Raw genomic sequence first — 54,171 nt, forward strand, 5'->3', positions numbered from 1 at the left:
TTTGGGAGATAGAACGACGAACATCATCATTTGCGAATAGTTTCAGCAATGTCGCGCTAGAGACAGCTCAAAACTGGCTCGAAGCCTTCGCCGTCTACCACAATTCACGCCAAACTTAACGCGACCGTTAGAAAGGCCGTGAGGCATCATCTCAGCCATTATATTTGCTGATACCTTCTATTCTGTGCCCATGTCAGCTCCCATCTGGGAATACTTCTGGGAAGCGTTCTGAATCCCTAGTAGCAGCTACAATCGAAACTTCCGTATTAAGCTCTTGAGGAGGTATATCCCCAATTTCTAGTCGGAGACCAACTCTGATAAAGTCTCCCGGTGATTCGACAACACTCGATGGATTTTGCCTCGTCAGAGGCGTTTGACGTCCCTCTTCGATCAATTGTACTGACTCTAGTTCGGTATCGTCGTACTGACCGAAGAGGACCATTGGCTTCGTGCCTTGATTTTGTGCTTGGAATAGGTTTGTGAACTCGTAAACGGAATTTGGACTGACACCATCTCCCGTTTCATCGAAGGTTCCCCCATCTTCCGGCGCTACTTCATTGTCGAATTGGAAACTTAGTAGCTGGCCGTCTTCAGCGAAATTCTCGGATATCCCGTCAAGGACGAGATACGCATTTTGATCATTCGCTACGGTGACTGCCACGTTCCGATCCGCTTCAACGGAACCAAACGCTCCGCTACCGAGGATGGCTGAGGATCCAGCCACAAGGCCGCTAGTGCCTATCAAGAATTTTCTTCGATTCATTGTGGCAGTCGGACTATCGTCGAAGTATTACCCGATCGAAGTTGGATCGTCGGGTTCAACGCCGATGCGCAGTCCCCCGTTCTCGTCGTCCGGTCCCGGACCGCCATTGGGGAACCGTTCACTGTCATCGGTGATAGAGTAAACCGTAATCGAGGAGTCGCTCACGCTACTTTCCCAACCGTCAATGTTCAGGTTACCAGCAACCGGCACCTCAGCACCGACACCAAGGATAACGCCGACGTTTCCTCGGCTATTCGGATTGGTGGTAGTGAGCGTAGCACCCGAGATTCCATCAGGGAAGTCATTGGTGGGGTCCGACTTGACGGGAACGTAGAATCCGATACCTCCATCTCCAGAGAGGGCATCATCAACAGCCGACTTGTCAATCACGACGCGAGCTGGCTCGGTTCCCTGATTTTTGATAGTGAATTCCGCACCGAATCCGGTTGTAGCGTTGGCGTTAACGCCAGTTCCGTTCTGGCCGTTGACTCCGCTGAAATCCAGTTCGAACACACCGTTGCCGTCGGTGGTAGCAAAGTCGGCATCCGCAGTTGGATCGAGCTGTAGGAATGCGTTTTCGTCGTTCGAAACGGTGACGGAAACGGTCCGATCTGCTTCAACGCTACTGAACGCGCCCGTACCCACAGCGGCTGCGCTTCCAGAAGCCAATGCACCTGCGCCGATCAGGAATTTACGACGTTCCATAGTTGTGTGTCCGCGACCGAGCTCGCGGGGGTCGTCCCGCGTCGGTCGCTTCACTTCCCCCATATACCCTATCCAATATCGTTATGACACGCTCGAAGTACCGCAGGCGCACCCGGAACGAATCACGACGCGACCTCGAACCGCCGCAGGCACCGGTTGATCCCACCTCGACCGACACCCTGACCCCGAATCACGTCGTTTCCCGGAAACAAACCCGAATCCACGGTTTCAGCCCGTATTTCCGCCCTTCAAGCACCGCTTGACCCGGCCGTAGGGACACACAGAACCGGCCAAAATCCGATCTTATCAGATTAAGCACCCTCCTGATTTATGTGTGGTTCCGTACCCAGTAATGTTAACCGCCGAACAGGAGATCGTCACCGCGATCTCGGTCGGCGCGCGCCACACGATGCTCTCGACGACGCCGCTGGGAACGACGCGCGACGTATCGCTGCCCGACGAACAGATCTTCGAACTGCTCGCGAACCGCCGCCGGCGCTTCGCGATCCACGCGCTGAAACGCGCCGGGGAGCCGATGGACGTCGCGGACCTCTCGACGCGCATCACCGCGTGGGAGCGCGGGGTCGACCCCGAGACGATCGACTACGACGACCGCCGGAACGTCCACACGGTCCTCACGCGCACCCACCTGCCGAAGCTCGACGCACACGACGTGGTCGAGTACGACGACGAGGCGAAGGTGGTCGAGCCCACGCCCGCGCTCGACGACCTCGACGTGTACATCGAGGTACTCCGCGGCCGCGAGATCCCGTGGAGCCTCTACTACCTCGGGCTCGCGGTGCTCGCCGGGCTCGTCCAGGTCGCCGTCGCAGTCGGCGTTCCGGGCTTCGCCGCGCTCGGCGGGACCGCGGTCGCCGTTTTCGCGGTCACCGCGTTCGCGGTCTCGGCCGCGCTCCACTACTACTACGGCGAGCGCGCTCGCTTGGGGAACTTGGAGAAGCCGCCCGAGCTGCGTGAGCGGGAGTGAGTCGGACGCCACCGTTCACGGGTACTTCCAGCGCGACTCGTTCTCGATCCGTTTTCATCGTAGATATCGACTATCGACGGACAGGGCGATTTCTGGGTGAATTTTGACAAACTATCAAAAGTATAAGAACAAAAGAACTGTACTAATCCTGCGCAGCCAGTGCCTCGCTTCCGGCACGGATCTGGAGGGTACCGGACAGGTCGTCGTCCGGGCTGGCGTTTGCACCCGTCGTATCCACGAGAATTGAAACACCAATCGCATTGCCCGCCGGAATACGGTCGTCGTTGGTGTTGTTTTCGGTGTACGCGATAGCCGCTCCTCCGCTACCGCCAACCTCTGCTGTTTTAGTAAGGTCTTTAATTGGGTATCCTCCCCACTCAGCACCTCCAATCGGGCGCGTCTGGAAGTACAGCTTCGAACCGTCGTCTGCGGGCCAGTCTTGGCTGTCTCCGGTCAGTTCGTAGTCGATCAGGAGGTTCTGTGTCGCATCGGACTGGTTCTGAACTTCAAACGCCGGATTACCAGTCGGACTGTTGCCGGGAACTTCGAGGGCTCCCGAGACGTTGAACATCGCCCCGATCTGGTACTTCGAATTGACGTTCACACCCTCCCCACCTTCATCAGAGGTGAAGTCGATCTTCAGTTCTCCCGGGTTATCAGTCTCGTACACGAGGTCAGTATCGCCCGGAACAAGCCCAATAAGACCGGATGCGTCGTTGACAACGTCAATATTCGAATCCCTATTCATGCTTGCCGCGCTGAACGCACCAGTACCCATTGCGGCTGCCCCGCCGGCAGCGAGCGATCCCGCACCGATCACGAATTTGCGTCGGTCCATGTCGTCTCTCACCTGTGTTCACGCACTCCCGCGACCCGCCGTCCGGGCCGGGAGTGCTTGGAAAACACATACGACGGGTGGTACTTCGTTATGAGATCCCCGTTGGACCTACCGGGTGATCCCGTCGGATCCGTAGTTTCCGATCGTCGCCCCACACGCTCGCCTCGTTGCCACCGTCGGGACAGTCCTGAACGCTTCGGCAGCACGTCTTCGACTCGAATCGACCGATTGCGGCGACCATCGGGACCGGCCTGAAACCCACTCGGCGACGGCTTTTTCGACGGTATACAGACCCAACCGCGGGTCAGGGCTCTCCTGTATGACCAACGGGACGTGTTATCTCTTCTCACCCAGTAGAGAGTAACAGATTAACTATCTAACCAGTTTATGTGGCCCGGTTGAGCAGTACCGCTCGAAACCGGGCGTTCCGGACGGGGCCGAACGCCGATGAGGAGGGAACACTCGCATGGGATCCACCACCGCACCGACGGCCGAACCGCGCTCGGAGATCGACGACCTCTCCGAAGACGACGTCTTCGAGATGCTCTCCAACCGCCGCCGGCGGTTCGTCATCCACGCGCTCAAGCGCGCGGAGGAGCCGGTCGACGTGTCCGAGCTCTCCACGCACGTCACCGCGTGGGAGCGCGGCGTCGACCCGGACGCGGTCAAGTACGAGGACCGCCGGAACGTGTACAGCACGCTCCGGCGCATCCACCTGCCGAAGCTGGAGGAGAAGAACGTGGTCCGCGTCGACGAGGAGGCGAACCTCGTCGAGCCGACCCCGACGCTCGACGACCTCGACGTGTACATCGAGGTGTTACGCGGGCGCGAGATACCCTGGAGCCTCTACTACTTCGGGCTCGCCGTCTTGGCGGGGCTCGTCCTCGTCGGTGTCTCTATCGGCGTTCCGGGCCTCGCCGCGATCGACGGAACCACCGCCGCCGTGTTCGTCGTCACCGCCTTCACCGTCTCCGCGCTGCTCCACTACCACTACGGCGAGCGCGCTCGGCTGGGGAACCTCGAAGAGCCGCCCGAACTGCGTGGGCGGAGAAAATAAACCGGGACGCGGTATCCTCTGTTCGACGCGGCTACAGCTCGATCCGCTCCCCGATCTCGGGTGCGCTCGCCTCGATCCCGTCCCCGCGCAGGTCCGCCGCGAACGCCTCGCAGCGGTCGCCGTGATTCACCAGCACGCGCGCCCCTCGGTACGACGCTAAGAACGACTCCAGCCCCTCGCGGTCGGCGTGCGCGGAGAAGTCGTACGACTCCACCCGCGCGCTCACCGGCTGCACCCGCCCGTTCAGCTCCAACTGCCCGCGGTCTTTGAGCTCGCGGCCGGGCGTGCCCTCAACCTGGTACCCCGTGAGCGTGACGAGGTTCGTCGGGTTCGTCCGGATCTCGGGGAGGTACGTCTGAACCGGCCCCCCGGCGAGCATCCCGGAGGTGGTGACGACCAGCGCTTTCTCGGCCGCGATCCGCTTCCGCTGGCCGTCGCGGCCCGTGACGACGCGGGCCCGGCCGACCGCCTCGCCGAACGCGTCCGCGTCGCGGAGGAACGACGGGTACCGCCGGAGCGTCTCCGTCACCTCGACGCCCATCCCGTCCACGTACGGCGTGAGGCCGTTCGCGGCCGCGACGAGGAGCAGCTCCTGCGTCCGGCCGATGGCGAACGCGGGCGCGACGACGGTGCCGCCCTCCCAGATCGTCCGCTCCACGCCGTCGGCCCACGCCGACTCCACCGCGGCGCGGTCATCGTGGCTCACGTCGGCGTACGTGGACTCGCAGACCACGACGTCGGCGTCCGGGCGGGCGGTCGTCCCCGCGACTAACCGCTGGTCGTCGGTGTGGAAGTCGCCGGTGTACAGCAGCCTGGTGTCGCCGTCGTCCACGAGGACGTGCGCGGAGCCGGGGATGTGGCCCGCGGAGAACAGCGTCACCTCGTATCCGCCGCCGTCGATCCCGCCCGCGACCGGGAACGGCTCCCCGTAGCCGTGCCGGCGCTCCACCTCGCCCAGCCGGGCGACGTGCTCGGCGCCGAACGGACACAGCGGGCTGTTGCCGTGGAGCTTCAGCGTGTCCTCGGCGAGGGTCCGGGCGAGGTCGCCCGTCGGCGGCGTCCAGTGGACCGGCGGTCGGCGGTCGCCCTTCAGCAGCGCGGGCACCGCGCCGACGTGGTCGAGGTGCCCGTGCGAGACGACGACGGCCTCGGGCTCGGGGTCTCGGACCGGGTACCGCGGCGGGTCCGCCGTCATGAGCCCGTAGTCCAGCAGCAGCGCGTCGTCGACGAGGAGGGCGCTGCGGCCGACCTCGCGGGCGCCGCCGAGGAACTCCAACTCCATCGACGGGCCGTAGCCGCCCGCGGCGTTAGTGTCCGTCGGTCGGGCCGCCGAGCGGGGACCGGATCGCCTCGACCACCGGTGCCGGCCCGACCGCCCACACCCACGCGGCGAACATGAGCGCCCCCGGAAGCTCGGGGAGCGCGAGGCCGGTCACGGGCCACCACCCGGCGGCGAACGTCGCCCAGACGGCGACGTGGACCGGCGCGAACGCGAGCGCGACGCGGCCGGTCGGCTCCCGTCGCCTGAACCAGCCGTCGACGGCGAACACCGCGGTGACGAGTCCGTAGAACCCGATCGCGGCCGGAGCGTGGAGCGGCTCTGTGAGGTCGAAGACGCCGACGCCGGCCATCGCGACCATCGCCAGCGCGAGGAGGGGCGCCAGGACTGGGCGCCCGGCCCGTCCGAGGCCCGCCGCGTAGCAGACCCCGGCCGCCCCGCCCGCGATCAGCCCCCAGTTGAACGCGGCGGCGCTCCCGTCGCGGACCCCCAGGTCGGAGAGCGCGTCGGTCGTCCACGAGAAGGTCGGGTCGAGCAGCACGGCGAGCGCGATGCCGCAGAGCGCGGAGAGCGTCGCGACCGCGCCGCACGCGGCCGCGACACGTCCGGCTGCCGGGGAATCAGGTTTGGGGCCGGCGCCGCCCCGGCCGTCGGTCGCGGAGGCGGCCATCGGCCGCGGTCAGTCGATGCGCTCGGCGGCGTCGCGCTGGACCAGCGGGTCGGCGTTCTCCACCGGGAGGGAGACCACGTCCTCGCTCGCGAGCTCGTACTCCCGCTCGTCGACGCCGAAGATGGCCCCGACGTCGCGGGTGATCCGGACGGTCGCTCGCTCCGTTCCGCCGGCCGGCTCCGGATCTGCGGTCGGCTCCGAACCCGCGGCCGGTTCCGTATCAGCGGGCGGCGAGCCGGTCGCCGTCCCTTCGGGCACCGCGCCGCCGTCCGTCGTCGCGCCGGCGGTCGGCTCCTCGTCGGCGTCGCCCGTGGAGGTCCCGTCCGGATCGTCGTCGACCCCGACCGCGCCCGGGGGCGCCGGCTCGGGCGGCACCGGCGTCGGCTCGCCGTCCCCCGCGGTCCCGGCGTCGCCGGTCGGCTCCGGGGCGGCGGGGTCCGCGTCGCCCTCGGTCGGCCCGGCCGGGGCGTCGCCGGTCGACTCGGTCTCGCCTCCGCCCATCGCCCCGGCGAGCGCGTCCGCGGCGGCGGACCCACTCTCGGGGGTCGCGTCGCCGGCGCCCGCCGGGTCCGGCCCCGTCCCGGCGGGCGGCGTCTCGGCTTCGGCCGCCGGGGCGTTCGGCGTCGCGTCGGTCGGCGTCGTGTCGCGCGATCCCCCGGCGTCGCGGGCGGCCGACGCTCCGTCCGCGGTCGAGGACTCGTCTCGGATCGGCGACCCCTCCTGGACCGGCGACTCGCCCGTGAGCACGTCGAGGACCTCCGACTTGTTCGCGGTGATGCGCTCGACGAGGTCGTCGAACAGCCGGCGCTCCTCGGTCGTCATCCCCTCCTCGTCGACGGACATGTCCGCCGCGGCGAAGGAGGCGAGCTTGACGACCTTCCCGACCCGGCGCTCGTAGAGGGCCTCCGCGACCTCCTCGGCGGTCTCGACCTCGTCGGAGAGCCGGCGGACGTCGTCGTCCGCGAACGGGTTCTCGACCTGCTCGGCGCGGCGGTCGCGCGCGGCGCGGAGGTCTGCGACGTACGCGCCCACGTCGTCGTAAAACGAGTCCCGCAGGTGCTGGAGGCTGTCCTTCCGGCGCTCCTTCGCCTGCGCGGACCGGAGTTCGTCGAGGTTCATTGCTCGTCGGTCATCGTTCGGGGGCTTTCCGCGCCTCGCCGCGGGCCATCAGGAACGCCCCCGCGAACTCGGGCACGGTGTTTCTACCGGATTCAACTCTGACGCGCTCGCCGTTTAATTCTACCGTCCGATCCGCGTCCGTCTCGATCCGGATCTCGCGGCCGACGAACCGCTCCGGGACGGCGTCCCGGAGCGGGTCGAAGTCGGCGATCTCGTCCCGGTGCAGCGGCGTGACGACCAGGGCGGAGCCGCCGTGGAGCGTCCCCGGCAGCCGGATGAGCCGCCGCGTGTCGGTGGTCACCGGCTCGTCGATCGGCGCGGCGTCCTCCGCGGCGACGCGCGCGGCGAGCGCCGAGACGAGCCGGCGCACCCCGGGCCCGCCGGCCTCCACGTTGCCCTCGCGCACCGCCGTCGGGTTCCGGTCGAACGCGCCGAGGATCGTCTTCGCCCCTTTCTCACCTATCCCATCAAACTTCATCAGCTCCTCGCGCGCGGCCTCGTCGTTCATCTCCCGGAGGTCGTCGGCGTACTCGACCAAGGCGTCGTGGACGCGCGCGCCCCACCCGCCCTCAGTGCGGAGGACGCGCTTCGTCGTCCCCCGGTCGGAGACGGTCCGGATCAGGCCGTCGGTGTCCAGGTCGATGGCCCGCACGTAGTCGACGATCTCGCGGCGCGCGGCGCTGTCTAACTCCCTCACGCCCTCGTCCCGGACGTGGACGTGGTAGCCGCGCCCGCCCGAGAAGACGACGGTCACGTCCTCGAACGCGAAGTCGTCGTCGATGAAGTCCAACAACCGAAGGAGCGCGTCCTTACACGTCGCCAGCATCTCCGGGTACGAGGTGGTCTCCGGGTCGACGCCGGGGAGGTGGTCGGCGTCCAGGTCGAAGACGAGGTCGGCGTTCCGCCACCCCTTCTGTCCCATCGTCGCCGCGCCGGGGTCGTCGTAGCGCGCGGCCGAGAAGTAGGCGTGCCGGGGGGCGTTGTCCGCGAAGAACGTGTCCACGTTGCCGAGGTCGAACAGCGACCGGTGCCGGACCATCGTCGTCCCGGACCCGGGGGTCCACGGGATGTGGCCCCACTCGCGGAGGTTCGCGTCGGGCGGGAGCGACAGCGACACCGACCGGTAGTAGTCGCCGAACCGCCCCCGGAGGTACTCGCGGGTCCGGTCGTCCATCGTCTCCTCTCGTACCCGCGGTCGACGTATCAACGTTACCGTTCGCGGGCGACCGGCGACAGCGTTTTCTTCGGGAGCGCCGTCACCGCACACGCCCGGTCCCCATGCTCGACGAGATATTCGACGTGTTCTTCGGCGCGGTAGCGGAACTGGTCCCCGACGTCGTGTGGGGCGCCCTGTTCCTGATCGCCGGCGCCCTGGCGACGATGATCGGCGTGTCGATGCTCCTCGGAGTGACGACGCTCGACGGGTCGGTGCGCCTCGGCGGACTCCTGACCGCCGTCGGCGTGTCGATGGTGGGCGGCGTCTTGGTCGCGTGGTACCGCTGATCGGCGTCCCAGCCGCGCGGTCCCCGTCTCCCGAGCGCCGCGCGTCGGACGCCGACCGCCCTCCGCCGCCGACCCCGAAACGGCCACCGTCGGCCACAACACTATCCGGGACCGCTCCCTATCCGTCTCGCATGCGCTCCGAAGAGGAAGTCAGAGAGCAGTACGAGTTCCTCCGCGAGCAGTTGGACGACGAGGAGATGAACCACCGCGGCGTCGAGGAACTGTTCGCGCACTACAAGCGCGCGCTCGGCTGGGTGTTAGAAGAGGAACATATGTGAGCGACGTACGACACGTTTATGACTCTCTACGCTGTACAATTTGGTGACGCTTCGTCTGGAGGGCCGAAGCGTCAGCGGGGACCAATCGGCAGGCCCGACGCGGCTTTTTTCCGCGTCGGGCGTGCCTTCTTCCGACGCTCGACCGCCTAGCGGTCGGTCCGTCTCGCGTCGCGCCCGAGCGGAGCGCGCGGTACCACGTTCGGACCGAGCGTCGCCGCCGGACCGCAGCGCAGTTCCGTCACTCGCCTCCGAGTGCGCCTTTCGCCCCGGTCGACGACACGTATCACCCAACCGAAACGACTGCCGCCGGTGAACACGCGGTCCGGACTCACGCGACGGTTGCGGAGTTGACAGAACGGAGTCCGGTGTTCCGGGGACGCAGGGCCCGCTCGCCGGTCGTACGTGGACTGATATAACGGTATATTTATTTATTTTCGACAGGTATGTAGAGGCAGTTGTATGTACGACCTCACAGGTTTTCAGCGAGACCTGCTCTACGTGATCGCGGGGCTCGACGAGCCGCACGGGCTGGCCATCAAAGAGGAGCTCGAAGAGTACTACGAGAAGGAGATCCACCACGGCCGCCTCTACCCGAACCTCGACACGCTCGTCGAGAAGGGGCTCGTCGAGAAGGGCCAGCGCGACCGCCGCACGAACTACTACACGCTGACTCGCCGCGGACGACGCGAAATCGAGGCCCGGACCGACTGGGAAGCCGAGTACATCGAGCACTGACCCCGCCGCCCGCCGCTCCCGCGATCGGCCGATAGCCGCCGGCCTCCGTCTTCTCTCCTGTTTCCCGTCGCCCTACCGCTCCGCGCCGCGAACGGTTGGATTCAAGTCCGCCCCGGCGGAACCGGGGCGTATGCAACCGGGAGATCGCGTCCGCGTCGAGCGCGGGGGCGTCACCAACGAGGGCGTACTGCTCCCCTCCACGACGCGCGACCACCTCGTCGTCAAGCTCGACGGCGGCTACAACGTCGGCATCGACCGCGAGGCGGCCGACGTTGAGGTGGTGGAGTCCGGGGTCCGCGAGGTCGACCCCGCGGCCGAGACCGACGGCGACGGGGACGCCACCTCGGAGATCACCTTCGACGACGACCTGCCCACCGTCTCGCTCATCTCCACCGGCGGGACCATCGCCTCCACCGTCGACTACCGGACCGGCGCCGTCACGGCCCAGTTCGACGCGGAGGACGTGCTCCGCGCGGTCCCCGAGCTGGCCGGCCGCGCGAACTACCGCGGCCGGGTCGTCGCGAACATCCTCTCGGAGAACATGGAGCCGTCCATCTGGCGCGACCTCGCCGCGGCGGTCGCCGAGGAGGTCGAGGCGGGCGCCGACGGCGTCGTGGTGATGCACGGCACCGACACGATGCAGTACTCCGCGTCCGCGCTCTCCTTCATGCTCGACTCGCCCGTGCCGGTCGTGTTCACGGGGAGCCAGCGCTCCGCGGACCGCCCCTCCTCCGACAACGTGATGAACGCGGTCTGCGCCGTCGAGGCCGCGAAGGCCGACCACGCCGAGACGCTCGTCTGTATGCACGCCGCTCCCTCCGACGACGCCTGCGCGCTCCACCGCGGCACGCGCGTCCGCAAGAACCACACCTCCCGTCGGGACGCCTTCGAGACGGTCGGCGCCGCGCCCCTCGGCGTCATCGACTACGAGGCGGCCGCCGAGGCGGGCGCCGACGGCGACGCGGCCGACGCCGCCGTCGAGTGGAACCGCGAGCCGCTCCCGCGGGGCGACGACGAGGGGACCGTCGGCGTCGAGTCCGGCCTCGACGGCGACGTCGAACTCGTCAAGTTCACGCCCGGGATGGACCCGGCGGCGTGGGACTACCTCGACGGGAAGGACGGCGTCGTCATCGAGGGCACCGGGCTCGGCCACGTCCACACCGACCTCATCCCGCGGATCGAGGAGCTGGTCGAGGGCGGCGCCGTCGTCGCCATGACGAGCCAGTGCCTGGCCGGCCGGGTATGCGACCGCGTGTACGACACCGGCCGCGACCTGCTCGACGCGGGCGTCGTCGAGGCCGGCGACACCCTCCCCGGCACCGCGAAGGTGAAGCTCATGTGGGCGCTGGCGAACCGCTCCGACCCCGCCGAGGCGATGGGCCGCGACCTCGCCGGCGAGCTGACCGAGGAGTCGCGGCCCTGGCGATGAGCGGTCGCGGGTCCGCCGCCGGCGGCCCGGCGGTCGCCGTCCGCGAGGCGCGCCCCGCCGACGCCGACGCGGTCGCGGCCTTCACGCGGGACACGTGGGGCGAGCGCCACGAGGACTACATCCCGCGGGTGTTCCCCGACTGGGCCGCCGACGACGACCCCGACCGCGGCACCTTCGTCGCGACCCTCCCGCCGGAGGCCGCGGCTTCCGCCGACCTCGACGGCCGGGAAGCGGGCGACACGCGCGTCGAGGGCGACGGGACCGGCGCCGCCGACGCCGGCGACCCCGAGGCGGTCGTCGGCTGTATCCAGGCCGTCTCGCTGTCGGAGTGGGAGGCGTGGGGACAGGGGATCCGCGTCGACCCCGCGGCCCGCGGCCACGGCGTCGGCACGGCGCTCTCGGAGGCCGCCCTCGACTGGGCCCGCGAGCGCGGCGCGGCCGTCTGCCGCAACATGGTGTTCTCGTGGAACGCCATGGGCCTCGGCCAGTCGCGCGCCGTCGGCTTCGAGCCCGAGACGGAGTTCCGGTTCGCCGAGCCGGACCCGGACGCGACCGCGCTCGACGGTGCGGCCGACGCCGGCGTCGGCCCCCTCGCCGACCCGGACCCGAACGCGGCGTGGGCGTTCTGGAGCGACAGCGACGCGCGCGACCACCTGCGCGGGCTCGCGCTCGACCCCGACGAGTCGTGGGCCTGCTCGCAGCTCACCCGCGGGCGGCTCGCGGCCGCGACCGCCGAGGACCGCCTCCTCGCGGTCGGCGACGCGGACGCGGTCGCCGGCGTCGCGGTCCGGACGCGCGTGACGGAGCGCGAGGTCGACGGCGAGACGACCCGGACGGCGACGTACGGCGTCGCCGCGTGGCGCGACGCCGACGCGGCGGGGACGCTGTTCGACGCCGTCGCCGCCGACGCCGCGGCGGCCGACGCCGACGGCGCCCGCGTGCTGATCCCCGAGACGGTCGACCACGTGAGCGACGTCGCCGCGAACCGCGTGTCGGTCGCGACCGAACCCGACTTCGTGATGTGCGCGGACCTCACCGGTGAGCCATGATCCCCCTCGGCATTGCCCTCCCGTGGTCGCTCCCGCTGACGCTCGTGATCTACGGCGTCGTCGTCGCCGCGGCGGTCTGGATCTACCGCGACGCGAAGGCCCGCGGGAGCCGCTACGCGCCCCTCTGGGCGCTCTCGACGCTCGTCTTCACCATCGTCCCGGTGCTCGCGTACCTCTACCTCCACCGGGAGGCCGGCCCGGCGCGGTAAGGGGACGCCGCCGTCGGTCGGGCCCCGCGGCGGCCCGCGCCGGTTCTCTCGCCCGGTTCCTGTGGTGGCCCGCTCCAGACCGCTTATGTGCGACGACGCGGAACGACCGACGGATGCCCTCCTCCCGCTTGCCCGACCGCCTGCGCGCGCTCGGTCGCGGCCGCCGACCGCGCGCGTTCTCGGTCGCCGTCGCCACCCTGCTCCCGCTCGTCGGCGTCGTCGCGCTCGGCTGGAACGCGGCCGCGCTGATGACGCTGTACTGGTTCGAACTCGGGATCGCCTCCGGCTGGGCGCTCGTCCGCGCGCTGTTCGCCGGCCGGCCGTCCGAGATCGAGCGCGACGGGCTGATCGTCGGCCCGCTCGCGCAGCGCCGCGGCGGGCTGTCGGTCCCGCGGACCGGCGTCGAGGTCCGGGTCTCGTCGCTGCTCGTCCTCCCGGTCGCCGCCCCGATCCTCGCGGTCGTCTGGGGGGTCGTCGGCACGCTCACGGTCGGCGTCGTCGCGGACGGCGGGCTGTCGCCGCGGGCGCTCGACACCGTGACGCTCGCGGTCCTCGCCGTTTTCCTCGGTGAGGGGGCGACGACGCTCGTCGAGTACTTCGGTCGCGGCGAGTACCGCGACCACAGCGCCCAGACGGCGACTCAGGGGGTGTTCGCGCGCGGCGCGGCCATCTTCTTCGGCGCGCTGTTCACCGTCACGGTCGTCGCCGCGGGCACGCTGGAGGGCGACGCGCCGATATCGGCGCTCGACCCGGACGCGATCGGTCTCCCCCTCCTGCTCGGCATCGTCGCGGTGAAGTTCGCGTTCGACCTCGCGAGCCTCTACGGCGACCGGTTAGTTGCGCTCGACGAGTCGTCCGCGCTCGACCTTGGCTTCTCCTACGACCCGCCCGCGGCGGAGCCCGTCGACGGCTCGCTCGCGGAGCCGGTCGAGACGGTCCGCCAGCCCGCCCGTACGCGGGTCGCGGGGGCGCTGACGACCCCGATCGGCCACCCGGGGCTGTGGTACCTCGCCGCGCTCCCCGCGCTCGGCGCCGCGCTGTTCGCGCTCGGCGGGAAGTGGGGAACGGCCGTCACGCTCCTCGCGGTCGCCGTCGCCCTCCCGCTCGGCCTCGCCGCAATTGACCACGAACTCCGGCACGGGCTCGTCGAGTACCGCGCCGGCGACGACGCGCTCGTCGCCCGCGACCGGCTGCTCGGCACCGCGCTCTGGCGCGTCGAACCGTGGGACGAGACGGACCTCCGGGTGGAGCGGAGCGGGCTCGACCGGCGGCTCGGGACCGAGACCGTCGCGATCGAGCTCCGCGACGACGAGTACCGGATCCCGGGCCTCGCCGACCCCGAGCCGATACTCGCCGTCTTCGACCGGCGGCCGGACCGCCCGGACGAATCGGAGCGGTCCGGCGACTGACTCGCGTCAGCCGTCCGCGTCGGTCGCCTCGTCCCGGCCGTACAGCGGGTGCGTGCCCCCGACGAGGCGCTTGAAGGCCAGGATGACGCCGGCGTGGAAGGCGACGAGGACGGTCACGCTCGCGACGATTATCGCCACCTCCGTCGGCGTCGAGAGGAGGCCGAGCGAGACGATGAGCGTCGTCGCGCACGCCGGCGGGTGGACCGTCCCGGTCGCGATCATCGCCCAGCCGGTCGCCACGAGCGAGGCGACCGCGCTCGCCGTCAGGCGAACCCCCTCGGGCGAGAGGGCGGGCGGCGTCGCCGTCAGCGCGGCGCCGTCGGCGATCGCCGTCCGCGCCGCCGGCCCGGCGACGCCGCCGATCAGGTGACCGCCGACCACGCGGACGGCCCGCTCCCGCACGCTCCGGCGGTCGAACGCGAGGACGAACGCGGACGGGCCGAGGCTCGGGAAGACGAACGGCCGGCCGGTCGCCCGCGCGACGAGGCCGGGCACGGTGAACAGGAGGCCGGCGTACAGGCTCGTCCCGAGGCGGTGGCGCCTCGCGCTCCGGTCGGCGGGCGACTCACAAAGGGCCGGCGGATCGGGGGACGGGGCCTCGCCGGACCGGGACGAGACGCCCGGCGGACCGCGGGGCGCTATCGCTCGCGATAGCCGAACCCGAACGCCTAATTGGCCCCGTCTCGCCCGTGGTGACATGGTCGCGACGCTGCCGGACCTCCTCCGACTGCTCGTCGTCCCCGTCTTCGCGTGGGCGGCGATCCGGGACGTCCGGACCCGGCGCCTCCCGAACCGGCTCTGGCCGCCGCTGTACCTGTTCGGCGCGCTGCTCCTGGTCTGGGAGGCCGCCTCGCTGTGGCCGTTCGCCGGGTTCGACGGGCGGATCTTCCTCGTTCGGGCCGCGATCAGCCTGCTGTTCGTCGCGCCGCTCGGCTACGCCTTCTGGTACCTCGGCGCGTTCGGCGGCGCCGACGCGAAGGCGATGATCGCGCTCGCGGTGGTCTTCCCGACGTTCCCGGCCTACGAGGTCGGGGGCGCCACGCTCCCGCTCGTGGGCACCCAGCTCGGCGTGTTCTCGCTGACGATCCTCACGAACACCGTCCTGATCGGGCTCGCGTACCCGGTCGGCCTCGCCGCCCTCAACCTCGTCCGCGGCGAGGTCTCCTCGAGCATGTTCCTCGCGCGCCCGGTCGCGACCGACTCGCTGCCGGACCGCCACGGTCGCCTGTTCGAGGGCCCGGAGGGGCCCACCCGGGGCGGGCTCGACCTGGACGCGCTCCGGATGTACCTCCGCTGGCGCGGGCTCACGCTCGCCGACCTGCGCGCCGACCCCGACGGCCTCCGTGACCCGGCCTCCGTCGGCGAGACGTTCGACCCGACGGACGGGGGGACTCACGTCGGCCCGCGGACCGACGGGGGACGCGCAGTGGACGACGCGGTCCCAGACGGGGGACGCGCAGTCGAGGACGCGAACGCCGCCGACGCGGCCGACGCTGACCCAGAGGTCGACGACCCCTGGGCGGCCGAGCGCTTCCTCGACGACATCGACCACGGCGCCTACGGCACCGACGCCGCGACGCTCCGCGACGGTCTCGACGTCGTCGCTCACGAGGACAGCGTGCTGGTCTCGCCCGGGATGCCGTTTGTCGTCCCGATGGCGGTCGGCCTCGTCGTCTCGCTGACGTACGGCGACGCGCTGTTCGCGCTGCTGGGCGCGGTCGGACTGGTCTGAAACGCCGGCCGGCCCGCCTCAGTTCTCGGCCCAAACGTCGTCGGCCGCGAGGACGCGCGTTCCGACCGGGCGCTTCACGAACTCGCCGAGGTCGCGGCCCACCACGTCGGCGACGCCGCGCTGGGCCGCCACGTCGAGCAGCCGCTGGTCGACGGTCCCGTCGACGACGACGGCGTGCGGCGCGGGCTCAGCGCCCTCGACCGCGTCGAACGCCTCGCCGGCGTCGACCTCGTCGAGGACCTCGAACTCGTCGCCGAGGAGCCGCGCGCGGCCGGTCGCGCCGTCGACGACCTCGTCGACGTGTACCGCCATCGACCGCTGTTCGTCGGGTCCGTCGTCGGTCACGTCGCCCCGTTCGTCGTTACTCTCGTCGGGCTCCGGCTCCGCGGCCGACTCGGTGTCTGACTCCTCAGCCGACTCGGCGTCCGGCTCCTCGGCCAACTCGGTGTCCGGTTCCTCGGACGATCCAGCGTCGGGCTCGACGGCAGAGGCCGCGTCGGCGTCGAGTGTCGAGCCGGGATCGGCGTCGTCGGTCGACGTCGGCTCCGACTCGCTCGCTCCGTCGGCCGAGGACGGGTCACCGGTCTCAGCTGCCGCGTCGCTCTCGTCCGGTTTTGACGACTCGTCTTCCGGCTCGACCTCGGGCGACGAGGTCGTTTCAGTCGACGGGCCGGTCGAGCCACCGCCCGATGCGTCGCCCGGCACCGCCCCGCCGTCGCCGACGCGGGCGACCGACCCGGAGTCGTCGCCGTCGGCGACCTCCTCGTCGCTGGCGGCCGCGCGGAGGTCGGCGGCGTCCGCGAGGCTGGCGTACGGCACCTTCCCGCGGAGCGCCTCGAAGACGGCGTCGCGGTCGAGGTCCTCGACGGACTCGCCGGGCGGCGCGAACGCGACGTAGTCGACCTCGCCGACCTGCGCGAGCTCGCGGAGGATGAGCTCGCCGCCCCGGTCGCCGTCGAGGAACGCGGTGACGGTCCGGTCGGCCGTCAGGCCGGCGACCGCCTCGGGGACGTTCGTCCCCTCGACCGCGACGGCGTTCTTGATCCCGCAGTCGAGGAGCGTGAGCACGTCGGCGCGCCCTTCGACGACGATGACGGCGTCGGAGTCGCCGACGCGCGGTCCGGCCGGAAGCCCCTCGTAGTCGACGATGCCCTCGACGCGCGCGGCGTCGCGCACCTCGTCTAACACGTCGCTGCTCGCGAGGCTCGTCTCCTCGAAGCCGCCGGCGATCAGCTCCTTGGCGCGCTCGACGACCTCGCGGCGCTTGGCCGCCCGCACGTCCTCGATGCTCGTCACCTCCACGGAGGCGTGACAGGGACCGATGCGGTCTATCGTCTCCAGCGCGGCCGCTAAGATGGCGGTCTCAACCTTGTCCAGGCTCGACGCGACCGTGACCTCGCCGAACGACTGACCGTTCTCGGACTCGACGGAGACGTCGATCCGGCCGACGCGCGAGGACTCCTGGAGGTCGCGGAGGTCTAACTCGTCGCCGAGCAGCCCCTCCGTCTGGCCGAACACCGCCCCGACGACGTCGCTCCGCTCGACGACGCCGTCGGCCGCGATGGTGGCGTGTATCAGGTATTTCTCTGTGTCTTTCATGAGTGGTGAATGGTGATGTCGGGCGGTAGCGCCCGTCCGTGTATGGTTGCGCTCCTCGCGGAAAATAGCTATCGCACCCTCCTCCTCCGTCGCCGACTATTGAAGAAAATTTCTCTACGAAAAGCCTATCCGAATCTGTTCGATAGTTCTTTGTACCTATGGAAACACTATTCTCTCACATGACGCGTTCACGGAGCGATCTCGTGTGGATACCGACGTTCGCGGTCCTCGTGGCCTTCGCGGTGCCGTGGCCCCTGTGGGGCGTTGACGCAGTCGTCGCGGGGCTGCCGGTGTGGATCTGGTGGCACGTGGCGTGGCTCGGACTGTGTACGGCCCTGTTCGCGCTGTTCGTCCGGAGCGGCGCGTGGGAGCGCGGGATGGGGCGGCGACCGGATCGCGACGTCGCCGGCAGCGACGCGCCGACGCCCGTCGACGGTGATCGCCGATGACGCTGGGGCTCTCGCTCGGCGTCGTCGTCGGCTACCTCGTCGCCGCGCTCGCGCTCGGGCTGGTCGCGTACCGCGTCTCGGAGTCGACGGCGGAGGACTACTACCTCGCGAACCGGTCGATCGGCACGCTCGTGCTGCTCTTCACGACGTTCGCCACGCTGCTGTCGGCGTTCACCTTCTTCGGCGGGCCGAACCTCGCGTACGCGGCCGGCCCGGAGTGGCTGATCGTGATGGGCACCCTCGACGGCGTGCTGTTCGCGGTGCTGTGGTACGTGATCGGCTACAAGCAGTGGCTGATCGGCGCCCGCAACGGCTACGTGACGCTCGGCGAGATGCTCGGCGACCGGTTCGGCTCGACCGGCCTGCGCGCGCTGGTCGCCGGCGTCAGCCTCCTCTGGCTGTTCCCGTACGTCATGCTCCAGCAGATGGGCGCCGGCGAGGCGCTCGTGGGGCTCACGAACGGCGCGGTGCCCTACTGGGGCGGCGCGGCGCTGATCACGGCGTTCATGATCCTCTACGTCGCCGTCGCCGGGCTCCGCGGCGTGGCGTGGACCGACACGCTTCAGGGGCTGTTCATGCTCTCCGTCGTCTGGATCGCCGCCGCGTGGCTGGTCTCGTCGCTCGGCGGCGTCGGCGCCGCGACCGAGGGGATGCTGGCCGCTCGCCCCGAGTTCGGGAGCTTCGGCGGCGGGACGTACACGCCCGGGTTCATCATCTCGACGGCGGTCACCATCGCGTTCGGCGTGACGATGTTCCCGCAGATCAACCAGCGCTTCTTCGTCGCGAAGTCGGCCGCGACGCTGAAGCGGTCGTTCGCGCTGTGGCCCGTGCTCGTCCTCCTGCTCTTCCTGCCCGCGTTCATGCTCGGCGCGTGGGCGGCCGGGACGCCGGTCACGGTCCCCGAGAACGCGAACGTGCTCCCGGTCGTGCTCGGCGAGTACACGCCGGCGTGGTTCACGGCGCTCGTTATCGCCGGCGCGATGGCCGCGATGATGTCCTCGTCCGACTCGATGCTCCTGTCGGGGTCGTCGTACTTCACCCGGGACGTGTACCGGCCCGTGGTGAACGCCGACGCTTCCGAGCGCCGCGAGGCGTGGGTCGCGCGCGTCGGCGTCGCCGGGTTCGCGGCGCTCGCGTTCGTCGCGAGCCTGTTCCGCCCCGGGACGCTGGTCGAGGTCGGGGGCACCGCGTTCTCCGGGTTCGCGCTGCTCGCGCTCCCCGTGATCTGCGCGCTCTACTGGCCGCGGACGACGCGCACGGGCATGCTCGCCGGCGTCGCGGTCCCGCAGGTCGCGTACCTCGCGGTGGTGCTGTCGGCGGTCGTCGACGCCGTCCCGACGCTGCCGCGCACCGTCGCTGGCGGCTGGGACGTGGCGCTCGGGCTGATGGCGCTGTCGGCGGTCCTCACCGTCGGCGTCTCGCTGCTCACCGCGCCGACCGAGGAGGGCGACGCCTCGCGGTTCGCGGTGGCGGGCGACTGAGCCGGGCGTCGGCCCGGTCGGGCGGTCGACTTCCCGACCGCCGACCTCACTCCTCTCGCAGGAACCGGAGCGTCCCCTCGTCGCGCTCGTCGTAGTAGCGGTCCAGCGCGGCCCCGAAGGCTTCGGACCCGTCCGCGACCGCGTCGAACAGCGTCATCCACGACCGGAAGTTCAGGGCGTCGGGCGCCCCGGACACCTCGCGGGCCGTCCGCCCGTCGGTCCCATTGCCAATCGCCGTACACTCCCGCAGCCGCGGCCCGAGCGTCGGGTGCGCGAGGTACGCGGCCGCCTCCTCCCGGGACCCGATGGCGTATCGCCGCGAGGTCCGGCCGCTCCCTACCCCCTCGACCTGCGGGAACACGAACCGCATCCGGTGACCGCGCTTCCGCTCCGACCGCAGCTCCCGCCTGGCCGCCTCTATCACGCCGTCCTGCGCGTCGAGGAAGCGTTCGAGGTCGCGCGGGTCGTCCGCCGCCATACCGCCGGTGAGCGTCGGCGCGATCGCTGATAATCCTTCGCCCCCGCGCTCCCGCCGCGCCGGATTCCCCGAAAGCCAAAAGCCGGTCTGTCCCCGAATGCGGGTATGAACGAGCCCGGAACCGAGGGCGTGCTGTTGGACCAGGCGACGCTCCGCGGTCGGCTCGACGACGCGCCGCCGTGGCTCCGCGAACACTACCGGACGTTCCGGGAGTCGATGCTGGGCGAGCGCGACGGGTCGCCGTTCCCCTGCTACTTCGGGATCGAGGTCGAGCGCGAGGGCGACCTCCTGTACGCCGCCTGCGAGTCGACGACGGACCCCGCCGCGCTGTTGCGCCTGCGCGACGTGCTCGTCGAGTACCTGGAGACGTACCCCGACCACGCCGACCGCGCGCCGCTCGCGGTGTTCTTCAGGCCGCCGGACGGCGAGCGCGGCGAGGCGCACTACCACGAGCGGCTCTGGCACGTGCTGGAGTTCCTCCACGTCCACGACCCGGAGCCGTGGCCCGACGACATCCCGACCGATCCCGACACCCCGCGCTGGGAGTTCTGCTTCGGCGGCGAGCCGCTGTTCCCCACGTCGCGGGCGCCGTTCTACGAGGAGCGGAAGAGCCGGTACTCGCCGGTCGGGCTGGAGATAACCTTCCAGCCCCGCGCCGTCTTCGAGGGGATCACCGCCGACACCGAGGCCGGCGAGCGGGCTCGCGAGACGATCCGCGACCGGATGAGCGACTACGACGGCGTCTGCCCCCACGCCGACCTCGGCGACTGGGGCGTTGAGGGCGACCGCGAGTGGACGCAGTACCTGTTCCGCGAGGACGACGACGCGAGCCCGGACGCCTGCCCGCTCTCGCCGGCCCGCGACCACCCGCGGGCGCCGGCGGACCTCCTCGAACCCGGCGCGTGGCGCCGGTTCGCGGACGACGACGCCTCGGCAGCCGACGGGGACGCGGCGGTCACGTCTGGGCTCGGCGATGACTGAGCGGCCGGCGGGCGGCGACGCGACGCGCGACGCGGCCGTCCCCGACGACGCCGTCCTCCTCCTCGTCGACTTCCAGACGGGCTTCGACGAGCCGGGCTGGGGCGAGCGCAACAACCCCGACGCCGAGGCGGTCGCGGCCGCGCTGCTCGACCGCTGGCGCGACGGCGACCGCCCCGTCGCGCACGTCCGGCACGCCTCAACGGAGCCGGACTCGCCGCTGCGCCCGGACGCCCCCGGTTTCGCGTGGAAGCCGGAGACGGCCCCCGTCGACGGGGAGCCGACGTTCGAGAAGTCGGTCAACGGCGCCTTCCTCGACTCCGGGCTCGACGCGTGGCTCCGCGAGGGAGGGTACGAGTCGCTCGTCGTCTGCGGGCTCACCACCGACCACTGCGTCTCGACCACGACGCGCGAGGCGGAGAACCGCGGCTACGACGTGTCCGTGGTCGCCGACGCGACCGCGACCCACGCCCGCGAGGCGCCGGACGGCGAGCGGATCGACCCGGCGACCTCCCACCGCGTCGCGCTCGCGCACTTAGACGGCGAGTTCGCGACCGTCGTCGAGAGCGCCGACCTGCTCGCGGACTGACCCGCCCGACCCGACCGCCGTCAGTCGTCGTCCGCCGCCTCCGGGGCGGTCGCGTCGGCCTCGCCGCCGGCCGCGCGCTCGGCGGCGTTCGCGAACATGCCGCGGCGAGTGGTGTACAGGAAGTACGCGCTGAGCCCGAGGAACCCGAGGACGTTCGAGGCCGCGACCGCCCAGAAGACGGCCTCGACCCCCCAGCCGAGCCCGGGCGTCACGGTGACGCCGAACGCGCCGACCGTCGTCGCGACCGGGACGGCCGCGACCGCGATGGGGAGCCGGACCGCCCAGTACTTGACCAGGTCCGCGACGAAGGAGGTCCGGGTGCGGGAGGCGCCGTTGAACCCGGCCAACAGCGTGTAGGTACCGCCGAGCGCCCAGTAGGAGGCGCCGAGGATCCGGAGGTAGGTGACCGCGAGGTCGCGCCCGGTCGCGGTGAGGTCGGGCGCGAGGAGGTCCGCGATCCCGCCGGCGAACAGGAGTTGGAGGGCGCCGAGCGCGAGGAACCCCGCGACGACCATCCCGGTGCCGACCGTGGTCGTCCGGCGGGCGCGTTCGGGGGCGGCCGCGCCGAGGTTCTGTCCGATCATCGACTGCGCGGCCTGCTGCATCCCGAGCGCCGGGACGACCGCGAGCGTCGCGACCCGGGCGCCGACCGTGTACGCCGCGACGCCCGCCGCGCCGCCGGCGACCGCGACGAGGCCGACGACGAGGACGCGGACCAGCTCGCTCACGCCGCGTTGGCCGCCGAGCGGGAGGCCGACGGCGACGACCTCGCGGACGGTCGCGGCGTCGAGCGCGAACGCGTCCCGGGTGAGCCGGAAGGTGTCGCGGCCGATCCCCGCGGCGTAGCCGAGGACCCACAGGAGGCCGGCGACGCCCGCGAGCGCGGTGCCGAGTGCGGCGCCCGCCACGCCGAGCTCCGGCGCCGGACCGACGCCGAAGATGAGGACCGGCGCGGCGACGGCGTTGACGAGGACGCCCACGAGGGTCACGTGGAACACCGCGCGGGTGTCGCCGTACGCCGTGAAGCAGTTCTCGACGGTGTCGCCGACCGCGCCCACCGGGAGGACGGCGGTCACGATCGCGAGGTACGTCGCGGTCGCGCCGGCGAGCGCGGGGTCGGCGCCGAGCAGCGCCGCGACCTCGTCGGCGTAGGCGACCACCGGGAGCGCGACCGCCGCGGTGACGGCGAGCGCGACCAGCGCCCCGTTGACCGCGACCCGGCGCGCGCCCGCCTCGTCGCCGTCGCCGGCGCGCTGCGAGACGAGGATCTGGGTGCCGACCGCGCCGATCACGACCGTCACGCCGAGCAGCGACTGGACCGGGAGGCTGAGCCCGACGGCGGCGACCGCGTCCTCGCCCACCCGCCCGAGCCAGAACGTGTCGACCAGCGCGTTGGCGACGTAGACGACGTTCTGCGCGACGAGCGGCGCGGCGAGAGCCAGCAGCACCCGCCCGACCGGCCCGTCGGTGATCGCCTCGCGGTCGACGTCCAGCATCGAATCGTTACGGTATTAGAAGGCGATAATAAAAGTGTGCTGGTCGTGAACACGACTCTCGAATCGAGGCGCGGTCCGCCGGTTCGATCCGGGGCGGCGAGCGGTCGACCGCCCCGCGCCGGGGTGGGGTTCCGGTGAGAGGCGAGTCGGGGACCGGCGCGCCCGTCCGGCCCGGCGAGCGCACCGTTTCGCCCCCGCACGCGGTCGCCCGGCGCCCGCGAAGGGAAACCTCTTAATGGACTACACACGGAGTTCGTGGTATATGAGCAACGGCGACGACGACCCGGCCGACGCCTCCGAGGAGGCCGAGGCCGCGGACGACGGCGGGGACGCCGACGAGTCGACGGAGACGGCCGCCCCGACGCTCCCCGATGACGCGACCGAGGAGTCCCTGAACGAGTACCTCGACGAGATCGCCGACCGGCTCGAGGCCGCCGAGACGGAGGCCGACCTCGACGACGTCGAGGCGCTCTTAGACGACGCGGCGACCGGCATCGAGGACGCGGACCTCCCCGAGCCGGACGAGGACGACGAGGACGCCGACGACCCCCGCGGCGACCTCGAGGACCGCGTCGCGGAGCTCCGCGACGGCGTCGACGACGCCCGCGGCCCATACGGCGAGGACGTCGCCGACGCGGTCGAGGCCGCGTCCGGGACGGTCGCGGACACCGAGTGGACCGAGGCGGGCCACGACGCCGTCGCGGCAGCCGTCACGTCGTTCGTCGACGAGGCTGCCGACGCTATCGACGACGCCGCTCCCGACGCGATCGAGGAGGCGGAGGAGGACCCCGAGGCGCTCCTGGCGGAGCCCGCGGACGACGAGGAAACCGACGCCGCGGAGCCGATCCCTGTCGATCAGCTCACCGCCGCGCTCGACGCCGTCGCGGCGACGGTCGTCGAGGCCGGCTTCGACGCGGACGACGACGCGGACGCCATCGCGGCGTTGCTCGCGGCGACCGACGAGTTGGAGGCCGCCCTCGACGACGCCGAGGAGTGGGACGACCTCGAGACCCACGAGCAGCTCCGCGCGCAGGGGTACTACGACGTGCTCGGCCACTACAAGGACTTCCCGGTCGAGTGGTCCGCGCTGAAGGAGCACGAGGCGCGAGGCAACGTCGACATGATCCTGCTCGCGCTCGACTCGCTCCAGTCCGAGTTCATGGAGCGCCACTGCCTGGAGGCGTTCGAGCGGATGGGCAAGCGCGGAAAGACCGAGGCGTCCGTCGAGGAGATCCTCGGCCGCGCCGAGAAGCGCGACCGCCCCGCGATCCGGATCCTCGGGAAGATGGCCGCCGAGGAGGCGACCGACACCCTCGTCGAGTACGTCGACGAGGACTCGAACCCGCAGCTCCAGAAGGCGGTGTTCAAGGCGCTCGGCGAGATCGGCGCCCCGGAGGCCGTCCAGCCCCTCGCGAACCAGCTCGACCCCGACGGCGACACCGACGAACTCGTCCGCCCCCACGCCGCCCGCGCGCTGGGCCTGATCGGCGACACCCGCGCGGTTGATCCCCTCGCCGACGCGCTCGAGGCGCACCCGTCCGACGACGTCCGCGCCGCCGCCGGCTGGGCGCTCCGGCAGATCGGCACCCGCGAGGCGCTCGAAGCGGTCGCCGAGTACGCCGACGAGCGCTCCTTCGTCGTCTCGACCGAGGGCGAGAAGGCGCGCGACGCGCTCGACGACGGCGCCGAGCCCGCCCCGACCGCCTGACGCGGCCCGCCGTTCGGCCGACCCTTCTTATCGGAAGCCGGGGCGAGACCCGGCGTGTCGTTCGTTTCATCTCCTCCCGCAGGCGACGCGACAGCGGGCATCGCCGCCGTCGCGCTCGGGCTGCTCGCTCTCGCGGCCCTCGTCCCGGTCGCGGCCGCGGGCGGCCCCGCCCCCGGCTCGCCGGCCGCCGCCGTCGACTCCGGCGGTGCCGCCGAACGATCGAACGGGAGCGCGGCGAACCTAACGCTCGTCTCGACGACGCCGCGGATCGTCGAGCTGTTCCCGAACCCGGCGGCCGCGGAGAACCGCGGCGAGTACCTCGTCGTCCGGCTCCCCGAGCGCGGCGACTGGTCGCTCTCGGACGGCTACCACGAGGCCGAGATCCCGGCGAACGCCAGCGGCGTCGTCGCCCTCTCGACGGACCCCGCGAACGCGACGCCGCTGCTCGCCGACGAGACCGCGGTCGCCGGCGACGGCGGCACCGGGGACCCGACGCTCCGTGCGCTCGACGACCACTTCCCGCTCGCCGCGTCGGGCGACCGGATCGAGCTCCGCCGGAACGGCACGGCGGTCGCCGTGGTCGCGTACGACCGCGCGCCCGAGGGGCACCGCTGGCGCGCCGACTGGGGGGAGTGGCGCCCGCGCGGCTACGACTCCCGCTCCCCGGAGCCGACCGCCGACGCCGCCGTGACTCCCTTCGTCCTCCCGGACAGTCCCGGGATGCCGGTCGAGCCGCTCCGGGCCGCGGACGAGCGCCTGTTCCTGGCCGGCTACACGCTGACCTCGGAGCGGGTCGCCGACGCGCTCGTCGCGGCCGCCGACCGCGGCGTGCGGGTCCGGGTGCTGTTAGAGGGGTCGCCGGTCGGGGGGTTCTCGACCCGGAGCGCGGCGCTGGTCGACCGGCTGACGGCCGCCGGCGTCGCGGTCCGAGTCCTCGACGGCGAGGTCGAGCGGTTCCGGTTCCACCACCCGAAGTACGCGGTCGCCGACGGCCGCGCCGTCGTCCTCACGGAGAACTGGAAGCCGTCCGGCACGGGCGGGCACGGCAACCGCGGGTGGGGCGTCCTCGTCGGGGGGGACCACGGCGCCGCGGGCGGGACCGACGCCGGTGCCGGGGGCGGTGCCGACCGCGACGCGGGCGTCGCGGACGACCTCGCGGAACTGTTCCTGGCCGACTTCGAGGCGCGCGACGCGCGGCCGTGGCGCGCCTTCCGCGCCGACACCGAGTTCCACGACGGCGGTCGCGCGAACGGCTCCTACCCGACGCGGTTCGAGGCGCCCGCGGCGCCGTCGACGGCCGACGTGACGCTCCTGACGGCGCCGGGGAACGCCGCCGACCGGATCGTCGCCCGGATCGACGCCGCCGACGAGCGCGTGCTCGCGGTCGTGCCGCGGGTCGGCGGGCCGAACGACCGGATCGTCCGCGCGCTCCGGCGCGCCGCGGACCGCGGGGTCGACGTCCACCTGCTGCTCTCGGACGCCTGGTACGACCGCGAGGCGAACCGGAACCTCTCGGCGAGGCTCGCCGACGAACCGATCGCGGTCGACCTCGCGGCGCCGCGCGGCCGGTTCGGGAAGGTCCACGCGAAGGGGCTCGTCGTCGACGACGCGGCGGTCGTCGGCAGCCTCAACTGGAACCCGAGCGCGGCGACGAACAACCGGGAGGTGCTGCTCGCGATAGAGAGCGAGTCGGCCGCGGACTTCTACGCCCGGGCGTACGCCGCGGACTGGCGCGGCGGTGGCGTCCAGCTGCCGGTCGGTTTCGCCGCCGGCCTCGGGGTCGCGCTCGCGGGGGCCAGCGCCGTCGCTCGACGGGAGATCGCGTTCGGCTGAGAAGCGAGGCCGCGGCGAACGGCTTTCCGACCGCGGCGCCGGACAGCGGTCGCGACCGCCGGGTCAGTCGTCGAGTGCGATGGTCGACGAGAGCGCCTCGTCGATCTCCGCGCCCGCCATCTTCTCGACGAGCGCCTCGATCACCTCGCTCCGGCGGCCCTTCACGAACTTGATGGAGCCGACGACGAGGTGGCCGCCGCCCGAGACGCCCGCCTCGGGCAGCTCCTCGTTCAGCTCGGTCACCATGTTCGGGATGTCGAGCCGGACCCCGTCCGAGCGGAGGACGCAGAAGTCGGGGCCGTAGCCGATGGTGATGACGGGGTCGCCGGTCTCGGTCACCTTCTCGTCGTGGAGCTCGCCGGTGGTCTTGCCCGGAGCGGGGTAGGTGAAGCGGTGGGCGTACTCGTCTAAGTCGATCCGGTAGAGGTGCGCGCCGGAGGCGAGCCGCTCGTGTTCGACGTGGTCGTCGACCGCGTCGAGCTGGCGCTCCACGTCGCGCTCGGCGCGCTCAGAGAGGAACTCGACGAGCTCCTCGTGCCGCTCCTCGTCGTCGCAGCCCACGTTGAGGGCGTCGTTGACCAGCGTCTTCCCCTCGGAGTAGCGGAGCCAGTGGGCGGCGTAGTCGAGCGCCTCGCCGATGTCGAGGAGGTCGGACTCGTCGTAGCCGGCGCCCTCGGCGAGCGCGACGTAGTCGTCCATCGCCTCCGCCTTCGAGCGGTCGGAGAGCCCGGCGACCGCCGGCACGTGTTCGAGCTCCTCGGTGAGCGACGGGTCGATGAGGCGCGCGAGCTCGACGCACATCATCCCGGTGGTGACCCGGTAGTCCTCGCCGTGGAGGTAGGGGTTCACGTGGGCGTCGAGCAGCGGCTCGACCGCCTCGGGGTCCGGGTGGTGGTGGTCGACGGCCGCGATGGGGATGTCGTAGTGCGCGAGGTTCTCGTAGGCCGGCACGTCCTCCTCGGTCGACCCGTTGTCGAGCATGAGGAGGAAGGGGAGCTTCTGCCCGTGCCGGGCGCGGCCCTCCAGGGCGAAGTTGAGGTCGCGGGTGACGTCTTCCATCTCGTAGTAGGGGGCCTTGCTCGGGAGCCGCTTGAACAGGTGTCGCGGCGCGTCGGGGTCGCCGTGGACCTCCCGGACGAAGTTCTCGACGGCGAGCTGGACCGGGATCGCGGCGCACATCCCGTCGCCGTCGGCGTGGTGCCGGACGCGGATCGGGCGGCCGGCGAGGACGGTCCGGCGGAGCAGCCGCGCGAGGTCGCGGAGGTCCTCGTGGATGGGCTCGAACGCCTCCCACTCGACGAGGGGGTCGACGTCGGCGGGCTCGGCGCGCTCGTCGAGGGCGGCCTCGAAGCGCTCGCGGGCCTCGGCGGCGCGGCCGTCGGGGAGGCGCTTCAGCGAGTCGACCTCCAGCTGGAGGGCGTCCTCGCGGCTCTCGATCGTCCCCGAGACGTGGACCATGTCGCCGACCTCGACCTCCGGGTACGCCCGGACGCCGGCGGACTCGAAGGCGGCACAGGAGACGACCCCGGAGGCGTCCGCGACGGCGAAGATGGTGGGGCCGCCGGTCTGTTTCGCCTGGACGACCTCGCCCTCGACGGTCGCCTCGTCGCCCGGCGCGAGGCCGCGGACCCGCGAGACCGCCGGCTCGTGGGCGACGGTCTCGGTGCGGTAGTCGTCGGGGTCGACGTCGTCGAACGCGACGTCGCCGTTCTCCTTCACCTCGGTGAGCCGGACGATCAGCCGGTCGCCGACGGCGTAGTCGCCGTCGAGGTTCGACTCGTGGACGAGGCCGCTCACGGCGTCGGAGAGGTCGACGAACACGCCGTAGTCGACGACGCCGTTGACCTCGGCGTGGTACAGGGCGTCGACATCGGTGTCTTCGAGGGTACAGTCGGGCGCCAGGTCGTAGACGGTCGGCCGGTCGTCGGCCGCCCCCTCCGCCGCGTCGGCGTCGGGTTCGGGGCTCGAATCGCCCCGCGTGCCGGAATCCCCGGCGGTGTTCTCGCTCATGGAGAGCAATCGGGAACGGCCGGTGTTAAGCCTGTTCTCTCGGCGCTCTCGCCCGCGGACCGGCGGACGCCCGGCGCGTGGAGCCCGCCCGGCGTCCCGCGGTCCGGAACCCCTATGAGGCGACGGCGACTTATCTGACCCATGCGACTGTTCCGCTCGGACGAGCTCCTCGGCATCGCCCGAGAGACCCTGGAGTTCGTCCTCGAGGCGAGCGAGGAGACCCACCCCAACGAGTACATGGGGTTCCTCCGCGCGGACGACGCCCGGAAGCTCGACCTCGACCGAGACGGGCAGGTGATCACCGACGTGCTCGTCATCCCGGGCACGGAGTCGAGCCCGACGAGCGCCACCGTCCGCACCAACATGAAGCCGAACGACATGCGCGCCGTCGGCTCGGTCCACTCCCACCCGAACGGCGCGCTCCGACCGAGCGACGCCGACCTCGCCACGTTCGGGCAGGGGAAGGTGCACATCATCGTGGGCGCCCCCTACGGATGGGGCGACTGGAAGGCGTTCGACAACGAGGGGAAGCAGACGACCCTCGACGTGCTCGACGTGGCGGTGCCCGACGAGCACTTCTTCGATTTCACCCAGGAGGACATCGACCGGGAGCTGGACGACCGCGACGGCGGCGGCTTCCTCTCGTGGTTCCGATGACGCGGGTCGTCGCGCAGGGCACCTTCGACCTGCTCCACCCCGGTCACGTCCACTACCTCGAAGACGCGGCGACGTACGGCGACGAGCTCCACGCCATCGTCGCCCGCCGGACCAACGTCACGCACAAGCCCGCGCCGGTGCTCTGCGCCCGCCAGCGGCGCGACATGGTCGCCGCGCTCGCCGCGGTCGACGAGGCGCACCTCGGCGACCCGGAGGACGTGTTCGTCCCCATCGAGCGGCTCGACCCCGACGTGATCGTGTTGGGGTTCGACCAGCACCACGACGAGGCCGCCATCGCCGACGCGCTCGCGGCCCGCGGCATCGACTGCCGGGTCGAGCGCGCGTCGGGCCGGGAGCCGAAGTACGACGACGAACTGCTCTCCAGCGGCGACATCGTCGACCGAATCGTCCGCGAGCGCGGCGACGGCTCGGACGGGACGCCGGGGTGACCCGGCGGTCGGCCCCGCCTGACGGCGCGCGGGCGGGGAAGCGCGGCATCTAAATGGACTGACTCCCTAACCGGGGTGAGTGAACATTCCCGACAAGTTCCCCGCGGTGCTGGCCGCGGCCGCGATGGGCGTGTACCTCCTCGTCGTCGCCGGCGCCACCACCTCCCTCACGGAGGCGGCGGCGGCCTGCGGCGGCTGGCCCGCCTGCGGGAGCGGCGCCGCCCTGCCGACGGCGACCGAGGGCTGGATCGCCCTCGGCCACCGCGTCCTCGCGGTCGTCGTCGGCCTCCTCGTCGCGCTCTCCGCCGCGCTCGCGTGGCGGAACGGCGCCGACCGCCGGGTCCGCGCCGCCCTCGCGGTCGCGCTCGCCGTCTACCCCGCGCAGGCCGGCGTCGGGGCGCTCGTCGCGCTCGGCGACCTGCCCGCCGCCCTCGGGTCCGCCCACCTCCTCCTCGGGATCGGCATCTTCGGCGCCGTCCTCGCCGCGCTCGCGTGGTGGCTGGAGGCAGAGACGGGCGTCCCGGACGACGCCCCCGACGACTTCGAGGCCGGCACCGACGACCTCCCGCCGGTCGAGGAGGCGCCGGAGCCGGACATCCCGAGCGCGACGCTCCCCCGGCTGCGGGCGACCGCGGCCGCGTACTTCCGGCTCATGAAGCCGCGGCTGATGTGGCTGCTCTGCCTCGTCGCCGCGGCCGCGATGGCGCTCGCGGGCGGGACCGGGTTCACGCCCGGCGTCGTGGCCGCCACGCTCGCCGGCGGCGCGCTCTCCATCGGCGCCTCCGGGACGTTCAACCACGTCCTCGAACGCGACGTGGACAAGCGGATGCAACGCACCAGCGACCGCCCGCTCGCGACCGACCTCGTCCCGGTCTCGCACGCGCTGGCGTTCGGCGGCCTCCTCACGGTCGTCTCGCTCGGGCTGTTCTGGAGCGTGAACCCGCTGACGGCCGCGCTCGGGCTGGTCGCGATCGTGTTCTACAGCGTCGTGTACACGCTCGTCCTCAAGCCGAACACGGTCCAGAACACCGTCATCGGCGGCGCGGCCGGCGCGCTCCCCGCGCTCATCGGCTGGGCCGCGGTCACGGGCGAGGTCGGCGGCGGCGGGCTGCTGCTCGCCCTCGTCATCTTCCTGTGGACGCCCGCGCACTTCTACAACCTCGCGCTGGCGTACAAGGACGACTACGAGCGCGGCGGCTTCCCGATGATGCCCGTCGTCCGCGGCGAGACCGCGACCCGCCGGCACATCCTCTGGTACCTCGGCGCGACGCTCGTCGCCGCGGTCGCGCTCGCCGCGGCCGCCGACCCGCTCGGCGCGCTGTACGCGGTCGTCGGCGTCGGCGTCGGCGCCGCCTTCCTCTGGGCGGTCGTCCGGCTCCACTACGAGCAGACGGAGAAGGCGGCGTTCCGCGCGTTCCACGCCTCGAACGCCTACCTCGGGCTGCTGCTGTTCGCGGTCGTCTTCGACGCGCTGGTGGTCTGAGCCGGTCGGCGCCCGCCGCCGCCCCGGGCGCGACCAGCCCTTTTAATCCGATTCGCGCTCTACCGGACGGTATGACACGCGTCGAAGTCGAGTACTGCGTCCCCTGTGGCATGCTGAACCGCGCGCAAGACGTCTCCGAGGCTATCCTCAAGCAGTTCGGCGAGGGCGTCGACGAGGTGGCCTTAGTGACCGGCGACGACGGCGTGTTCGTCGTCCGCGCCGACGGCGAGGTCGTCTTCGACAAGACCGAAGACGAGTACGACGTCGACGCCATCGTCCGGGCGGTCAAGCCGCACGTCGGCGCGACCGCGTAACGGCCCGACCGCGCCTCCGGCGCCGCCGGTCCGTCGACGAGCCGTCCCGAAATCCTTGCGTCTCGTTCACGCGGCACAAGCTAATTGTCGCTCGGCCGCGAACGGTTCCGGCGATGTCGGACTCATCGCAGCGGCAGCGAGGCGAGCCTCCGGCCGACGACCCGACGCCCGGGGCCGACGACCCGACGCTCGGCGGCGACGCCGCGCCGGGCGGGGACGACTGGCCGTGGCTCGCGCGGGCCTGGTATCGGTCCCGGCTCGGAACCGCCGTCGTCGCCGGCGACGTCCTCCTCGCCGTCGCCCTCACCGCCGCGGCCTCCGTGGCGGTCGACGCGCCGTACGCCGGGATCGACGGTCTCGGGCCCGGGATCGTCCCCCCGTTCGTCCCCCTGTTCAGCCTGCTCGGGGCGCTGGGGTTCGTCTCCACCGCCCTGATCGAGCGCTTCGACGCCTCGGTCGGCAGGCTCCTCCGGTACAACCTCCGGCTGCCGGCCGCGCTGCCGCTCGGCGTCGGGGTCTACCTGCTCTCGGACCTCGTCCTCGGCCAGGGCGTCGACGACGTGCCGCTCGTCGTCGGGCTCGTCTTCCTCTCGGGGCTGTACGTGAACCTCGCGTACAAGCGACTCGGCGCGCTGGCACGCCGGCTCCTCCCCTCGGGCAGCGGTCAGGGGGAGGACCGCTCCGGGCGGGGCGGGACCTGACCGCGTCAGTCCGGGTCGAACACCGCCCGCGCGGAGTTCGTCACCACCAGGATGCTGCTCGACGCCATCGCGAGCGCCGCCAAGAGGGGGTTGAGGACGCCCGTCAGCGCGAGCGGAATCGCGACCGCGTTGTAGACGAACGCCCAGCCGAGGTTCTGTTTCAGGCGCCGGTTCGTCCCGCGCGTGACCGCGAACAGCTCCGGCACCGCCGAGAGCCGGTCCTCCAGTAGGACCGCGTCCGCGGCGTCGGCCGCGAGGTCCGTGCCCGAGGCGACCGAGACGCCGAGGTCGGCCGCCGCGAGCGCCGGCGCGTCGTTGCTCCCGTCGCCGACCATCGCGACCGGGCCGTCGACCCCCAGCCGTCGGACCGTCTCGGCCTTCGCCTCCGGCGGCACCTCGGCGAACACCTTGTCGATCGCGGGGTGCTCCGCGAACCGCGCCGCGGCCGCCGGCGCGTCGCCGGTGAGCACGACCACGCGCCGCCCGTCCGCGTCGAGGTCGGCGACGACCGACTCCCACCCGTCGCGCACCTCGTCGCCGACGGCGAGGACCCCGCGCACCCGACCCGCCCAGCCGACGTAGACGGGGACGTTCCCGCGGTCGCGGGCGGCCGTTCCCGCCTCGCGCAGTCGGTCGGACGCCGGCCAGCCGCGCTCGTCGAAGCAGTCCGGGTGGCCGACGACGACCTCGTCGCCGTCGACCCGCCCCGCGACCCCGCGGTCGAACACGTCGACGCCGGTCGCGGACGGGGGGTCGAGCGCGCCGACCTCGGCCGGCGCGCCGTCGGTCGCGCCGGCGCCGCCGTCGGTGGCCGGCCGCGACCCCGCCGGTCGGTCCCCGTCGCCCAGCACGCCCGCGACGATCGCCTCCGCGACCGGGTGGACCGACGCGCGCTCGACGGCCGCGGCGCGCCGCCGCACGCGCTCGACCGACTCCCCCTCGGCCGCCGTCGCGTCGAGCAGCCGCATCTCGCCGTCGGTGAGCGTGCCGGTCTTGTCGAGAACGACGGTGTCGACGTCGGCGGCGGACTCGAAGACGGCGTCGGAGACGACGACGATGCCCCGCTTCGCCGCGTCGCGGATCCCGGCGGCGACGGCGAGCGGGGTCGCCAGCCCGAGCGCGCAGGGACACGAGACGATCAGCACCGTCAGCCCGACGAGCGCGGCGTCGATCGGGGCAGATCCGAGCGCCAGCGTGGCGGCGGCGCCGACGGCCGCGACCGCGACGACGAGCGGCACGAAGACCGTCGCCAGCCGGTCGACGAGGCGCTGGATCCCGGACCGCGAGCTCTGAATCTCCCACAGCAGCCGCACGAGGGTGTCGAGCGTGCTCGCCGCGTCCTCGCCGACCTCGACGACGACCGGCGAGTCCGTGACGACGGTCCCCCCGCGGACCGGGTCCCCCTCGCGTTTCGTCGCCGGGAGCGACTCGCCGGTGACGAGCGCCTCGTCGACCGCGGCGGTCCCCTCGGCGACGGTCCCGTCGAACGGCACCCGCTCGCCGGGGCGCACGAGGAGGCGGTCGCCGGGGTCGACCGCGTCTGCCGCGACGGTCTCTCCCGCTTCGGTCCGCACGGCCCGGTCCTCGGTCGTCGTCAGGTCGGTGAGCATGCCGGTCGCGCGGCGCTTGATGATCGACTCGTAGTGGTTGCCCGCGGTGACGACGAGGATCACCGCGATGGTCACGTCGAAGTAGAGGTCGGTCCGGCCGACGAGCAGCGCGAGCGTGCTGTACGCGTACGAGCTGGTCGCCGCGAGCGACACGAGGAGGTCCATGTTGGGCTGTCGCGCCCGGAGGCTCACGTACGCGCCCCGCAGGATCGGGTAGCCGGTGTAGAACAGCACGATCGAGGCGAACAGCCAGATCTGCGCGAAGAGGTACGTGCCGGAGACGCCGCCCAAGTCGACGATCGGCTCGTACCCGAAGTAGGTCGGGTACAGGAAGACGACGTACCACAGCATCGCCATCATTCCGAAGAACCCGCCGCCGATCAGGAACCGCACGACTGCGTCGTCCTCGTCCGCGTCCGGGTCCGCGCGGTCGCTCGCCGCGTACCCCGCGACGGAGAGTCGGTCGGGGAGCTCGTCCGCGTCCACCGTGTCCGGGTCGTAGTCGACGCGGATCGTGTCGGTCGCGTAGCTCGCCTCCGCGGCCGCGACCCCCTCCTGCTCGCCCGCCGTCATCTCCAGGAATGACTCGCAGGTCGCGCAGTGCATCCCGTCGACGTGGAGGAACGTCGTCTCGCCGTCGAACTCGTCGCCCGGCGTCGCGTCCGGGCGCCGCTCGTCGAGGTCGTCGAGGTCCTCGACGCCGTCGAGCGAGCGCGCGACGGTCAGACAGCCGCGGCAGCAGAACTCGCCGTCGACGTCGGGGGCGGTGTGCGGGTCGTCCCCGGTCGGGAGGTCACAGAGCGTGCAGTCTGTCATGCGTGGTTCGTTCGGGTTCTCTCCGAGCGCTCCGTGGAGCGGGCCCGCCGGTCCCCGCGGTGCGATTCGGCTCGGCTACGCGTGTTCGGGCTCGTCTGCGTCACCGGCGAACCCCGGTAGGCTCCCGCCGGTCGCGATCCGGAGGCTCGCCCAGATGAGTAGGACGTTCACCAGCGTCACCGCCACGACGAACTCCGCCCGGTCGGCGATAAACACCAGCGCGGGGACGAGCCCGCCCAAGACGAGGAGCACGGCCTGTTGGATCGAGAAGTTCATACGGGACGCAAGGCTTCCCCGGGCATATATAATGCCCGTGTTATCAGGGTTCGAGAACGGGTAGACGTTATATGTTTCCTTGTGTATAACGCCGCCTATGGGACAAAACGAGACCGCACACGCCGGCGCAGACGACGTGGGCGCCGACGGCGAGGAGTTCGACCCGATCGGCACGCTCACGCTGATCGGGATCTACTTCGCGATATTGGTACTCGCATGGGTGTATATCTACTTCGTAGAGTTCCTCGGGCGGGATCTCGTGGTGGTGGGGTGATCAGACGTGCACATTCATGCGTACGAGAAGCTGTGGCTCGCGCTTTCGGTCGTGTTGATCCTCGCGCTCATCGGCACCGTAACGTACGGGGCGGTCGGTCCCGGCGTAGCGATGGTCGCCGACACGCAGCAGACCGTCGACGCGACGGCGCTCGACGAGGACGAGCGGTTCTCTGAGCCCCGCGTCGAACAGGTGGGCGAAAACGAGTACGAGGCGTACGTCGTCGCTTACCAGTTCGGTTTCGAACCCTCCCCGATCGTCGTGCCGGCGAACAGTACCGTGACGTTACACGTCACCTCACGCGACGTGATCCACGGCTTCGAGGTGGTCGGCACGAACGCGAACACGATGGTCGTCCCGGGAGAGGTCTCCGAGATCACGGTCGAGACGGCGGAACCGACCGAATACGGGCTTCTCTGTAACGAGTACTGCGGCGCGGGCCACCACGTCATGGAGGGTAAGATCCACGTCGTGAGCCAGTCGGAGTTCGAGAACCGCGGGGGTGACTCGGCGTGAGCACCGCCATCGAGTCCGAACGGACGTTCGTCGACAAGTTCCCGGACGAGGCGCGCGTCGTCCGCGCGGCCTTCCTGAGCGCCTTCTTCGCGCTGTTCCTCGGCGCGATCTTCGGGATCGTCCAGACGCTCCACCGGACCGACATCGCGCGCATCATCCCCTCGACGGACTACTACACCGTTCTCACCGCACACGGCGTTTTCATGGTGATCAGCTTCACGATCTTCTTCCTCGTCGGGCTGTTCACCTGGGCGCTGACGCGCAGCCTAGATCGGCCCCTGATCAACATCAAAATAACGTGGACGTGGTACGGTCTGATGGCGGCGGGCATGACGCTCACCGGGATCTCGATCCTCGCCGGGTTCGTCGACTCCATCGACATGAGCGCGGACGTGCTGTTCACCTTCTACGCGCCGCTTCAGGCGCATCCGCTGTTTTACACGGGGCTCGTGGTGTTCATCGTCGGCACGTGGATCGCCGGCGCCGACTGGTTCCGGACGTTCCTCGCGTGGCGGAGCGACCACCCCGACCAACGGATTCCGCTTCAGGCGTTCATGGTGTTGACGACGATGACGATGTGGTACATCGCCACGTCCGCCGTGGCGGCCTCGGTGCTGCTGTTCCTGCTCCCGTGGTCGCTCGGCCTGATCGACCAGGTGAACCCGACACTCACTCGGACGCTGTTCTGGTTCTTCGGCCACCCGGTCGTCTACTTCTGGCTGATGCCGGCGTACATGCTCTGGTACACCGTGCTGCCGAAGATCGCCGGCGGGCGTCTGTTCAGCGACCCGCTCGCTCGCGTGGTGTTCGTGCTGTTCCTCCTGCTTTCGACCCCGGTCGGGATCCACCACCAGTACCTCGACCCCGGAATCGCGGAGGGGTTCAAGTTCATCTCGATGACGAACACGATGTTCCTGCTGCTGCCGAGCCTGCTCACCGCCTTCACCGTCGTCGCGAGCGTCGAGTACGGCGCCCGTCAGAACGGCGGTACCGGACTGCTGGGCTGGCTCACGAACCTCCCGTGGCGGAAGCCGGAGTTCACCGGTATGATGCTGGCCGGGCTGATGTTCGCCGCGGGCGGCTTCTCCGGCATGGTGAACGCCGGGATGAACATCAACTACCTCATCCACAACACGCTGTGGGTCCCCGGCCACTTCCACCTCACCGTCGGGACCGCGGTCGCGCTGACGATGATGGCCGGGACGTACTGGATCTGGCCGCAGATCAGCAACAAACCGATCTACAGCCGCACGATCGGGCTGTTCCAGGTAGTGCTCTGGTTCATCGGCATGGCGCTGATGTCGAACGCGATGCACGCGCAAGGGCTGCTCGGCGTGCCGCGCCGGACCGCCGAACCGGAGTACACCGGCTTCGACTACCCGACGATGTTCGGCGGGTTCGAGGAGCTCAACATCCAGATCGCGATCGGCGGGACGCTGCTTTTCATCTCGACGATCCTCTTCCTCGGGAACCTCGTGTTGACGATGGGGAACCCGACGGTCTCCGGGCTCGCGGAGACGCTTCCCACACCGGTCTCCGGACCGGAGGACGCCCCGCAGGTGCTCGATAACCTTCGCCTGTGGGTGAGCATCGCGGTCGTGCTGGTCGTGCTCGCGTACGCCCTCCCGATCGCGGCGATCATCAGCCGCGGCGGCCTGCTCGGCCCCGGCGTCGGCACCTATCCGGTGTGGCTCGTGCCGCTCGTCGACGCGTTGGCGAACGCGATCGAGCCGCTCGCCGGCACGGTCGGCGACGCGTCGGCCGCGTTCGCCGAGGTGGTCCGATGAGCGTCGACATCTCTCGCGGCGGGCTGCTCGTCACGCTCGCGATCTTCGGCGTGATCGTCTACGAGCTGCGCACCGTGCTCGATTTCATCGGGATCGAACTCCCGATCATCCCCTACATGGCCGCCGTCTTCGTCCTCGCCGGCGCCTCGGTCTGGTACGTCACGCTGAAGGGCGGGTGGCGGACCGAACCCGAGGGCGACAGGCCTGCGTAGCGACGCGGGCGCCGTCGCTCACGCTCTCCTCGCTTCCCGTTTCACCTCCGGAGCCGGTGTTCCCGACAGAAGCAGTTATGCCCGTCCGCGACCGATCGTGCGCATGGAATCCAATACTGCCGCAGACGCGTCCGAAGCGACCGGCGGCTCCGCGGACGCTCAGCGTCCGGTCTCGCTGTCGGACGAGGCCGACCTCGATGCCTTCGTCGGCGACGCGGCCGTCGCGCTCGTGGAGTTCTACACCGACGGCTGCGGCATCTGCGCGAGCATGGAACCGGTGATCGGGAACGTCGCTCGCGGCGTCGAGGCCGACCTCGCGGTCGGGCTGGTGAACCCCCGCGACGACCCGCCGCTGGTCGAGCGGTTCGACGTGCGGAGCGTCCCGCTGTTCGTCCTCTTCGTCGACGGCGAGCCGGTCGCACGCCGCGCCGATGGGTTCGTCCCCGGCGACGAGCTGACGGCGTGGGTCGAGGAACACGCGGTCTGAGAGGCTGAATCGTCGGTTCGACCCCTTCCGGGGTGTTCGGCGCGTCGGCGGCGCCTCCGAAGCCCCGTCCGTTCGCCAGCACAGCTTCTTGTTGTTGATTCCCGCAGAAGCGAGGGGTACTCGCCGCTGCGTTCAGCGGGCCGCCACGCTCTCCGTTAGTCGACGTTCAAATCACCAATCTCCGGGATAACAGCCACCACAGCGCTATTTATGCCGACAGGCGCCGATAAACCGTCATGATATCCGGGACGGAACTCATCCCCTTACAGATCGCTATCGCCGATCGAGTACTCTCGACCGTTCTCCAGGGAGCCACCGTGGCCGGGTTCATCGGGGTAAGCGCTCTCGCCGCTCACCTGCTGGTCCGAGCCTTCCGGACCGAGGGCGGCGGTCTCCGCGTTCGCGACGCGCAGATCATGTTGGCGGGCGCGAGCCTGCTGTTCCTCACGGGATTCACGAACCTGGTCCTCTCCGACGGCGCTCCCAGCGAGAGCCTCGCGGCCGTCGCGCTGGGGTTCGCGGGCGTCGCGTATCTGCTCTACACCACGGGTCCGGAGCTGTTCGAGCGGGCCGACCGAGACGAGACGCATCGGCTCGTCGACGACACGTCACACTAGCTCTCCGCTCCGTCACGCGGCTTCCCTGTGCTGGCCGAATCACGCCCCTTCTCCGATCGTTTCGACCGATACGCGCTCTGTACTCAGAGCGACCCGCCAACGCGAACACCACCGAAGCCCCAGTCGCTCGGCTGTACATCTCGGTTTATCAATCGCCGATCGACGCGAACACCACCGAAGCCTCAGTCGCGAGGCGGGCGCACGCTGGGGGCAGTCCTCGCTCGTTCGCTCCGCTCGCTCGCTGCGGGCCTTCCGTCGCCTGCGCCCGCCTCGCGACTGCCCCTTCGAGTCGCGCCCCCGACAACACCGCAACCGCAGCCTCACGCCTCCCCAGCCTCGTCGCTGGCGGCTGGCGCCGCCAGCGACTCCCTCGCGCGTGCTCCTCGCGCCCGACGGGCGCTCGGAGGCACGCGCCGTCGCACCGCCCTGCGTTTATAAATAGACGCTCGACACAATTCCCTCGAACCCCGCTCGACGGAACCCTTTTGAGCCGGACCGGCGTATCTGTGACCGATATGGGACTGGGCTCGGACATGTACCGACAGCAGATCCTCGACCACTACAAGAACCCGCGCAACTACGGGGAACTCGAGGATCCGGACTTCACGCACGTCGGCGAGAACCCCTCCTGCGGCGACACGATCCGGATGGAGGTGCGGCTCGACGACGCCGAGGAGACGGTCGAGGCGGTGCGGTTCACCGGCGACGGCTGCGCCATCTCGATGGCCTCGGCGAGCATGCTCTCGGAGCGGCTCCACGGGATGCCCGTCGACGACCTCGACGCGCTCGACACCGACGACGTCACCGAGATGCTCGGCGTCGACATCTCTCCGATGCGCGTGAAGTGCGCGGTGCTCGGGCGGCAGGTCGCGCAGGACGGCGCGAAGATCCACCGGGGCGAGCTCGACCCCGACGACCGCACGATTACGGAGGAGTAGCCGGCCGCGGCCGCCGGCTCTCGGCCGCCTCGCGGCGCCCGTCCCGAGCCCACCGGACTTTTGCCCGCGAACAACGTTCGTCCGCCCATGAGCGACGGCTTCGACAAGGAGGCGGAACGCGAGAAGCTCCGCGAGAAGTTCGCCGAGGACGAGCAGAAGCGCGAGCACACCCAGCGGATGTCCGAACTCCTCCTGAAGGGCGCGACGATGACGAACCGCCACTGCGGGGAGTGCGGCGACCCAATCTTCCGCCACGACGGCCGCGAGTTCTGCCCCACCTGCGGGAACGAGGTCGGCGGCGCGTCGGCCGCGGACGCCGGCGGGGCGCCGGCCGACGCGGGCGACGCTCCGCCCGCAGAGCCCGCGACCCCGGCCGACGAGGTCCCGGAGGGCGGCGCCGACGCAGCGACCGAGAACGGCGCGGTCGACGGGGACGCGGTCGACGGGGCCGCGAGCGACGCCGGTCGGTCGGGAGCGTCCGCGTCGAGCCCCGCGCAGTCACAACCCTCGGCGCCGCCCCAGCGGTCGGCGTCCCGAGGGACCGAGGCCCGGTCCGCCGACGACCCGCAGGCCGAGACCCGCCGGTCGCCTCCGTCGCCGTCGGCGGCGGACGCCGAGAGCGTCGGCGCGGCCCGCGCGTCGCTGACGCGGACGCTGACGCGCTTCGCCCGCGCGGCCGAGGAGACGGACGACCCGCGACGCGCCCGGGACCACCTCGAAGCGGCCCGCGAGGCGGCCGAGGCGCTCGCGGCGCTGGACTGAAACCGCTCATAGACTGCTCCCGACGAGTCCCCGGGAATACCACCAGCCCCGCCCGACCGCACAGCACCTCACACCTCCCCGGTCTCGTCGGCCTCCCCACGGTCGGCCGACTCCAGCGAGGGACCAGCGGCCCCTCTGACAGTCGGGCGCAGCCTGACGACCCCGCGCGTGCTGTCTCGCTGCCGCCGGGAGCGACCGCTCGCAGGCACTCGCCACCGCGATCGTACTCGCAGACAGGTCCGGCGTTATCGCCCGCTCTCGACGGCGACGCGCATGTCGGCCGCCAGTCGCTCGGCGCGGTCGGCGTCGGCGGACTCGGCGTAGATCCGGATCTTCGGCTCGGTGCCGGAGGGGCGGACGAGCACCCACGCGTCGCCGTAGTCGAGCCGGTAGCCGTCGGTCGTGTTCGGCTCCGCCTCGGCGGTCTCGACGTACGCCCGCGCGGCCGAGAGCATCTCGTCGCGCTCGTCGTCGTTCGCGTACTCGACGTTCTCCCGCACGAAGTGGTAGTCGGCGTACGGCGCGACGACCTCGCTGACGGGGGCGCCGTCCGCGGCCGCGAGCAGTTCGAGGAACCGCGCGCCGATGTACGCCCCGTCCCGCGAGAGCCGGTACGGCGGGAAGAAGACCCCGCCGTTGCCCTCGCCCGCGATGGGGACGTTCGTCCCCTCCTCGTGGAGCTCGCGGGTGCGGGTGATGATGTTCGTAGCGCCGATGGGGGTCAACTCGAGGTCGGCGTCGTTGGCGGCGCAGACGTCGACGAGCCGCTGGGAGACGTTGACCGCGCTGACGACCGCGTCGCCGGGTTCGAGGCAGGCGTCGGCCAGCGCCGCGAAGGAGGTGTCGCCGTCGACGAACTCGCCGTCCTCGTCGACGAACACGGCCCGGTCCGCGTCCCCGTCGTGGGCGATCCCCACGTCGGCGTCGGTGGTCGCCACCAGGCGCGAGAGGTCCGCGAGGTTCTCGGGCACCGGCTCGGAGTCGCGGCCGGGGAAGCGCCCGTCCGGGGTCGCGTTCGCGGTCAGCACCTCGCAACCCAGCTCGCGGTAGATCCGCGGAGACGCGACCGACGCGGCGCCGTGGCCCGGGTCGACCGCGACCGTCAGGTCGGCGTCGGCGACCGCCTCGGCGTCGACCGCAGCGGTCAGCTGGGCCGCGTAGTCGTCGACGACCCCCTCGACCGGCGTCGTCGCGCCCGCCGACCGCCAGTCGGCGTGGTCGTACTCGTCGTCGAGGACGCGCCGCTCGATCCGCTCTAACACGTCGACGGAGAGCTCGACGCCGTCGTCGCCGACGAGCTTGATCCCGTTGAACTCCGGCGGGTTGTGCGAGGCGGTGACGAGGACGGCGGGGACGCTCGCCGACTCGCAGTAGTTGCCGACCGCCGGCGTGGGGACGACCCCGAGGCGGTCGACGTCGCAGCCGACCGCGGCGAGCCCGCTCGCGGCCGCGTTCGCGAACAGCTCGCCGGTGGTCCGCGTGTCCCGGGCGACGGCGACGCGGTCGGCGTCCCACACCGTCCCGGCCGCCTTCGCGATGTCGAGGACGAGCGCGGGCGTGAGGTACCGCAGCGCGACCCCGCGGATGCCGCTCGATCCGAACAGCTCCATGCGAGGCCATCCGCCGGCCGAGGGGAAAGCGGTTCCGAACCGCCGCGGCCGCCCGCCGGGAGCGACGGGACGGAGCCCGCCGCGACGACGCGTGCGGTTCATGGCGGTGGCGCCCGTTCGCCCCGTATGGACCACACGCGACGCGACGCGCTCGCCGGGGGCGCGCTCGCCCTGTCCCTCGCGACCGCGGGCTGCCTCGACTTCGCCGCGGGCGACGGGCCGCAGGGCCCCGAGGGCACGCCGGCGACGCTGACCTGCGACGACGACGGGTTCGTCCGCCTCGATCGGCCGTTCGAGGCGCCGGTCACCGAAACCCTCGTCGAGACGGGCGAGACCACCGTGGAGCTCTCCTCCGAGGGGACGGCCGAGACGTACGGCCAGTCGTTCCGGCTCGTCCTCCGGAACACCGGCGACGCCCCGACGCCAACGCGCGGCGAGGCCGCCTACTCGATCCAGCGCGAGACGGGCGAGGGGTGGCTCGACGTCCGCGGGTCGACGACCGGTCGGGCGGTCGAACTCCCCCGGAGCGAGTCGACGCTCGACACGAGTTCGGCGTACGCTTGGGACGTCACGCTGACCGAGTCGGGCATCGCCGAGGCCGTCGACGGCGTCGACCTGGCGGTCTGTCCGCCGCTCGGCCCCGGGAGCTACCGGTTCGTCTACTGGGGGCTCGTCGACGCGCCGCCGATCGGCGCGGCGTTCGAACTGGTCGGGTGAGGCGGGGCCGACGCCCGACCGGAGCGTCGCCGAGGGGGCGGCTCGGAGGCGGCTCAGAACGGCCGCCAGTCGGAGGGCTTGCCGACCCGGCCGCGGACGCGGAACTCCCGGTCGTCGTCGTCCACGCGGGTCTCGACGACGACCTCGAACGGCTCGTGGAGGGTGTGGACGACCTGCTCGTCGTGGGCGGTCGAGCCGACGACGCCGACGAACGGCCACCCCTCGCCGGAGGTCTGCGAGGTCATCACCCGGGTGAACCGGTAGATCCGCTCGGGCTCCCAGTACATGAGTAGCTGCGAGAGCGAGTAGACGCCGACGGCGCGGTCGCGGCCCGCCGAGGACTCGACGACGTCGGTGAACTTGATCCCGATGTCGGTGAGGTTGCCCGCGCTGGCGACGTACTTCGTCGTCGGGGTGTCCTCGCGCTTGTCGCCCTGCTCGTGGGTGACGCAGTCGATGACGACCACGTCGTCGCCGTCGCGTCCCGTCAGCCCCTCGTAGTCGTCGCGGACCTTCTCCGCGGTCCGCCCCGTCGAGATGACGACCGGGCCGTCGGACCACGCCGCGAGCAGTCGGTTGAACAGGTCGTACTTCCCGCTCATCGGGGGACCGCTGATGAGGACGCTGTCGGCACCGCGGACAGCGTCGGGAAGCACGGTCATGTGTCGAGTGTGAGAGAGTGCGGGGTAAAACCCTTCCGAGGGATCACTTCCGCAGCATCGAGGGGAGGTCGAGCGACGACGGCGGGCCCTCCGGCGGTTCGTCGGTAAGTGTCAACTCGCGTATCGCACCGGGGAGCGCGGCGGGCACCGGCGACTCCCGCGGCTCGCCGAGCCCGTCGACCAGCTCCGCCCAGACCTCGTCGGCCTCGGGGTCGTCCCGCTCCGCCGTCGCTTCGAGCGCCTTCGTCCGGCCCTGGTCGTACGCCAGTTGGATGATGCTTCGGTCGTACTCGCCGTCGAAATCCCGGAGCACGCGGTCCAGCTCCGCCGGCCGGGGGTCGCCGACGCACGACGCCACGCCCAGCGCGAAGGCGCGCTCGACGGCCTCCTCCCGGGAGAGGTCGTCCCACTCAGTGCCGAACGTGCGGGCGTACATCAGTGCGTCACCGTCGCTGCCGAGCCCACGCGGAGCCCCACGTCGGTGAACTCCACGTCCTGGATGTCGGTGTCGACGTCCGTCCCTCGCATCTTCAGTACCTGGATCCCGCGCCGCATCCCCTCGTCCTCGAGGTAGTTGTGCATGAAGACGACGCCGTGCGCGAGGTAGTGCTCCTCCGAGTAGGCGCTCGGGTCGGTCATCTCCGATATCAGGAGCGTCGTGGCGTCGGTCCGCTTCAGCGAGGAGAGCAGCTGGATCATCGTGTCCTCGTCGTCGTCGAGGAGGAACCGCAACAGCATGGTCGAGTCGAAGACGACCCGGTCGATGTCGCGGGAGTTGATGAAGCCGGTGAGCCGGTTGGTGACGCCGGACCGGTCGCGGCGGTCGCCGGGGAGCCCGAAGAAACGGCGACCGTCCGACGAGAAGGAGTCGAGGAAGGTGACGCGGTCGGAGTCGAGCGCGCGGTCGAACCCGAACTCGTAGCCGCTCATGTCCTCGCGAATCCCCTCCTTGGTCTCGTGCATGCTGATGTAGAGGACGTCTTCGCCGTTCCGGGCGCCCTGGGCCGCGAACTGCGAACAGAAGGTCGTTTTGCCGCTCCCGGGCGGCCCGCTCACCACGTACAGCCGACCGTCGGGAAACCCGCCGTCGACGAGGCCGTCGAACCCCGGGACGCCGCTTGAGACGCGCATACGTACGTGACACGTTGGGCCGCTGATAAGCGTTGGCACCCGGTTCTCACGGGTGAGAACCGATCGGCCGCGGCGGCCCGGCGCGGCCGACGGCCGGATCCGCCGTCTACGCCTCCGCGGCGTCGACGTCGTCGAGGTCGGCGGCGAGCGCGTCGTCGACGTCCGGCGAGACCCACACGACGAACCGGTCGTCGGACTTGACGATGCCGCGGACGCCCTCGTCCTCGACGGTGGTGCCCCGGTCGACGTCCTCGGGCGAGACGTCGCGGACCTGGAACACCTCGTCGACCATCCAGCCGACGGTGCCGCCCTCGTCGATCTCGGCGTCGTCGAAGACGACGATCCGCTCGCGCTTCCCGTCCCCCTCGATGTCGAACAGGGTCTTCGGGTCGACGATCGTCGTCGTCCGGCCGCGGAGGTCCATCACGCCCTCGACGTGGTCCGGCGAGTTGGGGATCCGCGTGAGCTCGCCCGCGTCGACGATCTCGTCGATGACGCCGATGTCCAGACAGTACGTCCCGTCGCCTAGCCCGAACTCCAACACCTTGGTCGGTTCGGCCTCCGCCTCTGTGGCTGCCATGCCCACACCTGCGGTAAACCGACAAATAACCGTGTTCCCTGAATTATCAGGGGTGATTACTGGGTCCGTGGATTTATGCTGATTCTGCGCCCGCCCTGTGACATGAGCAGGACGACGGATCGGCGCGGCGGTCGGGACGGGTCGCCGCGGGTGGTGGTCGTCGACGACTCCCCGTTCATGCGGGGGCTGATAAGCGACCTCCTGAGCGACGCCGGGGTCGCGGTCGTCGGCGAGGCGGGGGACGGTGAAGAGGCGCTCTCGGTGGTCGCCGAGACCCGTCCGGACGTCGTCACGATGGACGTGGAGATGCCCGGGATGGGGGGACTCGAAGCGGTCGAGCGGCTGATGGAGGAGACGCCGACGCCGGTGTTGATGCTGTCGGCGCACACCGACGAGGGCGCGGAGGTCACATTCGAGGCGCTGGACCGCGGGGCGGTCGACTTCTTCGCGAAGCCCGGCGGCGAGGTGTCGACCGGCGTCTCGCGGGAGTCCGACCGGCTCGTGGAGGCGGTACGCTCGGTCGCGGGCGCCGACCTCGACGCCGCGACCCGGGAGCGCGACGACCCCAGCGGGGCGGCGTCGCGGTCGCCGGACGCGGGCTCCGACGCGGACGGAGCGGCCGTCGACGGACCGCTGACAGTGGTGATCGCGGCCTCGACCGGCGGCCCGAACGCGGTCGAGCGCGTGCTGTCGGCGCTGCCGATGGCGGACTGCCGCGTGGTGATCGTCCAGCACATGCCGGAGGCGTTCACCTCGCGGTTCGCGAAGCGGCTCGACGCCGCCTCCGCGTACGACGTGCGGGAGGCGAGCGACGGCGCGCGGATCGGCGCCGGCGAGGCGCTCGTCGCCCGCGGCGGGAGCCACACGGTGATCGACAGCTACCGGGCGGGCCGGCTCCGCGTCAAACTCGACGCGGACGACGACACCCACACCGTCACCCCCGCGGCCGACGTGACGATGCGGTCAGCCGCAGAGGTGGTCGACGACCCGCTCGTCGGCGTCGTGTTGACCGGGATGGGGTCGGACGCCGCCGAGGGCGTCCGCGCGATGGCCGACGCCGGGGCGCGCACGCTGGCGCAGAGCGAGGACACCTGCGTCATCTACGGGATGCCGAAGCGCGCGGTCGAGACCGGCGGGGTCGACGCGGTGTACGACCTCGACGACGTGGCCGGCGCGATAGTCGGGGGTGAGGCCTGATGGACTCCCACCGCGCGGCGTTCGTCGCCGAGGCCGAGGACGGCATCACCGACCTCAACAACGCCTTACTCGCTCTGGAGGCCGACCCCGAGGACGCCGAGGCGATGGACGACGTGTTCCGCGTCGCCCACACGCTGAAGGGGAACGCGGCGGCGATGGGGTACGAGGACGTCTCCGACTTCGGGCACGCGCTGGAGGACCTGCTGGACGCGGTCCGACAGGGCGAGCGCGAGGTGACGCCGGAGCTGATGGACCTCCTCTTCGAAGGGGTCGACGCCGTCGAGGCGATGGTCGAGGAGATCGCCGACGCCGGCGAGGTGTCGACGGACCCCTCCGACCTCGAATCGCGGCTGCGCGAGATGGAGGAACACGGCACCGTCGGCGGCGGGGACGGCGCCGACGGCGGAAGCGAGGACGCGGCAGAAGCCGACGATCAAGACGCTGATGCCGAGGACGCCGACGCCGAGGAGCCCGACGACGGCGACTCCGGCGGCGACGCCGACGACGCCCCGGACCTCTCGGTGCCGGAGCCGCCGGCGGGCGCGGCCGACCTGCCGGACCCGGTCGCGTACGCGGACGTGACGATCGGCGACGCCCAGATGCCGGGCGTCGACGCGGCGCTCGTCCTCCAGGCCCTCGACGAGCAGTTCGACGGCCACGCGACCGACCCGTCGCCGGAGGCGCTGGAGGACGGCGAGTACGACGAGTCGTTCGACGCCTTCGTCGGCGGCGCCGACCCCGACGTCGTCGCAGAGGGGCTCCGGGCGCTCACGCAGGTCGAGTCGGTCGCCGCCGTCGCGGTCGGCGACTCGGGCGACGCGGACGACGAGGAACCCGAGTCGGTCGACGCCGATGCGGGCGATGCGGCGGAGGACGACACAGCAGCGGACGACGCAGCGGGGGGCGACCCGGCCGACGACGACGACGCGGCCGCCGACCCGACGCCCGCCGAAGCAGCCGATGAAGCGAGTTCGGACGAGGAGGCCGACGAGGCGGACGACCGGTCCGACGACGGCGGCGACTCCGGCTCCGCCGGGGGGTCCGACTCCAAGTCCGGCGACGAGATCAAGTCGATCCGCGTCGACGTCGACCAGGTCGACGAGCTGTACGGCCTCGTCGAGCAGCTGGTGACGAGCCGGATCAAGCTCCGCCGGGAGATAGAGGGGACGGACGCGGAGTCCGACGCCTTAGACGAGCTCGACAAGCTCGCCTCCAGCCTCCAGGACACGGCGATGGACATGCGGCTCATCCCGTTCTCGCAGGTGTCCGACTCGTTCCCGCGGCTCGTGCGCGACATCTCGCGGGACCTCGACAAGCGGATCGACTTCGAGATCGAGGGCGACGACGTGGAGTTGGACCGCACGATCCTCACGGAGATGCGCGACCCGCTCGTCCACGTCCTGCGGAACGCGGTCGACCACGGGATCGAGCCGCCCGAGGAGCGCGAGGCCGCCGGCAAGGACCCGACCGGTCGCGTGGAGCTCACGGCCGAGCGCGAGCGCGACCACGTGATCATCGAGGTCTCGGACGACGGGAGCGGACTCGACCCCGACCAGCTCCGCGACAAGGCGGTCGACGAGGGCGTCAAGAGCCGCGAGGCGGTCGAGGCGATGGAGGACGGCGAGGTGTACGACCTCGTCTTCCACCCCGGCTTCTCCACCGCGGACGAGGTCACCGACGTCTCCGGCCGCGGCGTCGGGATGGACGTGGTCCGGACGACCGCCCGCGACCTCGACGGCTCCGTCTCGATCGAGAGCGAGCCGGGCGAGGGGAGCACGGTCCGCTTCCGGCTGCCCGTCACCGTCGCCATCGTGAAGGTGATGTTCGTCGACGTCGGCGGCACGGAGTACGGCATCCCGATCAAGTCGATCGCGGAGGTCGCCCGCGCCGACGATGTCGAGGAGGTCCACGGCGACGAGGTCGTCAGACACGAGGACGACCTCTACCCGGTCGTCCGGCTGAACGAGCGGCTCGGCGAGATAGACGCGACGGCGGCCGAGTCGACCCCGACCGAGTCGCCCGCCGCGGACGGCGGCGTCGCGGTCGACGAGCCGGGCGACGACGGGTTCGTCCCGGCCGATCCCACGGCGGCCGACTCCGCCGACGAGCCCGGCGGGGACCCGACCGACGACGGCATGCTCGTCCGCATCCGCGAGGAGACGCGCCAGGTCGCGCTCCACTGCGACGCGGTGTTAGACCAGGAGGAAGTGGTCGTCAAACCCCTCGACGGCCCGCTCTCGGGGACGCCGGGCCTCAGCGGCACGGCGGTCCTCGGCGACGGCGACGTCGTGGCCGTGCTCGACGTGGTGAGCCTATGAGCCGGTCGACGGACGACGGCGAGACGGCGTTCGAAGGCGTGCTCCGCCAGATCGACGACACGGTCCCGTTCGAGCCGGGGTACTACAACGAGTCGTACCTCGACCGTCGGATCACGGCGCGGATGCGCCGCCGCGACACCGAGTCGCACGCCGAGTACGAGCGCATCCTCCGCGAGGACGCCGAGGAGCGGCAGGCGCTGATGGACGCGCTCACGATCAACGTGACGGAGTTCTTCCGCAACCCGGAGATGTGGGACGTGCTCCGCGACGTGCTGCGCGAGCGGACCGCGGACCAGCGGCGCGTGCGCGTCTGGTCCGCGCCCTCGGCGGACGGCCGCGAGCCGTACTCGGTCGCGATGTTGGCCTGCGACGACCCCGAGATCGACGAGTCGCGCGTGGAGGTGCTCGGCTCCGACATCAGCGAGGAGGCGCTCGACAACGCCCGTGACGGCGTCTACCACACGACGCGGACGACCGACATCGCCGAGGAGCTCGAACCGCTCTCCGATCCGGACCGCTACGTCGAGCGCGACGGCGACACGTTCCAGGTCCGTGCCGCGGTCAAGCGACTCGTCGACTTCGAGACGCACGACCTGATCCGCGACGGCGCCCGCGACCCGTTCGACGTGGTGTTGTGCCGGAACCTGCTCATCTACATCGACGTCGACCACAAGTCGGCCCTGTTCGACACGTTGGAAGCGTCGCTCGCCGACGACGGCGTCCTCGTCTTAGGGATGACCGAGAGCGTCCCCCCGGACCGGAGCGACCGCTACGAACCGATCGACAAGCGACGGCGGGTGTTCGGGAGGCGCTGATGTCGCTGTACCAGCACGCTCGGGACGGGAACGTAGACAGCATCCGAGACGCGCTCGCGAGCGACAGCGCGGCCGTCCGGAGGCGCGCCGCCGAGTTCCTCGGGGAGATCGCCGACGAGAGCGATCAGGCGACCGTCGACGCGCTGCTCCGCGCGGCGACGACGGACGACGACCCCGAGGTCCGCGGGGCCGCGGTCGACGCGCTTGACGAGATCGGCGAGGCCGCGCTCCAACAGCTCCTCGAGGAGCTGACGGGGGGCCGCAGCGACTCGGAGGCCGAGTGGGTGACCGCCCAGAAGTTCGCCCGCGCGCTGGAGGCCGACCGCCCGGAGCTCCGGATGGCGGCGGCGAACGCGCTCGGGCGCCTCGACGACGCGAGCGGCCTCCAACCGCTCGTCACCGCGCTCGACGACGAGGACCCCCGCGTCCGGCTCCGCGCGGCGCAGGCCTGCGGGACCTTCGCCGACCCCCGAGCGATCCCGGGGCTGCGAGAGCGCCTCGACGACGCTGAGCCGCGGGTCCGGCGCGCCGCGGCGAACGCCTTGGGCACGATCGGGACCGACGAGGCGCTGTCGCCCCTCCTCGACCTGCTCGACGACGGCGACGAGTCGATCCGCCGGATCGCGGCCGGCGCGCTCGGGAAGGCGAGCACCCCGGAGCCGGTCGAGCCGCTCGCGCGGGCGCTCGGCGACGAGAGCGGGGTCGTCCGCAACGCCGCCGTCTACTCGGTGATCGAACTGCTCTCGAACGTGCCGACCCAGCAGAGCCACGCGGTCCGCGACCAGGTGGTCTCGGAGCTGAAGGCGGCCGACGACGCGACCGTCGTCGAGCCGCTGGTCGAGATCCTCACCGAGGGCCGGCAGTCCCGCCAGCGGCGGAACGCGGCGTGGATCCTCGGGCGCGTGGCCGACCCGGACGCGTCGGCGGCGGTCGAGGCGCTCGCCGACGCGCTGGCGGACGACGACCCGCAGACCGCGCAGTTCGCGGCCACGAGCCTGAAGAGCCTCGGCGGCCCGGTCGCCGAGGACCGACTGCTCGACAGGCTCGGGCCCGAACACCCGGATGACGCCCGCGCGAAGGCGGTGTTCGTCCTCGGACAGATCGGCGGGCAAGAGACGCTCAACCGGCTCGAAGAGTACGCCGACGACGACAGCCAGGCCGTCAGGAAGCGCGTGTTCTCGGCGGTCTCGAAGCTCCGCGCGGGGGGTCCCTAAATGGCGCAGAAGGACGGCGAGTACAAGATCACGGACACGCAGGCGAAGTTCGCCGTCGCGGTCCGCGAGGGCCGCAAGGTGAGCGACGTGTCGTGGACGCCCGGACGCGTCCTCCTCTCGAACCGGCGGCTAATCCTGGCCGGCAACGACGGGAAGCGGACCGTCCCGCTGTCGAAGCTGGAGCGGCTCGGCGGGCGCCACGACGCGAACCAGTCGGTCGCGCGCGTCTCCAACTACGTGAGCTTCGACCTCGGCGAGCAGGTGCTGCTCGTCGCCGCCTCGGACCACGAGCTGTTCGAGCGCGACGTGTACCGCGCGCTGCTCGACCAGAAGACCGTGATGGCGAAACACCCCGCCATCGAGGGGGGCGTCGTCCAGGACACCGAGTGGGAGCAGGCCCGCGTGAAGATCGACGAGAACGGGCTCAACGCGGCCCTAGAGCGCGGCGCGTTCGTGAAGTTCGACCTCGACGACATCAGCGGCCTCGACGCCGCGAAGCGCACGGTGAACGGCGAGAAGAAGCCCGTCATCGAGGTGTCGCACACCGACGACGAGGGGACGAGCATCGAGACGCACGTCGCCGGCGAGCCGAGCCGGATGCGGTTCGTCGAGTCGTGGCTCCGGAAGGGCGAGGAGCGCTCGTCGACGAACGTCGACCTCTCCAGCCGCGACCGCGAGGTGCTGATGGCGCTGTACTCCGGCGTCTCGCCGTTCGAGATCCCCTCGTTCCTCGGGATGGACGTCGACGACGTGGAGGAGACGTTCGAGCGGCTCGTCGAGTTAGAGGTCGTCGAGGAGGTCCGGATCCGCCGCGAGGTCGCGCTCAACTCCCGCGGCCGCAACATCGCCAGCGAGGCGATGAACGAGCAGTAGGCGCCCGATCTCCGGGAGCGACGGCCGCCCTGCCGCGCCGCTGCTCTGCTGCCGCGCCGCTGCTCCGCCGCCGCGCCGCCCTGTCGGCGCGTCGAACCACGCTTAAGTCGCCGCCCGGCGCAGTACGGGCATGAGCTACGAGGCAGTGCTTTTCGACCTCGACAACACGCTGTACCCGTACGCCCCCTGTAACGAGGCGGGCAAGCGGGCCGCGCTCGACGCCCTCCGCGAGCGCGGGTACGAGCTGGACCGCGCGGCGTTCGACGACCTGTACGCGACCGGGCGGCGGGAGACGAAGCGCGAGACCGGCGGCACCGCGGCCTCGCACTCCCGACACGTCTACTTCAAGCGCGGGCTGTCCCGGCACGCCGGCGGGCCCGACCCCGCGGGCGCGCTGGCGGCCGGCGACGCCTACTGGAACGGCTTCCTCGGCGCGATGTCGCTCTGTGACGGCGTCGAGGCGGTCTTCGACGCCCTCGACGCGGCGGGGGCCGACGTCGCGGTCGTGACGAACCTCACCACGCGAGTCCAGCTTCGCAAGCTCGTGCGCCTCGGGATCGACGACCGGATCGACCTGCTCGTCACCTCCGAGGAGGTGGGCCGCGAGAAGCCGAGCGCGCTCCCGTTCACGACCGCGCTCGCGGCGCTCGACCACCGCCCGAGCGAGGCGCTGGCCGTCGGCGACAACGTCGAAACGGACGTCTCCGGCGCGGACGCCGTCGGCATCGACTCGGCGCTGTTCGTCGCCGACGGCGACGCGCCTCCCAATGCGGACCTCCCGGCGCGACAGCGCCCGGACCACCGGCTCGACGCCTTCGCCGACCTGACGGAGGTGGCGGCGTGAGCCCCGACGGCTCCGGCGCCGGCTCCGACCCGGACGCGAACCCGGACTTCCTGCGCGAGGCGCGCGAGGCGGTCGTCGAGTACGCGCCGGCGCTCGCGGACCTGACGCCCGGCCGGACCGGGAACCTGAGCGTCCGCGAGGGCGACCGCGTCGCCGTCACGCCCACCGGCGTCCCGTACGACTCCTTCGACGCGGTCGACGTGCCGGTGGTCTCGCTCGACGGCGAGCGGCTCGCCGGCCGGATGGCGCCGTCGAGCGAGGTGCCGATGCACACGGGCATTTACCAACACGACCGGCCCGGCGCGATCGTCCACACCCACTCGCCGTGGGCGACGACGATGGCGACGCTCCACCGGCGGCTCCCGCCGATCCACTACATGATCGCCGCGGTGGGCCGAGAGGTCCCGCTGGCGGATTACGCGCCGTACGGCACCGAGGAGCTGGCCGCGAACGTCGTCGCCGCGATGGCCGAGGCCGACTCCGACGCCGCAATCTTAGCGAACCACGGGCTCGTCGTCACCGGCCCCGACGTGGCGACGGCGGTCGAGAACACCCGCCACGTCGAGGACATCTGTCGGCTCTACCTGCGCGCGTCCGCCGTCGGCGAGCCGCACGTCCTCACCGACGAGCAGATGGCGACGGTCGAGGAGCGGTTCGAGAGCTACGGGCAGCAGCCCGACGCGGAGTAGAGCGGGCTGACGCGGAGCAGAGCGCCCCAACGTGGAGCAGAGCGGCCCGACACCGGGCGGCGCCGGCGCCGTCTTCGCCGCCGGTCGGCCGGTTCTATAAATACACGGGCGGCTACCGGATCGGTATGACAGACACTGAGCCGTCGCCGGCGGTCCGCGAGACCGCCGAGTCGATCGCGACCATGGAGATCCGCGGCGCGGCCACCATCGCCTCCGCCGCCGCCGAGGCGCTCGCCGACCAGGCCGCCGCCGCGGCCGAGGCGGACGCGACCGCGAGCGACCCCGAGGCGTTCCGCGCGTCGATGCGCGCCGCGGCGCGGACGCTCCGCGAGACGCGCCCGACAGCGGTGTCGCTGCCGAACGCCCTCCGCTACGTCCTCCAGCGGATGGAGGGCGACTCGGTCGACCGGCTCCGTCGGAGCGTCGTCGACGCCAGCGAGTCGTTCGTCGACCAGCTCGACCGCGCGCAGGAGGACCTCGGGCAGGTGGGCGCGAACCGCCTCGCGGACGGCGACACGGTGATGACCCACTGCCACTCCACCGACGCGCTGGCGTGCATCGAGGCGGCCGTCGAACAGGGGAAGTCGATCTCGGCGGTCGTCAAGGAGACGCGCCCGCGCCAGCAGGGCCACATCACGGCCGAGGCGCTCCGCGAGATGGGCGTTCCGGTCACGCTCATCGTCGACTCCGCGGCGCGGCGCTACCTCGACGAGGTCGACCACGTCGTCGTCGGCGCCGACTCGATCGCGGCGGACGGCGGCGTGATCAACAAGATCGGCACCTCCGGGCTCGCGGTCAACGCCCGCGAGCGCGGCGTCCCGATCATGACCGCGGCCCAGACGATCAAGCTCCACCCGGAGACGCTGACGGGCCACACCGTCGAGATCGAGATGCGCTCGGAGGAGGAGGTGATCGAGCCGGGGACGCGCGACGCGATCGGCGATATCACCGTCGAGAACCCCGCGTTCGACGTGACGCCGCCGCGGTACATGGACGCGATCGTCACCGAGCACGGCCAGTTCCCCCCGGAAAGCATCGTGACGCTGATGCGGGAGCTGTTCGGCGAGGGCGCCGCCGAGCCGTGGGCCGAGCCATGAGCGGGCGCGACGGCGCTCCGGGCGACGACCCGCCGGCGGGCGACCCGGCCGACGGCGATCCCTCCAACGACGCCAACCCCGCCGAGGGCGAGGGCGTCGACGACTGGGACGAGACCGTCGCGGAGTGGGAAAGCGAGGTCG

At 71.3% G+C, this 54,171-nt stretch carries 58 protein-coding genes and 1 pseudogene (1 of these 59 only partly in view); 40 read left to right on the top strand and 19 right to left on the bottom strand.

Annotated features, from left to right (window positions below):
* Window positions 1-119, top strand: a pseudogene (locus EXE50_RS17795) (IS6 family transposase); the annotation flags it as partial.
* A gap of 74 nt (window positions 120-193) precedes the next feature.
* On the opposite strand, the gene EXE50_RS14125 reads toward EXE50_RS17795, so the two are convergent.
* Together EXE50_RS14125 and EXE50_RS14130 are read right to left on the bottom strand one after the other, a co-directional pair.
* On the bottom strand, window positions 194-661 hold the full coding sequence (locus tag EXE50_RS14125) for a hypothetical protein (protein WP_137705374.1): 468 nt from the start codon (window positions 659-661) through the stop codon (window positions 194-196).
* A gap of 129 nt (window positions 662-790) precedes the next feature.
* Window positions 791-1,468: a hypothetical protein gene (locus tag EXE50_RS14130; protein WP_137705375.1), complete on the bottom strand. Its 678-nt coding sequence runs from the start codon at window positions 1,466-1,468 to the stop codon at window positions 791-793.
* A gap of 409 nt (window positions 1,469-1,877) precedes the next feature.
* On the opposite strand from EXE50_RS14130, the gene EXE50_RS14135 reads away from it, so the two are divergent.
* The gene (locus tag EXE50_RS14135; protein WP_137705415.1) at window positions 1,878-2,456 is read left to right on the top strand and encodes a transcriptional regulator; all 579 of its coding nucleotides are present in this window, start codon (window positions 1,878-1,880) and stop codon (window positions 2,454-2,456) included.
* 142 nt (window positions 2,457-2,598) lie between these two features.
* Here the strand turns inward: EXE50_RS14135 and EXE50_RS14140 are convergent, their stop codons facing one another.
* Window positions 2,599-3,294, bottom strand: coding sequence for a hypothetical protein (locus EXE50_RS14140; protein ID WP_137705376.1), 696 nt, complete (start codon window positions 3,292-3,294; stop codon window positions 2,599-2,601).
* 466 nt (window positions 3,295-3,760) lie between these two features.
* On the opposite strand from EXE50_RS14140, the gene EXE50_RS14145 reads away from it, so the two are divergent.
* Window positions 3,761-4,351 carry a transcriptional regulator gene (locus EXE50_RS14145; protein ID WP_137705377.1) on the top strand — a complete coding sequence of 197 codons (591 nt, stop codon included), beginning with the start codon at window positions 3,761-3,763 and terminating at the stop codon, window positions 4,349-4,351.
* A 31-nt stretch (window positions 4,352-4,382) separates the two neighbouring features.
* Here the strand turns inward: EXE50_RS14145 and EXE50_RS14150 are convergent, their stop codons facing one another.
* From EXE50_RS14150 to priS, 4 genes are read right to left on the bottom strand one after another with little or no spacing between them, the layout of a single operon-like run.
* Window positions 4,383-5,633: an MBL fold metallo-hydrolase gene (locus EXE50_RS14150; protein ID WP_137705378.1), complete on the bottom strand. Its 1,251-nt coding sequence runs from the start codon at window positions 5,631-5,633 to the stop codon at window positions 4,383-4,385.
* Window positions 5,634-5,658: 25 nt separating this feature from the next.
* Window positions 5,659-6,300 (bottom strand): DUF998 domain-containing protein, encoded by a 642-nt coding sequence (locus EXE50_RS14155; RefSeq protein ID WP_137705379.1) that lies wholly within the window; start codon window positions 6,298-6,300, stop codon window positions 5,659-5,661.
* Between the two features lie 9 nt (window positions 6,301-6,309).
* Window positions 6,310-7,419, bottom strand: a complete 1,110-nt coding sequence (locus EXE50_RS14160; protein ID WP_137705380.1) for a hypothetical protein — start codon at window positions 7,417-7,419, stop codon at window positions 6,310-6,312.
* Between the two features lie 10 nt (window positions 7,420-7,429).
* The gene (priS, locus tag EXE50_RS14165; RefSeq protein ID WP_137705381.1) at window positions 7,430-8,593 is read right to left on the bottom strand and encodes a DNA primase small subunit PriS; all 1,164 of its coding nucleotides are present in this window, start codon (window positions 8,591-8,593) and stop codon (window positions 7,430-7,432) included.
* A gap of 104 nt (window positions 8,594-8,697) precedes the next feature.
* On the opposite strand from priS, the gene EXE50_RS14170 reads away from it, so the two are divergent.
* From EXE50_RS14170 to EXE50_RS14195, 7 genes are all read left to right on the top strand, one after another.
* Complete coding sequence (locus tag EXE50_RS14170; protein ID WP_137705382.1) at window positions 8,698-8,922, top strand: hypothetical protein; 225 nt, start codon at window positions 8,698-8,700, stop codon at window positions 8,920-8,922.
* 131 nt (window positions 8,923-9,053) lie between these two features.
* Window positions 9,054-9,200: a hypothetical protein gene (locus EXE50_RS17510; protein WP_006112955.1), complete on the top strand. Its 147-nt coding sequence runs from the start codon at window positions 9,054-9,056 to the stop codon at window positions 9,198-9,200.
* 459 nt (window positions 9,201-9,659) lie between these two features.
* Window positions 9,660-9,935: a PadR family transcriptional regulator gene (locus EXE50_RS14175; protein ID WP_004597247.1), complete on the top strand. Its 276-nt coding sequence runs from the start codon at window positions 9,660-9,662 to the stop codon at window positions 9,933-9,935.
* A gap of 130 nt (window positions 9,936-10,065) precedes the next feature.
* The gene (gene gatD / locus EXE50_RS14180; RefSeq protein WP_053770614.1) at window positions 10,066-11,364 is read left to right on the top strand and encodes a Glu-tRNA(Gln) amidotransferase subunit GatD; all 1,299 of its coding nucleotides are present in this window, start codon (window positions 10,066-10,068) and stop codon (window positions 11,362-11,364) included.
* Window positions 11,361-12,413, top strand: coding sequence for a GNAT family N-acetyltransferase (locus tag EXE50_RS14185; protein WP_053770615.1), 1,053 nt, complete (start codon window positions 11,361-11,363; stop codon window positions 12,411-12,413). The genes gatD and EXE50_RS14185 overlap by 4 nt, the downstream gene beginning before the upstream one ends.
* Window positions 12,410-12,622 (top strand): hypothetical protein, encoded by a 213-nt coding sequence (locus tag EXE50_RS14190; RefSeq protein ID WP_053770616.1) that lies wholly within the window; start codon window positions 12,410-12,412, stop codon window positions 12,620-12,622. The genes EXE50_RS14185 and EXE50_RS14190 overlap by 4 nt, the downstream gene beginning before the upstream one ends.
* A 113-nt stretch (window positions 12,623-12,735) precedes the next feature.
* Window positions 12,736-14,031 carry a DUF6498-containing protein gene (locus tag EXE50_RS14195; RefSeq protein ID WP_137705383.1) on the top strand — a complete coding sequence of 432 codons (1,296 nt, stop codon included), beginning with the start codon at window positions 12,736-12,738 and terminating at the stop codon, window positions 14,029-14,031.
* 6 nt (window positions 14,032-14,037) lie between these two features.
* On the opposite strand, the gene EXE50_RS14200 is transcribed toward EXE50_RS14195, so the two are convergent.
* The gene (locus tag EXE50_RS14200; RefSeq protein ID WP_241982685.1) at window positions 14,038-14,526 is read right to left on the bottom strand and encodes an HPP family protein; all 489 of its coding nucleotides are present in this window, start codon (window positions 14,524-14,526) and stop codon (window positions 14,038-14,040) included.
* 202 nt (window positions 14,527-14,728) lie between these two features.
* Between EXE50_RS14200 and EXE50_RS14205 the strand changes: the two genes are divergently transcribed.
* Entirely contained in the window at window positions 14,729-15,763 is a 1,035-nt protein-coding gene (locus EXE50_RS14205) for an A24 family peptidase (protein ID WP_137705385.1), read from the top strand.
* Window positions 15,764-15,781: 18 nt separating this feature from the next.
* On the opposite strand, the gene dnaG is transcribed toward EXE50_RS14205, so the two are convergent.
* Window positions 15,782-17,362: a DNA primase DnaG gene (gene dnaG, locus EXE50_RS14210; protein ID WP_137705386.1), complete on the bottom strand. Its 1,581-nt coding sequence runs from the start codon at window positions 17,360-17,362 to the stop codon at window positions 15,782-15,784.
* A 179-nt stretch (window positions 17,363-17,541) separates the two neighbouring features.
* On the opposite strand from dnaG, the gene EXE50_RS14215 reads away from it, so the two are divergent.
* Together EXE50_RS14215 and EXE50_RS14220 are read left to right on the top strand one after the other, a co-directional pair.
* Window positions 17,542-17,811, top strand: a complete 270-nt coding sequence (locus EXE50_RS14215; RefSeq protein WP_053770620.1) for a DUF3311 domain-containing protein — start codon at window positions 17,542-17,544, stop codon at window positions 17,809-17,811.
* On the top strand, window positions 17,808-19,292 hold the full coding sequence (locus tag EXE50_RS14220) for a sodium:solute symporter (protein WP_053770621.1): 1,485 nt from the start codon (window positions 17,808-17,810) through the stop codon (window positions 19,290-19,292). The genes EXE50_RS14215 and EXE50_RS14220 overlap by 4 nt, the downstream gene beginning before the upstream one ends.
* Window positions 19,293-19,338: 46 nt before the next feature.
* On the opposite strand, the gene EXE50_RS14225 is transcribed toward EXE50_RS14220, so the two are convergent.
* Entirely contained in the window at window positions 19,339-19,770 is a 432-nt protein-coding gene (locus tag EXE50_RS14225) for a DUF1810 domain-containing protein (RefSeq protein WP_137705387.1), read from the bottom strand.
* Between the two features lie 105 nt (window positions 19,771-19,875).
* Here EXE50_RS14225 and EXE50_RS14230 point away from each other — a divergent pair, with 105 nt between their 5' ends.
* Both EXE50_RS14230 and EXE50_RS14235 read left to right on the top strand, forming a co-directional pair.
* On the top strand, window positions 19,876-20,751 hold the full coding sequence (locus EXE50_RS14230; RefSeq protein ID WP_137705388.1) for a YqcI/YcgG family protein: 876 nt from the start codon (window positions 19,876-19,878) through the stop codon (window positions 20,749-20,751).
* Window positions 20,744-21,337, top strand: a complete 594-nt coding sequence (locus EXE50_RS14235) for a cysteine hydrolase family protein (protein WP_137705389.1) — start codon at window positions 20,744-20,746, stop codon at window positions 21,335-21,337. The genes EXE50_RS14230 and EXE50_RS14235 overlap by 8 nt, the downstream gene beginning before the upstream one ends.
* Window positions 21,338-21,357: 20 nt before the next feature.
* On the opposite strand, the gene EXE50_RS14240 is transcribed toward EXE50_RS14235, so the two are convergent.
* Window positions 21,358-22,833, bottom strand: a complete 1,476-nt coding sequence (locus EXE50_RS14240; protein ID WP_137705390.1) for an MATE family efflux transporter — start codon at window positions 22,831-22,833, stop codon at window positions 21,358-21,360.
* A 262-nt stretch (window positions 22,834-23,095) separates the two neighbouring features.
* Here EXE50_RS14240 and EXE50_RS14245 point away from each other — a divergent pair, with 262 nt between their 5' ends.
* Both EXE50_RS14245 and EXE50_RS14250 read left to right on the top strand, forming a co-directional pair.
* On the top strand, window positions 23,096-24,541 hold the full coding sequence (locus EXE50_RS14245) for a HEAT repeat domain-containing protein (RefSeq protein ID WP_053770626.1): 1,446 nt from the start codon (window positions 23,096-23,098) through the stop codon (window positions 24,539-24,541).
* A 120-nt stretch (window positions 24,542-24,661) separates the two neighbouring features.
* Window positions 24,662-26,374, top strand: a complete 1,713-nt coding sequence (locus EXE50_RS14250) for a phospholipase D-like domain-containing protein (protein WP_394347759.1) — start codon at window positions 24,662-24,664, stop codon at window positions 26,372-26,374.
* A gap of 63 nt (window positions 26,375-26,437) precedes the next feature.
* Here the strand turns inward: EXE50_RS14250 and EXE50_RS14255 are convergent, their stop codons facing one another.
* Entirely contained in the window at window positions 26,438-28,384 is a 1,947-nt protein-coding gene (locus EXE50_RS14255) for a DHH family phosphoesterase (RefSeq protein ID WP_137705391.1), read from the bottom strand.
* Window positions 28,385-28,525: 141 nt separating this feature from the next.
* Here EXE50_RS14255 and EXE50_RS14260 point away from each other — a divergent pair, with 141 nt between their 5' ends.
* From EXE50_RS14260 to EXE50_RS14280, 5 genes are all read left to right on the top strand, one after another.
* Window positions 28,526-29,041, top strand: a complete 516-nt coding sequence (locus tag EXE50_RS14260; protein ID WP_137705392.1) for a Mov34/MPN/PAD-1 family protein — start codon at window positions 28,526-28,528, stop codon at window positions 29,039-29,041.
* Window positions 29,038-29,490: an adenylyltransferase/cytidyltransferase family protein gene (locus EXE50_RS14265; protein ID WP_053770986.1), complete on the top strand. Its 453-nt coding sequence runs from the start codon at window positions 29,038-29,040 to the stop codon at window positions 29,488-29,490. The genes EXE50_RS14260 and EXE50_RS14265 overlap by 4 nt, the downstream gene beginning before the upstream one ends.
* A 79-nt stretch (window positions 29,491-29,569) precedes the next feature.
* Entirely contained in the window at window positions 29,570-30,973 is a 1,404-nt protein-coding gene (locus EXE50_RS14270) for a heme o synthase (RefSeq protein ID WP_053770629.1), read from the top strand.
* Window positions 30,974-31,044: 71 nt separating this feature from the next.
* Window positions 31,045-31,287, top strand: a complete 243-nt coding sequence (locus EXE50_RS14275) for a SelT/SelW/SelH family protein (protein WP_053770630.1) — start codon at window positions 31,045-31,047, stop codon at window positions 31,285-31,287.
* A 113-nt stretch (window positions 31,288-31,400) separates the two neighbouring features.
* Window positions 31,401-31,988 (top strand): hypothetical protein, encoded by a 588-nt coding sequence (locus EXE50_RS14280; protein WP_053770631.1) that lies wholly within the window; start codon window positions 31,401-31,403, stop codon window positions 31,986-31,988.
* A 5-nt stretch (window positions 31,989-31,993) separates the two neighbouring features.
* Here EXE50_RS14280 and EXE50_RS14285 read toward each other — a convergent pair whose 3' ends face one another.
* Both EXE50_RS14285 and EXE50_RS14290 read right to left on the bottom strand, forming a co-directional pair.
* Window positions 31,994-34,414 carry a cation-translocating P-type ATPase gene (locus EXE50_RS14285; protein WP_137705393.1) on the bottom strand — a complete coding sequence of 807 codons (2,421 nt, stop codon included), beginning with the start codon at window positions 34,412-34,414 and terminating at the stop codon, window positions 31,994-31,996.
* 75 nt (window positions 34,415-34,489) lie between these two features.
* Window positions 34,490-34,690 carry a hypothetical protein gene (locus tag EXE50_RS14290; RefSeq protein WP_053770633.1) on the bottom strand — a complete coding sequence of 67 codons (201 nt, stop codon included), beginning with the start codon at window positions 34,688-34,690 and terminating at the stop codon, window positions 34,490-34,492.
* Window positions 34,691-34,787: 97 nt separating this feature from the next.
* Here EXE50_RS14290 and EXE50_RS17515 point away from each other — a divergent pair, with 97 nt between their 5' ends.
* The 8 genes from EXE50_RS17515 to EXE50_RS14325 all read left to right on the top strand — a co-directional run bounded on the left by EXE50_RS17515 (window position 34,788) and on the right by EXE50_RS14325 (window position 40,283).
* On the top strand, window positions 34,788-34,964 hold the full coding sequence (locus EXE50_RS17515) for a hypothetical protein (RefSeq protein WP_167551887.1): 177 nt from the start codon (window positions 34,788-34,790) through the stop codon (window positions 34,962-34,964).
* 6 nt (window positions 34,965-34,970) lie between these two features.
* A complete protein-coding gene (locus EXE50_RS14295; protein ID WP_053770634.1) occupies window positions 34,971-35,480 on the top strand; it encodes a cytochrome c oxidase subunit II in 510 nt (169 codons plus the stop codon).
* The gene (locus EXE50_RS14300) at window positions 35,477-37,267 is read left to right on the top strand and encodes a b(o/a)3-type cytochrome-c oxidase subunit 1 (RefSeq protein ID WP_053770635.1); all 1,791 of its coding nucleotides are present in this window, start codon (window positions 35,477-35,479) and stop codon (window positions 37,265-37,267) included. The genes EXE50_RS14295 and EXE50_RS14300 overlap by 4 nt, the downstream gene beginning before the upstream one ends.
* Window positions 37,264-37,479: a hypothetical protein gene (locus EXE50_RS14305; RefSeq protein WP_053770636.1), complete on the top strand. Its 216-nt coding sequence runs from the start codon at window positions 37,264-37,266 to the stop codon at window positions 37,477-37,479. Before EXE50_RS14300 ends, EXE50_RS14305 begins: the two co-directional genes overlap by 4 nt.
* A 103-nt stretch (window positions 37,480-37,582) precedes the next feature.
* Window positions 37,583-37,966, top strand: coding sequence for a co-chaperone YbbN (locus tag EXE50_RS14310; RefSeq protein ID WP_053770637.1), 384 nt, complete (start codon window positions 37,583-37,585; stop codon window positions 37,964-37,966).
* A gap of 236 nt (window positions 37,967-38,202) precedes the next feature.
* Window positions 38,203-38,583 (top strand): hypothetical protein, encoded by a 381-nt coding sequence (locus EXE50_RS14315; RefSeq protein ID WP_053770638.1) that lies wholly within the window; start codon window positions 38,203-38,205, stop codon window positions 38,581-38,583.
* Window positions 38,584-39,098: 515 nt separating this feature from the next.
* Window positions 39,099-39,521: an iron-sulfur cluster assembly scaffold protein gene (locus tag EXE50_RS14320; protein WP_053770639.1), complete on the top strand. Its 423-nt coding sequence runs from the start codon at window positions 39,099-39,101 to the stop codon at window positions 39,519-39,521.
* 87 nt (window positions 39,522-39,608) lie between these two features.
* Window positions 39,609-40,283 carry an Sjogren's syndrome/scleroderma autoantigen 1 family protein gene (locus EXE50_RS14325; protein ID WP_137705394.1) on the top strand — a complete coding sequence of 225 codons (675 nt, stop codon included), beginning with the start codon at window positions 39,609-39,611 and terminating at the stop codon, window positions 40,281-40,283.
* A 245-nt stretch (window positions 40,284-40,528) separates the two neighbouring features.
* On the opposite strand, the gene glmM is transcribed toward EXE50_RS14325, so the two are convergent.
* Window positions 40,529-41,893 carry a phosphoglucosamine mutase gene (glmM, locus tag EXE50_RS14330; RefSeq protein ID WP_137705395.1) on the bottom strand — a complete coding sequence of 455 codons (1,365 nt, stop codon included), beginning with the start codon at window positions 41,891-41,893 and terminating at the stop codon, window positions 40,529-40,531.
* A 126-nt stretch (window positions 41,894-42,019) separates the two neighbouring features.
* Between glmM and EXE50_RS14335 the strand changes: the two genes are divergently transcribed.
* Window positions 42,020-42,610 (top strand): hypothetical protein, encoded by a 591-nt coding sequence (locus EXE50_RS14335; protein WP_121600122.1) that lies wholly within the window; start codon window positions 42,020-42,022, stop codon window positions 42,608-42,610.
* A gap of 53 nt (window positions 42,611-42,663) precedes the next feature.
* Here EXE50_RS14335 and EXE50_RS14340 read toward each other — a convergent pair whose 3' ends face one another.
* The 4 genes from EXE50_RS14340 to EXE50_RS14355 all read right to left on the bottom strand — a co-directional run bounded on the left by EXE50_RS14340 (window position 42,664) and on the right by EXE50_RS14355 (window position 44,983).
* Window positions 42,664-43,272, bottom strand: a complete 609-nt coding sequence (locus EXE50_RS14340; RefSeq protein ID WP_053770643.1) for a hypothetical protein — start codon at window positions 43,270-43,272, stop codon at window positions 42,664-42,666.
* A gap of 43 nt (window positions 43,273-43,315) precedes the next feature.
* Entirely contained in the window at window positions 43,316-43,708 is a 393-nt protein-coding gene (locus EXE50_RS14345; protein WP_053770644.1) for a hypothetical protein, read from the bottom strand.
* Window positions 43,708-44,403: an ATPase domain-containing protein gene (locus tag EXE50_RS14350; protein WP_053770645.1), complete on the bottom strand. Its 696-nt coding sequence runs from the start codon at window positions 44,401-44,403 to the stop codon at window positions 43,708-43,710. The genes EXE50_RS14345 and EXE50_RS14350 overlap by 1 nt, the downstream gene beginning before the upstream one ends.
* A 106-nt stretch (window positions 44,404-44,509) precedes the next feature.
* Entirely contained in the window at window positions 44,510-44,983 is a 474-nt protein-coding gene (locus tag EXE50_RS14355) for a chemotaxis protein CheW (protein ID WP_053770646.1), read from the bottom strand.
* A gap of 102 nt (window positions 44,984-45,085) precedes the next feature.
* Between EXE50_RS14355 and cheB the strand changes: the two genes are divergently transcribed.
* The 9 genes from cheB to EXE50_RS14400 all read left to right on the top strand — a co-directional run.
* Entirely contained in the window at window positions 45,086-46,180 is a 1,095-nt protein-coding gene (gene cheB, locus EXE50_RS14360; RefSeq protein WP_121600124.1) for a chemotaxis-specific protein-glutamate methyltransferase CheB, read from the top strand.
* The gene (locus EXE50_RS14365; protein ID WP_137705396.1) at window positions 46,180-48,498 is read left to right on the top strand and encodes a chemotaxis protein CheA; all 2,319 of its coding nucleotides are present in this window, start codon (window positions 46,180-46,182) and stop codon (window positions 48,496-48,498) included. Before cheB ends, EXE50_RS14365 begins: the two co-directional genes overlap by 1 nt.
* Window positions 48,495-49,313 (top strand): protein-glutamate O-methyltransferase CheR, encoded by an 819-nt coding sequence (locus EXE50_RS14370; RefSeq protein ID WP_053770649.1) that lies wholly within the window; start codon window positions 48,495-48,497, stop codon window positions 49,311-49,313. The genes EXE50_RS14365 and EXE50_RS14370 overlap by 4 nt, the downstream gene beginning before the upstream one ends.
* Window positions 49,313-50,527, top strand: coding sequence for a HEAT repeat domain-containing protein (locus EXE50_RS14375; protein WP_053770650.1), 1,215 nt, complete (start codon window positions 49,313-49,315; stop codon window positions 50,525-50,527). Before EXE50_RS14370 ends, EXE50_RS14375 begins: the two co-directional genes overlap by 1 nt.
* Complete coding sequence (locus tag EXE50_RS14380; protein WP_053770651.1) at window positions 50,528-51,400, top strand: CheF family chemotaxis protein; 873 nt, start codon at window positions 50,528-50,530, stop codon at window positions 51,398-51,400.
* 130 nt (window positions 51,401-51,530) lie between these two features.
* Entirely contained in the window at window positions 51,531-52,244 is a 714-nt protein-coding gene (locus tag EXE50_RS14385; protein WP_137705397.1) for an HAD family hydrolase, read from the top strand.
* Window positions 52,241-52,933 (top strand): class II aldolase/adducin family protein, encoded by a 693-nt coding sequence (locus EXE50_RS14390; RefSeq protein ID WP_137705398.1) that lies wholly within the window; start codon window positions 52,241-52,243, stop codon window positions 52,931-52,933. The genes EXE50_RS14385 and EXE50_RS14390 overlap by 4 nt, the downstream gene beginning before the upstream one ends.
* A 125-nt stretch (window positions 52,934-53,058) precedes the next feature.
* Window positions 53,059-54,030 carry a ribose 1,5-bisphosphate isomerase gene (locus EXE50_RS14395; RefSeq protein WP_137705399.1) on the top strand — a complete coding sequence of 324 codons (972 nt, stop codon included), beginning with the start codon at window positions 53,059-53,061 and terminating at the stop codon, window positions 54,028-54,030.
* Window positions 54,027-54,171, top strand: the beginning of a protein-coding gene (locus EXE50_RS14400; protein ID WP_137705400.1) for a carbohydrate kinase family protein. 1,115 nt of this gene lie beyond the right edge of the window; 145 of the gene's 1,260 nt are visible here — the first part of the coding sequence; it begins with the start codon at window positions 54,027-54,029; the stop codon falls past the right edge of the window. The genes EXE50_RS14395 and EXE50_RS14400 overlap by 4 nt, the downstream gene beginning before the upstream one ends.

Origin of the sequence: Halorubrum sp. ARQ200 (assembly GCF_005435115.1) — an archaeon.
Lineage (GTDB): Archaea > Halobacteriota > Halobacteria > Halobacteriales > Haloferacaceae > Halorubrum > Halorubrum tropicale.

What these genes read in the sequence shown, in the direction of transcription:
- EXE50_RS14320 (WP_053770639.1), top strand. Translation starts at nt 39,099, where the DNA reads ATGGGACTGGGCTCGGACATGTACCGACAGCAGATCCTCGACCACTAC.
- EXE50_RS14220 (WP_053770621.1), top strand. Translation starts at nt 17,808, where the DNA reads ATGACGCTGGGGCTCTCGCTCGGCGTCGTCGTCGGCTACCTCGTCGCC.
- EXE50_RS14230 (WP_137705388.1), top strand. Translation starts at nt 19,876, where the DNA reads ATGAACGAGCCCGGAACCGAGGGCGTGCTGTTGGACCAGGCGACGCTC.
- EXE50_RS14395 (WP_137705399.1), top strand. Translation starts at nt 53,059, where the DNA reads ATGACAGACACTGAGCCGTCGCCGGCGGTCCGCGAGACCGCCGAGTCG.
- EXE50_RS14370 (WP_053770649.1), top strand. Translation starts at nt 48,495, where the DNA reads ATGAGCCGGTCGACGGACGACGGCGAGACGGCGTTCGAAGGCGTGCTC.
- EXE50_RS14345 (WP_053770644.1), bottom strand. Translation starts at nt 43,708, where the DNA reads ATGTACGCCCGCACGTTCGGCACTGAGTGGGACGACCTCTCCCGGGAG.
- EXE50_RS14255 (WP_137705391.1), bottom strand. Translation starts at nt 28,384, where the DNA reads ATGAGCGAGAACACCGCCGGGGATTCCGGCACGCGGGGCGATTCGAGC.
- EXE50_RS14260 (WP_137705392.1), top strand. Translation starts at nt 28,526, where the DNA reads ATGCGACTGTTCCGCTCGGACGAGCTCCTCGGCATCGCCCGAGAGACC.
- EXE50_RS14190 (WP_053770616.1), top strand. Translation starts at nt 12,410, where the DNA reads ATGATCCCCCTCGGCATTGCCCTCCCGTGGTCGCTCCCGCTGACGCTC.
- EXE50_RS14305 (WP_053770636.1), top strand. Translation starts at nt 37,264, where the DNA reads ATGAGCGTCGACATCTCTCGCGGCGGGCTGCTCGTCACGCTCGCGATC.
- EXE50_RS14375 (WP_053770650.1), top strand. Translation starts at nt 49,313, where the DNA reads ATGTCGCTGTACCAGCACGCTCGGGACGGGAACGTAGACAGCATCCGA.
- EXE50_RS14225 (WP_137705387.1), bottom strand. Translation starts at nt 19,770, where the DNA reads ATGGCGGCGGACGACCCGCGCGACCTCGAACGCTTCCTCGACGCGCAG.
- EXE50_RS14280 (WP_053770631.1), top strand. Translation starts at nt 31,401, where the DNA reads ATGTCGGACTCATCGCAGCGGCAGCGAGGCGAGCCTCCGGCCGACGAC.
- EXE50_RS14310 (WP_053770637.1), top strand. Translation starts at nt 37,583, where the DNA reads ATGGAATCCAATACTGCCGCAGACGCGTCCGAAGCGACCGGCGGCTCC.
- EXE50_RS14365 (WP_137705396.1), top strand. Translation starts at nt 46,180, where the DNA reads ATGGACTCCCACCGCGCGGCGTTCGTCGCCGAGGCCGAGGACGGCATC.
- EXE50_RS17510 (WP_006112955.1), top strand. Translation starts at nt 9,054, where the DNA reads ATGCGCTCCGAAGAGGAAGTCAGAGAGCAGTACGAGTTCCTCCGCGAG.
- EXE50_RS14275 (WP_053770630.1), top strand. Translation starts at nt 31,045, where the DNA reads ATGACACGCGTCGAAGTCGAGTACTGCGTCCCCTGTGGCATGCTGAAC.
- EXE50_RS14265 (WP_053770986.1), top strand. Translation starts at nt 29,038, where the DNA reads ATGACGCGGGTCGTCGCGCAGGGCACCTTCGACCTGCTCCACCCCGGT.
- EXE50_RS14160 (WP_137705380.1), bottom strand. Translation starts at nt 7,419, where the DNA reads ATGAACCTCGACGAACTCCGGTCCGCGCAGGCGAAGGAGCGCCGGAAG.
- EXE50_RS14150 (WP_137705378.1), bottom strand. Translation starts at nt 5,633, where the DNA reads ATGGAGTTGGAGTTCCTCGGCGGCGCCCGCGAGGTCGGCCGCAGCGCC.
- glmM (WP_137705395.1), bottom strand. Translation starts at nt 41,893, where the DNA reads ATGGAGCTGTTCGGATCGAGCGGCATCCGCGGGGTCGCGCTGCGGTAC.
- EXE50_RS14355 (WP_053770646.1), bottom strand. Translation starts at nt 44,983, where the DNA reads ATGGCAGCCACAGAGGCGGAGGCCGAACCGACCAAGGTGTTGGAGTTC.
- EXE50_RS14290 (WP_053770633.1), bottom strand. Translation starts at nt 34,690, where the DNA reads ATGAACTTCTCGATCCAACAGGCCGTGCTCCTCGTCTTGGGCGGGCTC.
- EXE50_RS14235 (WP_137705389.1), top strand. Translation starts at nt 20,744, where the DNA reads ATGACTGAGCGGCCGGCGGGCGGCGACGCGACGCGCGACGCGGCCGTC.
- EXE50_RS14380 (WP_053770651.1), top strand. Translation starts at nt 50,528, where the DNA reads ATGGCGCAGAAGGACGGCGAGTACAAGATCACGGACACGCAGGCGAAG.
- EXE50_RS14205 (WP_137705385.1), top strand. Translation starts at nt 14,729, where the DNA reads ATGGTCGCGACGCTGCCGGACCTCCTCCGACTGCTCGTCGTCCCCGTC.
- EXE50_RS14215 (WP_053770620.1), top strand. Translation starts at nt 17,542, where the DNA reads ATGACGCGTTCACGGAGCGATCTCGTGTGGATACCGACGTTCGCGGTC.
- EXE50_RS14170 (WP_137705382.1), top strand. Translation starts at nt 8,698, where the DNA reads ATGCTCGACGAGATATTCGACGTGTTCTTCGGCGCGGTAGCGGAACTG.
- EXE50_RS17515 (WP_167551887.1), top strand. Translation starts at nt 34,788, where the DNA reads ATGGGACAAAACGAGACCGCACACGCCGGCGCAGACGACGTGGGCGCC.
- gatD (WP_053770614.1), top strand. Translation starts at nt 10,066, where the DNA reads ATGCAACCGGGAGATCGCGTCCGCGTCGAGCGCGGGGGCGTCACCAAC.
- EXE50_RS14140 (WP_137705376.1), bottom strand. Translation starts at nt 3,294, where the DNA reads ATGGACCGACGCAAATTCGTGATCGGTGCGGGATCGCTCGCTGCCGGC.
- EXE50_RS14335 (WP_121600122.1), top strand. Translation starts at nt 42,020, where the DNA reads ATGGACCACACGCGACGCGACGCGCTCGCCGGGGGCGCGCTCGCCCTG.
- EXE50_RS14175 (WP_004597247.1), top strand. Translation starts at nt 9,660, where the DNA reads ATGTACGACCTCACAGGTTTTCAGCGAGACCTGCTCTACGTGATCGCG.
- EXE50_RS14350 (WP_053770645.1), bottom strand. Translation starts at nt 44,403, where the DNA reads ATGCGCGTCTCAAGCGGCGTCCCGGGGTTCGACGGCCTCGTCGACGGC.
- EXE50_RS14340 (WP_053770643.1), bottom strand. Translation starts at nt 43,272, where the DNA reads ATGACCGTGCTTCCCGACGCTGTCCGCGGTGCCGACAGCGTCCTCATC.
- EXE50_RS14285 (WP_137705393.1), bottom strand. Translation starts at nt 34,414, where the DNA reads ATGACAGACTGCACGCTCTGTGACCTCCCGACCGGGGACGACCCGCAC.
- EXE50_RS14385 (WP_137705397.1), top strand. Translation starts at nt 51,531, where the DNA reads ATGAGCTACGAGGCAGTGCTTTTCGACCTCGACAACACGCTGTACCCG.
- EXE50_RS14145 (WP_137705377.1), top strand. Translation starts at nt 3,761, where the DNA reads ATGGGATCCACCACCGCACCGACGGCCGAACCGCGCTCGGAGATCGAC.
- EXE50_RS14130 (WP_137705375.1), bottom strand. Translation starts at nt 1,468, where the DNA reads ATGGAACGTCGTAAATTCCTGATCGGCGCAGGTGCATTGGCTTCTGGA.
- priS (WP_137705381.1), bottom strand. Translation starts at nt 8,593, where the DNA reads ATGGACGACCGGACCCGCGAGTACCTCCGGGGGCGGTTCGGCGACTAC.
- EXE50_RS14325 (WP_137705394.1), top strand. Translation starts at nt 39,609, where the DNA reads ATGAGCGACGGCTTCGACAAGGAGGCGGAACGCGAGAAGCTCCGCGAG.
- EXE50_RS14240 (WP_137705390.1), bottom strand. Translation starts at nt 22,833, where the DNA reads ATGCTGGACGTCGACCGCGAGGCGATCACCGACGGGCCGGTCGGGCGG.
- cheB (WP_121600124.1), top strand. Translation starts at nt 45,086, where the DNA reads ATGAGCAGGACGACGGATCGGCGCGGCGGTCGGGACGGGTCGCCGCGG.
- EXE50_RS14245 (WP_053770626.1), top strand. Translation starts at nt 23,096, where the DNA reads ATGAGCAACGGCGACGACGACCCGGCCGACGCCTCCGAGGAGGCCGAG.
- EXE50_RS14195 (WP_137705383.1), top strand. Translation starts at nt 12,736, where the DNA reads ATGCCCTCCTCCCGCTTGCCCGACCGCCTGCGCGCGCTCGGTCGCGGC.
- EXE50_RS14315 (WP_053770638.1), top strand. Translation starts at nt 38,203, where the DNA reads ATGATATCCGGGACGGAACTCATCCCCTTACAGATCGCTATCGCCGAT.
- EXE50_RS14135 (WP_137705415.1), top strand. Translation starts at nt 1,878, where the DNA reads ATGCTCTCGACGACGCCGCTGGGAACGACGCGCGACGTATCGCTGCCC.
- EXE50_RS14155 (WP_137705379.1), bottom strand. Translation starts at nt 6,300, where the DNA reads ATGGCCGCCTCCGCGACCGACGGCCGGGGCGGCGCCGGCCCCAAACCT.
- EXE50_RS14185 (WP_053770615.1), top strand. Translation starts at nt 11,361, where the DNA reads ATGAGCGGTCGCGGGTCCGCCGCCGGCGGCCCGGCGGTCGCCGTCCGC.
- dnaG (WP_137705386.1), bottom strand. Translation starts at nt 17,362, where the DNA reads ATGAAAGACACAGAGAAATACCTGATACACGCCACCATCGCGGCCGAC.